The sequence below is a fragment of the Pusillimonas sp. ANT_WB101 genome (assembly GCF_008369125.1).
GTDB lineage: Bacteria > Pseudomonadota > Gammaproteobacteria > Burkholderiales > Burkholderiaceae_B > Allopusillimonas.
The window spans coordinates 1-57671 of record NZ_VOAY01000006.1 but is presented as its reverse complement, the minus strand read 5'-3'; the positions used below and the strand labels follow the sequence as shown (position 1 = coordinate 57671).

Below are 57671 nucleotides of genomic sequence, written 5' to 3'. Positions count from 1 at the left end.
GGGCATCAAACTCAGCCTGAGTTTGTGAAGTGGATAGGGAGCTAGCCGTCTTGGTATCATCGTAGAGATAAAGGGGAAAGCATTGGCCCTTTTCGATGTTATCCAGACATGGCAACGTATCGGTAATTATTGTTGAAAAGCCGCTACGTGCTCCGACACCTGACACGCAAATGACCAAGTTTTTCACCGTTGCATTTGGAAATATATGTGGCATTTGGCCGACACGATGATTGAACATCGGGTCGTAATACAACCATTGTTTTGAAAAAGGACGATATAAGCTACAAACTAGCTTTTTGGCATCATATTCGCCCTTAATTCCTCGTGCCACATTAGGTATTAAGCTGCTCGACCAAGCTATTTTACTGCTATCTCTATCAAGAAAATCGTTTATTTTTTCGTCTCTTGCAGCGCGATCGATGCCAGCGTAGACTGCGTTGAAGCGATCTACTTCGGAATTATAAAAATCAACAGTCTTACCCATGTTCTTCGCTAAATTATTTATTGAAAGGTTGTAGCACCATGCGTCTCTATTGGTTCCTATGCCTAGCGAATAATTGCCAAACACTTTGATATTGCTGGTCTTTTTGTCGCCTAAGACGATGAATTTAGCGAAACTGCCGTCTCGTTGACCAAGCCAATCACCATGTACATCCGGAACTATAGCTTGCCAACCGTTCTTTTTAGTAATGCCATTAATCCCGGTATAGCTTTTTATTTTTTCTAGCTTTTCAGTTTGTTTAAGATCATCGCCTATATCGTGATAAAAAATTTGACCATGTTCTTTTGCGTTTGGGCTTTTGACGAATATGGTAATTGAGATGCCCGTCATACTGGCACTACCAAATACATTTTGGCCTTCTTTTGCTCGTCCTTTACTCAACATATTCTTTCTTATATCCCCACGTAAGTTAAGCACGTAGATATTGCTAAACTCTTCCACTAAGCATTTCCGCATACCATCGGCGAACCGGCGTTCCGCCCAAGCGTTTCCTGATACATACGCCATCACGCCACCGTCCTTGCCTAGCCTGTCACTGCCCCAGCGAATCGCGCGAATATAGCTGTCATATAAGTTTTTAATGGAAGTCATTGCTGAACGAGCAGCGTAAGAAGTCTCGATCCGCTTATCCAGATGCGGATAAGCGACATTGGCGTTATTGTCATTTGCGCTCGCTTGTCCCGCCGAGTAAGGTGGGTTGCCCATGATGACTCGGATATCCAGTCCTTTCTGACGCTTTCGCCGAGCACTGTTGTTTTCCAACAGTTCGCTTACCAGATCGTCCTTTTCATACATTTCAAACGTGTCGGTCAAGCAAATGCCTTCAAATGGCACGTAATCACCGCCAACGATGTCGTGATACACGGCCTCTATGTTGATGGCGGCGATGTAATAAGCCAGCAGCACAATCTCGTTCGCGTGTATTTCACTCTTGTATTTTTCCTTTAATTGTTCCGGTGTCATTAAGCCGCTTTGCAGCAGGCGGGTGATGAAGGTACCGGTGCCTGTAAAGGGGTCCAGAATGTGTACACCGTTGCTACCCAGTGTCTGGCCGAACTCGGCTTTCAACACGTCATTGACACTGTGAATAATGAAGTCCACAACTTCGACGGGTGTGTATACGATCCCTAAGCGTTCGGTCATGCGCGGGAATGCGTTGCGAAAGAATTTGTCGTAAAGCTCCACCACGATTTTCTGCTTACCGGCTGCGTTGTCAATGCCTTGCGCCCGCAGGGCCACACTTTCATAAAAGCGTTGCAGCGTATCAGCCTCCTTGTCCAAGTGGTGCTCTTGCAAAGCATCCAGCACGCTCTGCATGGCCTGCGACATGGGGTTGTGCTGGGCGAAGCTGTACGACTCGAATAGCGCGTCAAATACAGGCTTGGTAATTAGGTGCTGGGCCAGCATTTCGATGATCTCGCCATCGCTGATACTATCATTCAAATCATCACGCAACTCGGCTGCAAATGTACTGAAGGCCTCACGTTCACGCGTATTGGCAGGTTCCTCAATGATGGCAGCGATGCGATCAATGTGCGTTCGGGCGATCTTGGCAATGTCATTGGCCCAGTCTTCCCAGTGGTGGCGATTGCCCACTTTCTGCACGAGCTTGGCGTAGATGGCGCGTTCAATTTCACCGATTTCAAACTGCAGATCGTGTTGTTCGTGGGTAGGATACTCTTGAGTAGGTTCGCCCAGTGCGAATTTACCCTTGGCGCGACGCCTGTTGGCTTCGCCCGGTTTGCGTTCCTGCTTTTTTTGGATCTTGTCGGTGATGGCAATGACTTCCATCTTTTTTACGTCTTTGCCGATTAAGTCCAGCTTGTTGACCATCGCGTCAAAACGGTCATCGTGTGAACGCAACGCTTGTAAGACCTGCCAGACCACTTTATAAGTCTGGTTATCGTTCAAGGCTTCGTGTGCCTCGACGCCTGCTGGAATGACAACAGGCAGAATCACATAGCCGCGCTTTTTGCCCGGTGCGTTGCGCATGACGCGCCCCACCGACTGCACCACATCCACCTGCGAGTTGCGGGGCGTAAGGAACAGCACAGCGTCTAGAGCAGGAACATCAACGCCCTCGGAGAGGCAACGCACATTGCTAAGAATTCGACAGGTGTTCTCGGGTGTATCGGCTTTGAGCCAATTAAGCTTTTCTTCCTTTTGACTGGCGTTCATGCTGCCATCCACGTGCGCCGCCTCACAGGTCAAGGGCGTTAGTGTTTCAAACTCTTCTGTTTCCTGATAGGCCTGGACTACAGCCTGAAACATGGATGCGATGTTCTTTGAGCTGACTTTGTGGGTCTTGCCTTTGTGATTGGCTTCAATCACTTGGCAAAATGCCACGGCGCGTTGCATAGGTGACGTGTCTTCAGCCAGATCGGCATCTAGCCCTTGTTTAGACAATGCCTTCCAGCAGCCGATGATTTTCGCAGCATCATCCACCTTCAACTGATTATTCCCGTCAGCCAGTAGGCTTTGGATGCGGCGATTGACGTGGGCTTCTTCTACTGCCAGCACGATGACTTTGTAATCGACCAGCAGGCCTCGCTTCACCGCTTCGGAAAAGGTGATGACAGATAACTCTTTGCCAAACAAGGTTTCATCATCCATTGACGCGAGCGCAACGTTATCTTTCTCTGCACTGGCTTTGGCCGAATCACCATAGATGCGTGGTGTGGCGGTCATGTACACACGCTTAGCCGCACGGATGAAATCGGCATTGTGGACACGGACAAAGGCGCTTTCTTCTTGTCCGTCAAAGGTAGCACCCGTAGTTCGGTGTGCCTCATCGCAAACAATTAAATCGAAATCAGCCAAGTCGAACTGCATTTGTGCTTGGCTGATAACGTCAATGGAATGATAAGTGCTGAAGACCACGCTCATGTGCTGAGCATCGTGGCGTTTGGAGATTTCACATGCTAGCCGGGCCGGTTCCGTAGTTGCCGGATAGCGTAGTTCGTGAGTAAAAGTCTGCACTACGTCATCATCGACCTTGCGTTTCTTTCCTACATCGCTGTCAGAACACACGGCAAAGCTATGTAGCGGCAATTCGGATTCTTGAGTCCATTCCGTCAAGGTTTGCGATAAAAGAGACAGGCTGGGCACCAAGAACAACACACGGCCACCTGCGCCTGCAATGTGTTCCGCGATCTTGAGACTAGTAAACGTCTTGCCCGTACCGCAGGCCATGATCAGTTTGCCGCGCTCTGCCGTCTTTAACCCCTGAGCGACAGCGTCCAGAGCGCTTTTCTGATGCGGGCGTAAGGTTTTCTTAGCCTGAAGTACAGGAGTCTTTCCGGGTTGGTACTTGGCCCAATCAATCTGGCTGCTCTCCAGATCGTACAGGTCGATCTTGCTGACGGGAGGATTCTGATCCTGCAGCGCATCTTCGGCGTGCGTGCTCCAGTTATTTGTCGTGCTGACAATGACGCGGTGCTTGAATATGCTTTTGCCCGACGCCGTAAAGAAGCTATTGATGTCGCCTTTCTGAACGCGATAGTCCTCGGCATAGAATTTGCACTGTACGGCGTGGAATTCGTTCGTGCCTTGGGTCTTTGCCACCAAATCAATGCCTGCGTCACGCCCGTCCAATCCTTGCTGTTTGGCCCAGTCTGCATACGTCCACACATCACTGTACAGATCACGATAGGTCGCCTCGTTGCGCAGATAGTTGACTATCAGCTCTTCGAAATATGTGCCTTTTTCGCGTTCAGAGACTGCAGCAGCGCGAAATGATGAGAGAAGATGTTGAAGTGCAGACATGCAAGCTGACCCGTAGGAATGTGAACAAAAAATGTTTAAGGCAAATATACCAGTTGGCGCATAGATATCAGTGCGTCTTCACTCACTAAGATCAGAAGAGGCGTTTCAGGTGGTGCTTGAGTGTTGACGGCTGAACTCCGCCTCATAAGTCTGACCGGTCACCATCTCAGCCTGTACACGCTCCCGATTGGTCAAGCCTGGCGGCGGGGGCGCGTCAGCAAGGCGCAAGTTCAGTGGGCGTTTTCGGTTTCGTTTAATGCCGGTAGCGTGCAGGCCTCTGCGTCCGCAATGGCCTCGCCTAACATCTCACATGTGCAGAGTTGGACGCTTTGAAGGTGTTACCTTATATTGCTCAAGGTGTAACAAGAATAGGGGGGAAGCATGAAACTGAAGATAGCGTGGGCGCTCATGGCGTCTTTGATCTCGTTCGGATCCCAAGCGGCTGGCGTGGTTTGGGAACAGCAGCCCGATAGCTTTATGGGTATACGCATAGGTGGGCCTGCGTCCGATATTCCAGAATGCACCGATACAGGTAGTGGCTTGTGTAAAACTGATCGCTTGCCAGGGCGTGAAGGAGACATTGGGCACACTTGGAACCTGCGTAATTTGCCTGATTTGGGCTTCCCGTACAGAGGGGATATGTCTGTAACGTTCTCAGGGGATATTAGGGAAATAGGCATCATTTCAAGATTTGAGAATGCGCAAGAGCTGGAAGATATAGCGAATGAGCGATACGGGCGCGTGCCCGGTACATTTAGAGATGAGAACACGGGCGATAATCTCCGGCGCATATGGGAAGGTGACTTCACGCGAATTGAGTACCTAAGGTCGGCCTATATGGACTCGGTAATTCTGCTCGTAAGACTTGTCCCTGTGTCTCTGGCAGATTATGAGAATGCCAAGCTAGAGGCCAAGAAAGAGCAAGAAAGAGAGGCCGCCGAGGCGCAAAGAAAAGCCCGTGAAATTCCCCGTAAAGCACGGTTGCTTTAAGCCCGCAGTTTTAAACAGTGAGGGCGGCTGGCGGGCTTCATTTTCGGTTTCGCTTGGCAACTGAGGCTTGGCAAGGGCCGGGTTCGGTTTCGCTCAAGGGCTAGGGCCGTTGAATTCTGCCTCATAAACCTCATCGGCCGCCATCTCTACCTGTACACGCTCCCGATTGGTCAAGCCTGGCGGCGGGGGCGCGTCAGCAAGCAGTAATTCTGTAGGCCTCACGCATTGCAGGCCGTTATCGCGCTGTATCTTGTACAAGGCGCTTTGAATCGTCATAAGTTCTTTGTTTGCAGCGTGTGCCTGCCGTGCAAGTTCGCCCCGAACCTTGGGCTGGCCTGCCTCTAGGCTTTCACCAATCAAGCGAAACCATAGGTGCTCCAGCACTTGAGCGCGGCGCAGTAGAGACTTGATCACATATGGCTTATCGCCTTCGGCTTGGCAGGTGTAGATTGGCGGCGGGTTCTTCGGGTCAAGGATGAACGCCGTTAGTGCGTCAGCTTCTTTGGCCGGGTTAGGGTCAAAGCTCAAGTGTATATCCATTTGGGCTACCTCTTATTATTTTTGTAAGGCTGTTTGGGCGCAATGGTGGGCCGTCATTCTCAGAGATTTTTCAGCTTGTTATATGTTCAAGGTGGTTATGTAGGGTCATGTATAGTTTATGTAGGGTTTTAGGTGAACCCTACATGCTTGAAACCCGCATGAACAAGGGCTTTCCCTTTTTCTATGTATAGTATGTATAGTTTTTAATAAATAAACCTCATATAGGAAGCGACTAGCCCCACTTGTTCTCGTGTATGGGAAAACTTTTATTCACGAAAACTATACATCTATACATGGATTCTCAAGACTCGCATGGATAAAGGGCCTTGAGGTGTAGGGCTTTTGCAAACCCTACATAAAACCCTACATGAACCCGGTTTAGTCGGCGATATAGACCGCTCGGGTAAGAATATCAGTCCGGTTTCCCTGCTGTTCCTTCATGCTCGAAGTTACCCATACGTCCAAAATGCGCCACCCATAATAGACGTTACCCCTAATATTTCGGCGCTTTTCCGTCAGATGCTTTGCGATATCCCGGCCAAACCTTGTACTGTTCACCTTCGCTAAGTTGTTGCACTGGCAAAAATTTGCATAGGCGGCGTACAACATCGTTGCGGGGATTTCGCCTTCATTGGCATTTTCGGGTTCATCCTGCACTAAACAATCATCCACAAAACGCCAGATGATGTCCAACTCACGGCGGTACCTCTCCTTTGCCGCCATTAGGCATTCCGGCTCATCCAGTGCCCATCCAATCCTCTGCCCCTCAGCATTGGTCGATTGCTTCCACAGCTTGCGGAAACCATCCACGCACCACGCGAGGATACCTTCGCCTTCCGCTGACAAGATATCCTCCATCCCGTAGACCCGCTTGTCCTTGTCCGCGCCGCTGTAGTTCATGTCAAACGGGATAGACACAATCCGCCGCCATACGCCATCAAGCGTGGACGCCACCTTGGGCAACTCATTGAACGCAGGCCATAGCTTAAATTGTGGCCTTATCTCAGCAATTCGCTTGGCGAAAAGATTCCGCGCTGGCAGGGGGTCAGTGGACACGAGGTTTTTAAAGGCTCCCTCATTGAGCTGATTGCCATCTTCAGCCTCTGTGACAAATACTATTCGCGTACCCGGCAGGTTCATCATTTGCGGGCTTGGTGCAACAGCGCCAGCCTTGCGCCGGGCAACCATAAGCATTTGTACCGGCACACGCTGGGCGTAGGTACCCAGTAGCTTAAGCAGTGTGTTATTCAGCGTACTTTTGCCGTTAGAGCCCTGCCCGCCTTGGAAGAACGCTTTTTGCATTGCCATGTCACCCGACAGGCTGTAGCCCAATGCAAGTTGCACATAGTCCACCCACTCTTGGCGATCCTTCGAAACGTCAAAGATGAATTTTTGAAAGTTCGGGCACGGCGCAGAGACGTTGTACGGTACAGAAGTTATTTTAGACATCAGACGTTCTGGCGTATGCTGCAGAAGTTCCCCTGTTCGCAGATCAACGACACCGTTCTGAACGTTAAGCAGAAATGGCTCCGCATCAAGTGCCTGATGCGTCACACGGCGAACCTCTGCCTTCATCAGCTTTTTCACTGCGTCGATGGTGCGGGCTGACTCCAGACCATCGTAGAACTTAATGTGAGCCGTGAGGGCCTGCTGGGCCTTTCGCATGGCTTCCTTATCGCCTTGCTCCGTCGCTTCTGTCAGATCCTTTTTTAACCCTTGACCGATACGCTCTCTAAGCAGTCTGCCTTCCCGCTTTATTACCTTATTAAGGCTGTACGCGTCATCATCCCGCTGCCAGACCTTGCCGTCCCAGAAATACCACATCTCTAAGTCCATGATGTACAACAGTTGATCCGCATACTTGCGCATAAGGTATTCAGCCATCCCCACCTCAGTGTTATGGACTGGCGTAGCATCCTCTTTTACCGCCGGGTTGTGATTGGGGTTCAGGTGCTGCCACTTATCCTCCCACCCTGCTTTATAGGCCAATTGATACACCGTAGCCGCCGTTATGGCGCTTCCGCCCGCAGGGTTTCCATCTAGCCCTTCCCACGTGGAAAGCAGCGCCTGATAGCTGTATTTGCTGCCCTGTTTGCTCCATCCATCCACCAGTGCAAACCCTTGATCACTACCGTCAAACAAGTCATTAGTAGCTGCCACGCAAGAGAACCAGTCACCATAGCCGCCCGCGTCTGGATCAATGGCCCATAACGCGTCAGAGTAGCGGTCGATTTCTTCCGCGGCAACCTCACGGCGGGGGGCGGCTGCACGTTGCGCCCGCACCTTGAGCAAATCCCGCACCTTGTCCCGAGCGTTCACCCACATCAGCCCAAGGGCCGGTACGAATTTAGCAGGGCATCGGGCAATATCCTCGCGGGAGGCGCTCACCATCTCTGCGTAGCGATCTGCATCCATAGACACCAGGTCAGCAAACGCTACTGGCACCTTGTACGTGTTGCGTACGCGCTTGACGTTAGCCTGTCGCCACATGCGCGCTGACGTGTACACACGCATGTCTAGCGTATCCACGTTGAGCGTGAAGGCAATTTCTTTAATGATTTGATGAAAGCCCGCTACATCATCAAGGCCTAAGCTCCAAACGCCATTAGGCAAGAACATCTCAAGCGGCACCATGACGTGAAAACCCTTGCCGCCGCTCGCATAGATATGCAGCGCAGTGGCGTCTGCTCCTGCATCCGTTAGTTTCCCGATAAACTGGCGCACCTTAGGCAATACCTCATCAATGCTATCTGCATCGAAATCGAAATCGAAATAGGCAAAGTGCCCTAGGCTCAGCGCATCTGACCTGCTCACGTCCTCACTGTCTTTGCGATACGTCGAGGCCAGCACCGTGGCAAACATCGGATGAAGCTGTTCAAAGCGGTTTGCCGAGTCCCGTTCGGACACATACTTCCACTTTTCTTCCACGCTTTGCCCCTGAGCATCTTTGTTATCACGCATCTGGTATCCGCGATACAGCGTCTGAGGCTCTCGGCCAGCCTTAATCAAGATGCTGTCAAGCACTGCTTGCAAATCGGGGGCGGGCACCGCCCCCATATCGCCCATATCAGCGTCGCTGATAAATGGGGCTTCGATACTGCTGTCGGCTTGAATACCGATCTTCTGGTTATGATTTGTCATTAGGACATCCTTATAACAAGCGGGTTAGCAGGCTAAAAGCTAGCCTTAGGGTGTCTCGCAAGTTATAATAGAAGCTTGGACCGCTGCTAAATAACTTACGATTCTAAAGGCTCCGAAGCACCATGCTCCGGGGTCTTTATTCTTTACGGGGTCATCGCTGCCATGCGGTGCTGCAGCTGGTCTTTTAGACGCTCAGCTTCCGTATGCAGGCGGCGCAGGTTTTCTACCAGTGCGGCAAGGTGAAGCACCTTGAACGATGCGCAACGTGCGGTTACGCCATCATCTAAACGTCTGTATGCAGCTAGCACCTCCGCCAACTCAGAGGCTTCTTTCAGGCCATCGCCCATCATCAGAGAGTGTTTGTATGGCATCGATCACCCTTTTTAGTGTTTTTATAAGGTGTGCCGGGGGTTGACCCGCCCCGGCTCGGGGTTTCTGTGAAGCCATCGCGACGATGCTTCACTCACGTAATACCAGCCTGTTCCTCATCCCTGCACTGTTGAAGGCTTAAGCCATATAAGGCAGGGCATAGCGACATAGACCGTTTTACGAATTCTTACCAGAATCGTTCTGGCTGGTCGACAAAGCGGTCAAGCGCAGCGTGACTCATTTTCCGTCCCCGCTTTGCCAGCTTTGTCGTGAGGCAACGCAAACGCGGTTTGGCGTGGAACATGCCTCGTGATAGAACCCATTCATTATGAATTTCGCGTTGCGCACGCTTGGGCAGTTTGCACCGTGCGAGCGCCATTTCGGCAGGCTCAAATAGCTGTTGACCGTCGTCCAGTATCAACCGTCCTATCTTCTTGATCAATGCAGCGTCGCTTTCTTGTATGCCATACGCGATGGTTTCAGGCCCACCCAAACGAATTGTTGCATTTAGCGTCAGTAGGTGCGCGGTAATGAGGTCAATTAAGGGTCCGCGCAGCTGAGTGCAGTAAGACTCATAGCCATGCTTCATGGTTAACTCCTCAATCATATCTTCAAGCCGTTGTGAGGCTCGCTCATGACACTGCTGGTAATAGATGATCTGGTCTTGCTGTGCTGGGTCTTGCATATGTCACTCCTTATTATTGTTGTAATGACTGTGTTGTGACGGGTATCTAAAGTACTACTAAAGCGGTCGCAAGTAAGGGCCCGTCAGGCAATTATCAATGAGCAGTCATGAATTGTTCCTTAAAAGATGCTGATTAGAACAGTAGAAGCGCTGATGCGCAGCACTCCGCCGCCCCAATTAAAGGGTATTGATATCTGACGTGTAAATGCAACCACTGACGGCGGTTGAACCAACCCTTTATGCGTATGTAAAGCGGTACTCGAACTGTTGTGAGCTTTTCTTTGCCCATGAGGATTTGCTCCTTCTTATTCTTCGTTGTGGTGGCGTGTACGGCTATTAGATCCTGGACTTCCTTTTGGCGTCAGCCTCGAACTGCTGCATATACACATTTGCCTGCCGCCGGTCAAAGACAGCCGTCCTGCCGATATGGAATACAGGCTTTAGTGTGAAACGGCCGCGGTGCTTGCGCTGGTGCAGCGCGTTAGGGGTCATGCCTAGCATGTGTGCCAAGCGGGCATAGCCATAAATTAAATTGGAGTCGGGATAAGTCATGCAAAAGCCCTTGTGAATTATTTGTTATTAGTCAGGCGCTTATGAATATGATTGTAACGCAAAATATTCCGCTTATGCAAGCATGTTTTCAAAGCTGGCTGGCCGAGCATTACTCTGGGCCAGCCTTCAAAGAAGACTACTTCATCTTGTTAAAGAACATCGCAGCCGTCGACGTTTTAGCCGCCTGCTGCGCTGGTAAAGTTACGTCGAGTCCTGTACCTGCAGGCTGTTAGCCCACGCCTGTAAATCAGCGATGCGCCACGCCACTGCACGAGTACCCAGCGATACCGGCCTAGGGAACGAACCCGCAGCTATCTTGCGGTAAATCTCAGCCCTAGATATGCCAGTCAGCGCTGGCAGGTCTTTCATGCGTACGAACAAGGGTGGTGCTGTAGTCGATACAAACATCGGTCTCTGTATTCGCACTCCATCCTTTTGATCTGCGTTTTGATCCGGTGCCAATGCATGCTGTTGCAGGCGTGCAGCCAGATTTGCAATATCCTGCTGCTGTGCGATCAATGCAGAGAGCGCGGCCACAAGCCCGTCGATATCCCCTTTCATGCGCGGGCCTCCAACGAGGCCAGCTTCGCTGCTAGATCACTTGGCCTTAAGTGCGTATATCTAGCCAGCATGCCCAAGTTCTTATGCCCGGTAATCGCGGATAGCTCATAGGCATTTAGGCCGCGCTCAGCCATTCTTGATGTGAACTCATGCCGCAAATCATGAAAACGCAAGCCCACAAGCCAAGTCTCGCTAATCTCTACGCCTGCCCGGACGCATTCCTTTTCATAGGTTTGCCTAGCCCTATCAACGGCACGTATCCAAGCCGTACTCATACTGTGCGAAGTGACTTTAAAGACAGACTCGCCTACTTGACCGGATAGGGGACTCAGGATGGCTAACGCGTCAGGCGATAGGGGTATGGTGCGGCTGGTTCCGTTCTTGGTAAGCGGGAAATGCATAACACGCGCCTGAAGATCAACATGCCGCCATTGAGCACCCACCAACTCACCCAGCCGGGCACCTGTTGCTAGAGCAAGCGGGGCAATAGTTTTGAGTGTCGAACTGCGAGAAGCTGCCAGTACCAGCCGCAGCTCCTCATCGGTTATGCGCCGCGCTCTTTCATTATGGACGGAAGGCCTGCGCACGTCCTTAACGGGATTCTGTACAGGTAAACCCCAGTCTTTGCGGGCTATTTCGAACAGGTGGCTTAATAGCGTGAGGCGGCGAGTTACCGTGCCGGGGGCTAGATTTTTTAGCCATGCGTCCCGTAGCTCTGCAACTTCACTGGGTTGGATAAAGTCCAAGGGCTGGCGGGCTAGCTTGGTTTGCCGCCAGATGCTTATGACGTATTTTTCAGCCAGTGCCCCGCGCTTTTGCACGGTTACGGTGCCTTCGTACCTGCGTAGGGCTTCGCTCAAGTTCGGTACAATAGCTTCCTTAAAGTTATGAGTACCTCGCCTGATTGCATCCTCAATACTTACCGCCCAAGATTGAGCGGCACGAGCGGTGTTAAATGACTGGCTAACAGTCGGATAGCCTTTTATGCGGATTCGGGCAGAGAATTTTCCGTTACGTTTTACAATGGTCGCCATGAGTCAGCCTCTTTTTTTCAGGAAATGTTCCCCTGCTGTACCAAGCCCATTTATTTGCCGCCCTGCAATCCTGAAACCCTTTGTTTATAAGGCTTGTAGGGCCCTTATCGAAAACGAACAGCGCACACGCCAGGCGGTGCGCGGCATCAAGGACATGTTCCGCAAGGATGGTATAGCTAAATGAGCTCCATAAAAGTTGGTCTGCTGGGACTGGGCGTCGTTGGAGGCGGTGTCTGGAAAGTTCTTAATACAAATGCAGAAGAGATCGCCCGCCGTGCTGGCCGCTGCATTGAAGTCTCGGTTGCGGCAGTGCGTGATGTCGACAAGGCCAGGCGTCTGGTTGGCGACTCCTTGAAAATTGTTGATGACCCGATGCTGGTTGTTCGCGATCCTGACATAGACATTGTGGTCGAGCTTATAGGCGGCGACACCCTGGCACGCGAACTCATCATGGAAGCCATCGCCCAGGGCAAACACGTGGTCACAGCCAATAAGGCTTTGCTGGCTGAGCATGGCAACGAGATCTTCCAGGCGGCTCGCGACCGTGGTGTCATGGTTACCTTTGAGGCGGCCGTGGCGGGTGGCATCCCCATTGTCAAGGCTATACGCGAGGGCCTTACCGCAAATCGTATAGAGTGGGTGGCTGGCATTATCAATGGCACCACCAACTTTATTCTTACGCAAATGCTGGCGCAAGGCCAGTCGTTTGATGAGGCGCTGGCAGACGCCCAGCGCCTGGGTTATGCCGAGGCCGATCCCACATTTGATATCGAAGGCATAGACGCCGCGCACAAGCTGTCGCTGCTGGCATCACTGGCCTTTGGCATACCGGTGCAGTTTGAAAAGGCGTATACAGAAGGCATCACCAACCTCGCCCAAGAAGACCTGGCGCATGCCGAGCGTCTGGGGTACAGGGTGAAGCTGTTGGGCATTACACGTCGTCGCCCCGAGGGCATAGAACTGCGTGTGCATCCCACACTGGTCCCTGCCGATTCTATGCTGGCCAGTGTGCAGGGCGCCATGAATGCGGTGCTGGTGCGCGGTGACGTGGTCGGCCCTACGCTGTATTACGGGCAGGGTGCAGGCGATATGCCCACGGCCTCGGCGGTAATCGCCGACCTGGTTGACGTTACGCGTCTGCAGGCGGCTGATCCAGGCCATCGAGTGCCTTACCTGGCCTTTCAGCATGACGCCATGGATGACACCCCGGTGCTCGAGATGGCCGACGTTGTCTCCTCGTATTACTTGCGCCTGCGTGTGCAAGACCGTCCTGGTGTGCTTGCCGACATCGCACGTCTGCTCGCCGACGTGGGTATCTCCATAGGTTCCATGTTCCAGGAGCCTTATGGTGACAACGAGGCCGAAATTATCTTTCTTACACACCAGGCGCGTGAGGGCGACATTGACAGTGCCCTGCAGCGCATTGCTGGCCTTCCTTTTGTTCATTCTGGGGTAACCCGGTTGCGGGTCGAGAGTCTGCTATGAAATACCGTTCAACCCGTGGCGGCATGACGCCCATGCCTTTTTCCGACATCCTGCTGGAAGGCCTGGCGCCCGATGGCGGGCTGGCTATACCTGAAAGCCTTCCACGCATTGATGCCGAAACACTGGCATCGTGGCGCGGCCTTACGTATGCGCAGTTGGCCACGCAAATTCTCAGCGTGTTCATTGATGACATCCCTCACGCTGATTTAAACCGATTGACGCACGCCGCCTATCGGGCCGATGTGTTCGGTAGCGAGGCCATTGTTCCACTTAAACCGCTCAATCACGGCATGCAACTGTTGGGGCTTTCTGAAGGGCCTACGCTGGCTTTTAAAGATATGGCCATGCAGTTTCTGGGGCAGGCGTTCGAGTACGTGCTGAGCAAGCGTGACGCCTGCATTAATATCCTGGGTGCCACATCGGGTGATACGGGTTCGGCCGCCGAGTATGCCTTGCGCGGCAAACGCGGTGTCACGGTGTTTATGCTGTCGCCCCAGGGGCGTATGAGCGATTTTCAGCGTGCCCAAATGTACACGCTGCAAGACGCCAATATTCATAACATTGCCTTAAACGGCGTATTTGATGAATGCCAAGATATCGTTAAGGCGCTTGCCGGCGACCTCGACTTCAAGGCGCGCTATCACATTGGCGCCGTCAACTCCATTAACTGGGCTCGCATTGCTGCCCAGGTCGTGTATTACTTCTGGGGCTGGCTGCGCGCAACTAGCCAGCCTGGTCAGCAGGTATCCTTCGCCGTTCCTTCCGGTAACTTCGGTAATATTCTTGCCGGGCATATTGCACGTCAGATGGGCCTGCCAGTACGTCGCCTGGTGCTGGCTACCAACGAAAACAATGTGCTCGAAGAGTTTTTCCGCACAGGTATTTACCGACCGCGCCCGGCAGCAGAAACGCATGCCACCTCAAGCCCGTCTATGGATATTTCACGCGCGTCCAACTTTGAGCGCTTTGTCTTTGACTTGCTCGACCAGGATGCCGCGCGGGTTAATGCCTGCTGGCAGGCATTGGCGCGCGACGGTTACTTTGATCTCAGCGAGCTCAAGCCGCTGTTCGAGTCGCGCTATGGCTTTGTCGCAGGGGTTAGCACGCACGCCGACCGGCTGCACACGATACGTGAGGTGCAAAAAGAAACTGGCCTGCTCGTTGACCCGCACACAGCCGACGGCATTAAAGTGGGCGCGTCATTTGTCGAAGAGGGCATTCCCATGCTGGTACTAGAGACCGCCTTGCCGGCTAAATTTGGCGAGACCATACTCGAGGCCACTGGTAAGCCGGCGCCCCTGCCTGCACACCTGCAAAATCTCTCGCAGCTGCCACAGCGGGTTGCCGTCATGGACTGCAAGCTTGAGCTTGTGCGCGACTATATTATTCAGCACGCGTCAGGTACAAACTGAGCCTGATTACATGTCGAGCATGCATCCGGCACCGATTGATTTCGCATACATGACCAGCATGTGCCCAGTACGGACGATGCTTGTTCATCTATCGGGCACACATCGGGTGCGGTCTGAGCCTGATTACCCTGCAGGCGTCGCGTCACCGTGTTGGCGCATGGGCGTGTTCGAGCCCAGCCCTGACGCTAAACGGGTGGCATCAGCCAGGTGTTTAGTGCCATGCTGACGGCAGGTAATTTTCTGGCGATAGGTGTGGGTGCGGCGCTGGGCGCGATGTTGCGTTGGTTGCTTGGGCTATGGCTGACGCATCAGGGGTCGACCCTGCCCTGGGGCACGCTGGCTGCCAATATGGGCGGCGGCTATCTCATTGGGCTGGCGCTGGGTGTGCTGTCGTTGTACCCAGAGGTGCCAGTGTGGGTGCGTCTGGGGCTAGTCACGGGGTTTTTAGGCGGGCTGACCACCTTCTCGACGTTTTCGGCCGAGACCATGGGCATGCTTGAGCGTGGGTATGTGCTCATGGGGCTGGGGTATGCAGGCCTGAGCCTGCTTGGCAGTCTGGTGTTGACTGCGCTGGGATATGCCACTGTGCGATGGCTGGGTCTGGGCAGCTAGGCTTTTCGAGTCAGGGTAGAGCAAGCTCACCGAGTTGTTTCGACAGGCTGTCGGCGGCTTGGCGACCACTGCGTACAGCACCTTCAAGAACGCCGGGGTAGCCGGTGTCAGTCCAGTCACCGGCCACCGCAATGCGAGGCCAGGGGCTTAAGTTCGATGGACGTATCAGCCCGGGTCTCGCGGCAAACGTCGCACGTTTCTCCACAATGACATGGTGGCCGCAAATCGGCGCCCTGGTGCCTGATTTGTTTGCCTGCATCTGCACTTGTCGGGCGACAGCCGATACAACATCCTCCTGCGCATGGGCCATCATGGCGCGTGCATCGCTAATGACGACATGCAGCAGCGCGGGTGCAGTATCTTCTGCGTTGCCGTTCGCTGGTGTTGCGCCGGCTTGGCGGGCATACATGCTGCGGTCAAACAGCCACTGACCAAATTCAAGTTGCCCAGGGTCTTCGCGCAGCAGCATCATGGGGTGGGGCAGTTGCCAGGCTTGCTCGACCTGAAAGGTAATCGTGGCGATCGGAATAAAATCAAAGCGACTCAAGGCTTCAAGGTACTGAGCGGAGCCTGTAGCTGGCGTAAGCTGACTTAGTAGGCGATGAGCCGACGGAGTATTGGTAGCGACAATAGCTGCGTCATAGCTAACCCCGTCCACTTCTACGCCGGCTGTACTGGCGTACAGCCGCTTGACCGTATGCCCCAGTTTTAGACGGCTGGGCGGGTAATGTTCAATATGCTCGCCCGAATCTTCAGCAAATTCCAGATACTGTGCCGCCCGTTCTGGCCATAACCGTGAAAGATCAGTGCGCGGGATCAATACCCCCGAAGCGGCGGTGCTCCCGCCTACGCTGTCTCGCAGTACATTGGCAAACAACTGTGCACAGGCCTCATCGGGTGGCGTGTTCAGGGCGGCTACACACAGAGGGCGCCAGAAGGCCTGCACAACGCGCGGGCTTTGAGCTCCCTGGGCCAACCATTGGGCTACGGTCAGGCCAGGTGTAGTGAGCCAGTTGCGCTGGCGCAATCGTGCGCACAGGGCGATAAGGCGAAGCTTTTCGGCAGGGGCAAGGCCCCGGGCCAGCAAAACGCCACCCAGCAAATTGAAAGGGGCGGGTAAAGGCAACGAGCTAAGTGAAAAATGGCCGTCTGCGCTTTGCAGGGTGAGGCGCTCGCGATAAAACAGTGCTTCGGGATCAAGCCTGAGTTCGCGCATCAGCGCAAGTGTTTCGGTGTAGGCTGCCAGCAAAATGTGCTGGCCGTTGTCAATGTGTGCACCCAGTGCTCGCGACCAAACGCGACGGGCTCTGCCGCCAGGCACCTGGCCTGCTTCGAATACGTCTGCGGTGTGCCCCAGTTGCTTCGCACGCACAGCGGCCGCCAGCCCTGCCCACCCCGCGCCGATCACGGCTATGCGCATACGTGCAGGGCCATGTTAATGGCTTAGGCGCCGGGTTAGCCCCCGTCCGCCCGATACCCAGGTTTTCCAGGCTAGCCAGAACTTGCGTATAGGCGTGAGCGAAATGCGCTGATCCAGTACCTGCCAGTTGTCGCGCTCGATTTCATCCAGCAGCGTGTGGTAAATGGCTGCCATCAGTAGCCCCGGGCGCTGGGCACGGCGGTCTTCTTCCGGCAATGCCAACATGGCCTCGCGGTAGCACTGACGTGCGCGCTCGGTTTCAAACTTCATTAAGGCGACAAAACGGTCAGAGTATTGGCGGTCAAGAATTTCGTCTACGGTGACATTAAAGCGCGCTAGGTCTTCCAGAGGCAGGTAGATGCGCTCGCGTCGTGCATCATCGCCCACATCGCGGATGATGTTGGTCAGCTGGAACGCAAGGCCGAGTTTTGCCGCGTAGACCAGTGTTTCGGGGCGTTTATAGCCAAAAATACCTGCCGACATCTCACCCACCACGCCGGCGGCGTGCCAGCAGTATTTTTCAAGACCGGGCCAATCAGGGTAGTTGTCGTGGTAAAGATCCATTTCCATGCCGTCCACCACTGCATCCAGTCTTTTCTCTGTAATGTCAAAAGCCTGGACATGTGGTGCCAGCGCCTGCATGACCGGGTGCTCGGTATGCCCCTTGAACATCTGTTCGATCTGGCCTCGCCACCACGCCAGCTTCATGCGCGCCACCGAAGGGTCAGTGCACTCATCGACCACGTCGTCGACCTCTCGGCAGAAGGCATAAAGCGCGGTAATGGCTTTGCGCCGTTCGGGAGGAAGGAACAGAAAAGAGTAGTAAAAACTGGACCCGCTCTGCGCGGCCTTATTCTGGCAATATTCGTCAGGACTCATTGGTGATGTGGTCGATATAGGTAAAAGAGTGGCCGGCCCGGGTGATATGGCAATGCTGGTCAGCGGCGTTGCGGCGTTGAAGGCGAGAGGCCCTCCAAATACCATGAGTTTTAGTCCATGGTTGGTGAGAGTGCGTTCTGCCGTAACTCAGCGCCACGCGCGCCAGACCATCAGCGCCCAGTCGCGTTTTTTGAGCGTTGGGCGATGGGTGAATATGTCATAGTGTAATTGGTCGAGGCGCTCAAGGATACGAAGCCCCCCCTGTACGACCAGTTTTAGTTCAAAGCCAATGCGCCCGGGAAGCCGGTGTGCCAACGGCAGGCCAGACAGCAGTTGCTCGCGCGCTTGCGCCACCTGAGCCCGCATCAAGGCTTGCCAAGCATGATCTGCTCGGGTAGTGGACTGCTGCGCGCCCACTAACGGGCCATGAGCGCTGGTGGTCGCTTCCAGAGGTGGCTGGGGCTGCAGGGCAGCGTCTATGGGTGCGTAAGACGGGTGGCTGTTTTCGGGTAAGCCTGACGCATTGGTGGAGGGCGTATGCAGTGCCGACAGGCAGCGGGCCTGAATGTAGTCTGTACCAAGCCCGTGCTGTTTCAGTCTGGCAAGTGGTAGGTAAACCCGCTCTTTGCCCCAGTCTATGGCAACATCCTGCCAAAAATTGGTCAATTGTAGGCCTGTGCATATGGCGTCAGAGTGTGCCAGATTGTCGCGGGTTGCTGCCTCGTAAAGATGCAACATAAGGTGGCCCACCGGGTTGGCCGAGCGTCGGCAATAATCGAACAGCGCTACATCGTTGTCATACCGGGTTGTAATGACATCTTGTTCAAACGCAGACAGTAGGTCAAAAAACGGTTGCAAGGGCAGGGCGTGCTGGCGTATGGTCTGCGCCAGTGGTTCGAATACCGCATGGCGAGGGTCGTCAGGCGCAAGCTGGAGGCGACCCTGGCCTATCTGCTGCAGGGCATCGCGGTAGCTCCCCAGCAGCGCCAGGCGTTGTGAAGGCTGCGCGTCGCCCTCATCAGCGATATCATCTGCACTACGTGCAAAACGGTATAGGTTTTTAACCGGCGTGCGCAGGCGTCGCGGCAAGAGCAACGATGCAACCGGGAAGTTTTCATAATGATCAACAGCCATAGGCGCCGAGTATAAGGCAGTATCGACCTACTACTTTGTCCTGGCGGCTGTGCAACACGGAGAAACAATGCCTCGCCCCATTTCGGCCACCATTTCGGTACCGTCTCTGATCCACAACCTGAAGACAGTGACGGCGCAAATGGGCCGTCCAGCCGTTCCCGCTGGCAGCGTGACTCCGCGCGTTTGGGCTGTCATCAAGGCCCGTGGTTATGGGCATGGTATTGAGCCGGCTGTGCGCGCCTTTAACCGGGCCGACGGCCTGGCCATGCTTGATCTTGAAGAGGCTGTGCAGTGTCGACAGCTCGGCTGGACCGGCCCCATCTTGCTGCTCGAAGGTTTTTTCGAGCCGCGTGATCTGGCTGTGCTGGATGAATACCGCCTGACCACCACGATACACACCGCCGAACAACTGGACATGCTAAATGCGGCCCGGTTGTCCAAACCCATTGACGCGTTCATTAAGCTCGATAGCGGCATGAGTCGCCTGGGCTTTTCACCGGCCCGTTTTCGCGATGCCTATGCCAGGGCCATGGGCTTTGTAGACCGTGGCCTGCTGGCCAGTGTGGGCAAGATGACACACTTTGCCCGCGCTGACGACGATGCACAGGTGACGCGACAGCAGCTTGATGTGTTTCGTCAGGCCACGCAAGGCCTGCCTGGCGCCGTCAGCGTCTGCAATTCAGCCGCCACGCTCACGCCTGGGTTGTGGGCTGGCGTTGGTGGCGATGACGGGCAATGGGTGCGTCCTGGCATCTGTCTTTATGGCGCATCGCCTTTTGCCGACAGGTCTGCAGCACAGCTAGGCCTGCGCCCCGCCATGACGCTGGCGTCGCGCCTTATTAGCGTGCGCACTGTCGCCGCCGGTGCGGGTGTCGGCTACGGGCATGTTTTTATTGCAAGCAAAAATACTCGAATAGGCATCGTGGCATGTGGCTATGCAGACGGTTATCCACGGCATGCAGTAACCGGCACGCCCGTCACGGTAGACGGGGTGCGTACACGCCTGCTTGGTCGGGTATCGATGGACATGCTGGCTGTCGATCTTGACCCCGTGCTCCACGCACAGGTTGGCGCGCCTGTCGTGCTTTGGGGTGAGGGGGGGCCTTCAATCGATGAGGTAGCCACGGCTGCCGGAACCATTGGCTATGAATTAATGTGTGCGGTGGCACCCCGAGTGCCGAAAGTCATTCTTGAGGAGAAACAAACATGAAAGACAAATGTGTTCTGGTAACGGGTGCCACAAAAGGCATAGGTTGGGCGATCAGTCGTCGGTTGGCCGATATGGGCTGTCATGTCGTAGGGTTGGCCAGGAATACGCAAGATATTGACTTCCCTGGCTATCTGTATTCGTGTGATCTGGCCAACGCCGGCGAGACCGAAGACATGCTGCGCGTCATACGTGAAAAATACCCGGTTGATGGGGTGGTCAATAATGTTGGCCTGGTCAAGCCTGAACCGCTCGGTGAGATAGACCTGGCCTCGCTGTATCAGGTGCTAGACCTTAACGTGCGGGTTGCGGTTCAGGTTACCCAGGCATTTGTGCCAGCCATGAAGTCACGAAAAAATGGCCGTATCGTCAATATTTGCAGCCGGGTGACACATGGCAGCAGAGACCGCACCAGCTATTCTGCCGCCAAAAGCGCATTAATTGGTTGCACGCGAACCTGGGCGCTTGAGCTTGCACCTTTCGGCATCACCGTTAATGCGGTGTCGCCTGGCCCGGTCGAAACTGAACTGTTTCGGGTCAATCACCCCGAGGGCAGTGATGCCGAGAAACGTTCACTGGCTTCCATTCCTATGGCCCGGCTTGGCACCCCCGCCGATGTGGCGGCCGCCGTATCTTTTCTTTTGAGCGATGATGCAGGCTACATCACTGGTCAAGAGCTCGGTGTAGACGGTGGTGGCAGCATTGCGGGTCGATAGCGTGTTGCAGGGCGGTTAAACTGCACACATGGCAAAAGCAAAAACATCGTTCGTCTGCAGCGAGTGCGGGGGCGTGTGCCCCAAATGGGAAGGAAAGTGTCCGCATTGCGGCGCTTGGAATACCTTACAAGAAACCCGCGATCACGGTGGCGCACCGCATCGCTATGCACCGCTGGCTGGCGCCAGCCCGGTGCGCAAACTATCGGATATCGAAGCGCGCGAGTTGCCACGGCAACCGTCCGGCATATCAGAGTTTGACCGTGTGCTCGGTGGCGGGCTGGTGCCCGGCGCTGTTGTGCTCATTGGCGGCGACCCCGGTATAGGGAAGTCAACGTTATTGCTGCAAGCGCTGGTGTCGCTGTCACGGAGCGTCAAGGTTTTGTACGTAACGGGCGAAGAGTCTGCCGAGCAGGTGGCTTTGCGCGCTCGGCGACTTGACCTCGCTACCAGTGACGTCAATCTGCTGGCTGAGATCCGGCTTGAGGCCATCACTGCAGCGCTTGCCGAGCAACAGCCCAGTGTGGCCGTCATTGACTCGATACAAACGCTGTACTCCAGTGAGCTAAGTGCTGCACCCGGCTCCGTGTCGCAGGTGCGCGAATGCGCAGCCCAGCTTACCCGTCTGGCCAAGCAGACCGGCACCACGATCGTTCTTATTGGGCACGTTACAAAAGACGGCTCGCTTGCCGGGCCACGTGTGCTCGAACATATCGTTGACACGGTGCTGTACTTTGAGGGCGACACGCATTCGTCGTTCAGGCTGGTCAGAGCATTTAAAAACCGGTTTGGTGCTGTCAATGAGCTAGGCGTTTTCGCCATGACCGACCGTGGCTTGCGCGGGGTGTCCAACCCGTCTGCGTTGTTTCTTTCTCAACACGAGCAGAACGTACCAGGCTCCTGCGTCATGGCAACCCAGGAAGGCACACGCCCGCTGCTGGTCGAGATCCAGGCCCTGGTTGACACGGCACATGTGCCCAACCCCCGTCGGTTGTCAGTGGGCCTTGAAGGCACGCGTCTGGCTATGTTGCTGGCTGTCCTGCATCGTCATGCTGGTGTCGTCACCTACGATCAAGACGTCTTCGTCAATGCGGTAGGGGGCGTCAAAATTACCGAACCTGCGGCAGACCTGCCCGTTCTGCTGGCCATTATGTCTTCGCTCACCAATAAGCCACTGCCCAAGGGGTTAATCGTCTTTGGTGAGATCGGGCTGGCCGGCGAAATTCGACCGGCGCCGCGTGGTCAGGAAAGGTTGCGTGAAGCTGCCAAGCTGGGCTTCGGGCTGGCACTTGTTCCCAAAGCCAATGCACCCCGGCAGCCTATAGAAGGTCTGGAAATCTGGGCTGTCGATCGCATTGATGCCGCCATTGCCAGGGTGAAGGAAGCAACATGAGGAGTACAGTTTGACGTGGTATTGGCTGGCTGTAGGCGCTCTGGCATCTGGCGCTTTAATCGGATTTACTGGCGGGGTGCTGGGTATTGGTGGCGGCCTGCTGGCCATCCCGTTGCTTGGGCTCATTTTAGGTATGGATCAGCAGCAGGCACAGGGCACTGCATTAATCATGGTGCTGCCCGCCGTACTGCTTACCGTACGCAAATATAACCAGAATGCACGCATTGATTTTCGTGCGGCGGGTGCCGGTGCCGCAGGTTCGATTGTGTTCACGTATTTGGGGGCAAGAATTGCGCTAGGGCTTGACTCTAGCGTGCTGCGCACAATATACGCCTCATTTGTGCTGGCTATTGCCATTTTCTACTTTATCCAGGGTGTCCGCGGGATGAGGGCCTCTCATTCTGTTACGCCACGTCGACAGCCAGGCGAGTTCAACCGAGCCTGGTTTGCCCTGGTCGGCGTATTGGCTGGGCTGGCGGGGGGCGTATTCGGTGTAGGTGGCTCGGTACTGGTAGTGCCTATTCTTACCACGGTGTTCAGGCTTAGCCAGACAGGGGCGCAGGCGCTTGCGCTCACCATGATCATCCCGGGTACGTTTGTTGCACTTATTACCTACGCGTCTCATGGTCAGGCAGACTGGCTGGTGGGCGTGCCCATGGCTATGGGTAGCCTGCTGTGCGTGCCCTATGGTGTACGCCTTGCCTATGCGCTGCCAGAACCTCGACTTAAGTTGATATTTGCCTGCATGCTCGTTGTTATCATGGGTCTGCTCTTGCTGAAGGTATAGCCTCCATGATTATTTTTCTGTCTTATGTGCCCATTTTTTATCCGGAGACCCCATGACCCGTTTGTCGTCGGTCAACATGCGGGCACCCGAGGCACAAGAGTGCCGGATTCCAGGCGGCCTCATGAGGTTTGATCCCGAGCTGGTATTTGAGCCCGGAGCCTATCTTTTTGATGCAACGGATACGCGCAATCATGCTCAGGAAGTCAGTGAGGGCGGGCGACGGGCAGCATGGTTTGTGCAGGGGCAATTTGGTGAGGGCGTGTTGCGCCACTATCGCCGCGGAGGCTTGATGGCACGGCTGAGCCAGCGTCATTACGTCTGGGCTGGCAAGAATGCAACGCGTTCGTTTGCTGAATTTAATCTGCTGCGCTTTATGTATGGGCAGGGCTTGCCGGTTCCTCGCCCCGTAGCGGCCGCCTGGTGGCGCAATGGCCTGACATATCGCGCGGCCATTCTGGTCGCCCGCATTCCTGATGTAAAGCCGCTGGCCAATGTGCTCGATCAAGGGCATCATGCGGCAGTGGCGGCGGCCATTTGTGCCATTCATCATGCAGGCGTCTGGCACGCTGATCTCAATGCTTACAACGTTCTGCTCGATGAGTCTGGCAAGGCCTGGCTTATTGATTTTGACAAGGGCCGCGTCCGGCCTTTGCTGTCGCCCGAGCGCAGACGTGGTAATTTGTTGCGTCTGCGCAGGTCGCTGGTGAAGGTGGCTGGTGAGCGTGGCATGGTGTGGTGGGACGAGCTTAATCGTGTCTATGGCCAGCTTGATGGGTTAACGCAACACCCATAGGCAAAAAAGCTTTATCATCTCGCCTTTTGGGTTTCTGTGGTCTTGGGGAGGCTTGCAATGAAATTCAGCGTGACAACAAAGCTGCTCGTAGGTGTTGCACTGGTATCGACGATGTCGACGGCCTGGTCGCAAGAACGCATCGTCAACGTGTACAACTGGGCCGAATACACCGCGCCCGACACCATATCGGGGTTTGAAAAAGCAACCGGCATTAAGGCGCGCTACGACGTCTATGACAGCAACGATACCCTTCAGGCCAAGCTGCTTACCGGCAAATCGGGTTATGACGTTGTTGTGCCGTCTACCAATTACGCCGCACGCCAGATCGAGGGCGGTTTGTTCCAGAAACTCGATAAAACAAAACTACCCAACCTTAAATACCTTGATCAGGCGATCATGGACGTCGTCGCCAGCGTCGATCCGGGCAATCAGTATTTGGTCCCCTGGGGCTATGGTACCAATGGGCTGGGTTACAACGTCACCAAGGTGAAGGAAATCTTCGGTGATAACGCGCCACTCAATAGCTGGGATATGTTGTTCAAGCCCGAAAATGCCGCAAAGCTTAAGGGCTGCGGCATATCCATACTTGACGAAGCCGCACAGATCTTGCCTGCTGCACTGCACTACCTGGGTAAAGATCCCAACAGCAGCAACCCTGATGATTACAAGGCGGCGTTTGATCTGCTTAAGTCTATTCGGCCCTATGTGCGTCAGTTCAGCTCTTCTGGCTATATTGATGAGCTGGCTGCGGGTGATCTGTGCATGGTCTATGGGTATTCAGGCGACGTCATGATAGCGGCTCACCGCGCACGTGAGGCCAAAAAAGCCTACACCATTGATTACTACATTCCAGAGGGTGGGGCGCCGGTGTGGTTTGACACCATGGCCATACCCAAAGGTGCAGCGCATGTCGACGAAGCCCATGCGTTCATCAATTACATTGAAACCCCTGAGGTGCATGCCGCCATTACCAACACCATGTTTTATCCCAATGCCAACAAAGAGGCGCGCAAGTATGTGATCAAAGAAGTGGCTGATAACCCCATGATTTACCCGACTCCTGAGGTTGCCAAAACCCTTTTTGTGATCAAACCGCAGCCACTGAAGATGCAGCGTCTGCAGACACGGATGTGGGCTGAGTTAAAGTCAGGGCGTTAAACATCATGTCTGATTTGCGACAGACGTCGTCGTGGTCCGGCGATGCGGACGGGTTTGTGCGCATCGAAGAACTGGTCAAAATATTTGGCGACACAGTGGCTGTACGCTCCGTAAACCTGTCGGTGCGACGGCATGAGGTATTCGCCTTGCTGGGCAGCTCAGGTTGCGGCAAATCGACCCTGCTGCGCATGCTGGCGGGTTTCGAAGATGCTACCTCCGGTCGCATTTACCTCGACAACGAAGATATCACCAGCCTGCCGCCACACCGCAGGCCTGTCAACATGATGTTTCAGTCGTATGCGCTGTTTCCGCATATGACGGTTGAGGCCAATGTGGCGTTTGGTCTCAAGCAAGAGGGCGTGCCGCGCAACGAAATCCACGAGCGCGTATTTGAGGTGCTTGATCTCGTGCAAATGGGTGGTTACGCGCGGCGCAAGCCCAGTCAGCTCTCGGGTGGTCAACAACAACGTGTCGCGCTGGCGCGTAGCCTGGTAAAGCGGCCCAAGCTGTTATTGCTCGATGAACCCATGTCAGCGCTCGACAAGCAAATTCGCCAGAAAACGCAAATTGAGCTCATAAAGATACTTGAGCAGGTCGGCGTAACGTGCATTATGGTTACCCATGATCAGGAAGAAGCCATGACCATGGCTGACCGGCTGGCCGTCATGACAGAAGGCCAAATCGTGCAGTGCGGTTCGCCTCAAGACGTCTATGCGTTTCCGGCCAGCAGTTTTGTGGCCGGGTTTATCGGCTCCACCAATCTGTTCACCGGCACCATTGTTGTTGACGAGCCTGATCATGTAGTTATCGAAAGTAGTGCACTGCCCCGCCCACTCTATGTCAACCACGGTATCAGTGAGCCCCTGGGCATGGAAGTGTTTGTGTCGGTCAGGCCCGAGCATGTGCGTGTATTGCGTGAACAGCCTGTGATCGAATCAAACTGGGCGCATGGCATGGTCAGCCACATGGCCTGGATGGGCGCCTATGCCCAGTACCAGATTCGGCTCGATTCAGGCCAAATCATTGAAGCAAGCGTGCCGAGCCAGCTGCTGGCTCAGGCCGATGCTCCTGGGCTAGATGACGAGGTGTACGCCGCGTGGTCCAGCGACAGCGCCACGGTATTGGCATCATGAAAAAAATCGCCTGGCCTCCCATGCCCGGCCGGCGATTGCTGGCGATTGTGCCGCCGTTCGCCTGGCTGTCGCTGTGGCTGTTGGTACCATTTTTGCTGGTACTTAAGATTAGTTTTGCCGACCTGCGTTTTGGTGTACCACCCTATACGCCGCTGGCCGAGCTACACGATGAAGTCCTCACTATTGCCCTGAGCTTGCGTGGGTATATATTGCTGTTCACCGACAGCCTGTACCTTGCGACCTACCTTAACTCGGTCAAAATGGCCGCCATTACCACTGCATGCTGCATGGTCATTGGCTACCCCATGGCGTATTACATTGCTCGCTCGAATGCGTCTGTGCGCAGTATTTTGCTGCTTGGGGTTATTTTGCCTTTCTGGACATCATTGCTGCTGCGTGTTTACGCCTGGGTGGGCATATTGCGCAATGATGGCCTGCTCAATAATTTCTTGCTGTGGCTGGGTGTTATTGATTCGCCCATGGAAATCTACCGCACTGACCTAGCGGTGTACATTGGCCTTGTCTATGCCTACCTGCCGTTTTTTATCCTGCCGCTTTATGCCAACCTGGTCAAACTCGATGTCCGGCTGCTTGAGGCGGCTTATGATCTGGGGGCCCGTCCATGGCGGGCCTTTGTCAGCATAACGCTGCCCTTGTCTATGCCAGGTGTTATTGCCGGCGCCATGCTGGTTTTTATTCCGACAGTAGGCGAGTACGTGATTCCCGAAATGCTTGGGGGCGCCAATACCCTCATGATGGGGCGGGTTATGTGGAACGAGTTCTTCAATAACGCCGATTGGCCCATGGCGGCGGCCGTGACCTGCGTGATGGTCATGTTGTTGCTGGTGCCGTTGGTATTGTTTCAGTATGCCCAGGTCAGGCAGTTTGAAGCACAACGAGGGGGGGCGCGATGACACGCCCCAATCCAGCGCTCAGGGCTGTTGTGCTCACCGTGGGTTATGCCTTTTTGTATATTCCGATTCTTTGTCTCATGGTTTTTTCGTTTAACGATTCTGCCATGATGACGTCATGGAGCGGCTTCTCGTTTAAATGGTATGCGGCACTGCTTGATGACGAGGCATTGCTGAGTGCGGCCAGGCTCTCGCTTATTATCGCCTCGCTGACTGCTACGGCTGCGGTCGTCGTCGGTACTTGGGCAGGCTATGTGCTGGCTCGCATGGGGCGGTTTCGCGGCTTTTCCTTGTACGTTGGCATGCTAAGTGCCCCGCTGGTCATCCCTGAGGTCGTGTTGGGCATCTCGCTGCTGCTCATGTTTGTCGAGGTCAGCGAATTGCTGGGGTGGCCCGACGGCAATGGGGTATTCACGATATGGATCGGGCACCTGACGCTGTGCACGGCATATGTGGCGGTGATCATCCAGTCGCGTATACGTGACCTTGACCGTTCGCTCGAAGAGGCAGCACTCGACCTGGGGGCGACGCCGCTCAAAGTCTTTTTCGTCATCACCGTGCCGTTGATTGTGCCTGCGCTGTTGGCGGCCTGGCTGCTTGCTTTTACACTATCGCTCGATGATGTTGTCATCGCGTCATTTTTGTCAGGGCCGGGTTACACCACGTTGCCGATCGAAGTGTTTTCGCGTGTGCGACTGGGCCTTAAACCCGAAATCAATGCACTGGCTACAGTGTTCATTTTGGTGGTCGCAGTTTGTGTCATTGTTGCCAATCGCATTCAATGGGGCCGCGCCAGCAAGCAATAAAGGAAATATATGAATACTGTACGCCTTTATGGCCTTAAGAACTGCAGCACCTGCCACAAAGCCACGGCATGGCTGTCCGAGCATGGTGTGGCGTTTGAATTTACCGATTATCGTGATCATCTTTTGGCGCCTGATACCTTGCGTGCCTGGGCAGACGAGCTGGGAGGCTGGCCCAAACTGGTCAATCGTGCGTCCATGACCTGGCGTAATCTGCCGCCAGAACGTAAAACACCAAGCACCGACGAACAATGGCTGGAACTGATTGCCGAGTTTCCTGCACTCGTTCGCCGGCCGGTCACCATAGATACACAAGGTGGTGTACAGGTTGGGTTTTCTGATAAAAAATATACCGAGCGTTTTGGCTAAGGCAGGTCTGAATAAACCGGTTCTAAGCTGAATCCGCTGCCGTAAACGATGGATATTATTAAATCTGTTTTTTCAACCTCGGGCTTCATATTACAGATCACTCGTCCCAGGTTTCAACTTACAGGTAAATCGAATTACAGGTTTCAGAGTGCAGGTCGCGACCTCAGGTCTACGTATCAAACCCCAGTGTTCCAACCTTGGTGCTTAGGCCACTCCAACACTTCCGTGCCCCGATGTCATGGGCACTTAACTTTCCCCCGGAATCCCCCTTATGCTGACTCAGGCCCAACTTAAACAGAACGTCGCACAGGCGGCCGTTGAATTTACCCTCCCATTTTTGATGCCTGATGTCGTGCTGGGTGTGGGTACTGGTTCGACGGTTGATCTGTTTATTGATGCGCTGGCCCCATACCGTGATCGTTTCCGCGGCGCGGCATCCAGCTCTGAGCGTAGTTCAGCGCGAATGCGCCAGCTTGGTATCGAGGTATTCGATCTCAATCAGGTAGAGGCCATGCCTCTGTATGTTGATGGTGCAGACGAAATCGACGGCGGGCTAAGCATGATCAAAGGCGGGGGCGGTGCCCTGACGCGAGAAAAAATCGTGTCTTCGGTGGCCCAGCGCTTTGTGTGTATTGTGGACGAATCCAAACAGGTCCAGACGCTGGGGCACTTCCCATTACCCATAGAGGTTATTCCCATGGCGCGCGAGTCGGTAACGCGCCGTTTGCGAGCATTGGGTGGCGAGCCCGTGTTGCGGGAAGGCTTCGTAACAGACAATGGGTGTCAGATTCTCGACGTGTCGGGCCTTACCATCACTGACCCTGCTGGGCTTGAGGCCCACCTTAACAACATACCGGGTGTGGTGTGTTGTGGGCTGTTCGCCCTGGCAGGCGCTGACGTGGTTCTGGTGTCGGGGCAGGCAGGTGTTCGGCAGGTAGAACGTGCTGCGTCATAATTGCGTCATAATACTTATGTACGCTGTGCCATTCGATTCATTTACACGGTAATGACCAGAGGCTGTCATGTTAGAACACACAAATAAGCAATTTCATGCTGATCTCGAAACCACCCGATCAATGTTCTTGCAGATGGGGGGCTTGGTGGAGGCCATGGTCAAAGATGGCATAGAAGCTCTTATTTCTGGCGATCTCAGCCTGGTCGACATAGTGCGCGAAAGAGAAAAACAGGTCAATCGCCTTGAAGTCGACATTGACGAGCGCATTGGCCAATTAATCGCCCGCAATCAGCCTACGGCGAGCGACCTTCGTCTGTTGCTGGGCGTTTCAAAAATGCTTACCGATATGGAACGCTGTGGCGACGAAGCTGAAAAAATCGCCAAGATGGCCCGTCGTCTGCACGAAGCTGAATCAGGCTACGAGCCCGTGGTCGAGTTGCGTCACATGGGCAACTCTGTGGTCCAGATGATTCATGATGCGCTTGACGCCTTTGCCCGCATGGATGCCGTGGCGGCCGCGCAGGTTGTGCGCAACGACAAAGAGGTCGACAAAGAATGGAAGGGCTCTTTGCGGCACATTATTACCTACATGATCGAAGATCCGCGCACCATTTCCCGTTCTATTGACCTTATTTTTATAGCACGGGCGCTTGAGCGTATAGGCGACCATGCCAAAAATATGTCAGAGCGCGTTATCTACATGGTGTTGGGCGACGACGTACGTCACACCGGTGTAAAAAACACCGAACGCACCGCACGTGGCGAGTTGCCCGAAGAAGAAAACAATATCTGAAGTTGCTGGTTATCTAGCCCGCTTGACGAGTTAAACGGCTCGCCACGCGGGCTTTTTCGCTATACGGTGGTCAAGACGTTTCAAAACATACGCCATGTTGGGCTGGAGTCTAATTGACGTTATTAATAATGAGAATCATCATCTATAAAATTTGGGTGTTAAGCAATTTTAGGATTGATGATGGACCCAACGTACATTCCGGCCTTGGCGCTAGTATTTCCGACGGTCATAACCACATTCTTGGTTCGTGAATATGCCAATAGATCACTGAAATGTCGTTACGTGGCTGGGGGTGCGTTGGGCGTCTTGGTTCTAGTTATTATGCTTGGCTGCAACGTCTATTTTCAGCAGATGAGCTTGCTAGAATCCGCCCTACGAGCCGCAGTTATTGCTGTGGTAATGGTGGCCAATTTTTTCTTGTGTCTATACGCAATTAGACGCGAAGCCATTCGAAAATCAAAATAATCAAGGGTGAGGTGGCTAACGCGCCATTGCCGCCTCACCCTGGTTGCCTTCATTCTTACGATGCGCTCTCGGGCGGTGGCACATAGCCATGTGCTTCGACATCTGCATCTTCAAACAAAAAGCCCTGCATTTGTCGCCCAAGAAACTTGCGCGCGTCGGGGTCGGCAAGATTAAGCCGGTTTTCGTTAACCAGGCGCGTTTGCGTCGCCATCCATTGCGCCCAGGCCTCTTTCGAAATACTTTGCCAAATGCGTACGCCCAGGTCGCCGGGGTAGGGTGGGTAATCGAGCCCCTCGGCTTCGCGCTTGAGTTTTACACAATTAATCATACGTGCCATAACAGTAACCTTAGTTCAATATTTGCAGACCACGCCATTGTACCGACCTGTGCAAACAGATACATGAGGCTGTGCGGGGCACTCTAACGCACTACAGTTTTTTGATAAATATGAGGCTGTTGCGCGAATGGTTGTAATGGGCCTGACGTTCGCGGGGCAGGTCAGAAACACCTCCGCGTACAAAGCCACGCTTTATGAACCAGTGCGAGGTGCGGGTGGTGAGCACAAAAAGACGGCGCGCACCCATGGCTCGCGCGCGGGCTTCAGTGTGACGCAGCAGTATTTCGCCTTCGCCACTGCCTTGCCATTCTGGGTGGACGATAAGGCAGGCCATTTCGGCCATGTTTTCGTCCAGGTACGGCATAAGTGCGACGCAGGCGTAGATAATGCCGTCGTGTTCCAGCACGGTAAATTTTTCTACATCGCGCTCAATAACGCCACGGCCGCGCGGCACGAGCGTGCCATCTTCTTCAAGCGGTTCAATCAACTGTACGATGGCACCGATGTCATCGATGTTGGCTGCGCGTAGATCGTCAAGAGTGTCTTCGACAACCATGGTGCCGACGCCATCGTGGGTGAAGATTTCAAGCAGTATGCTGCCATCAAGTGTATAAGGCACCAGATGCGCGCGGGCTACGCCCCGCTTTACGGCGCGCGAGGCATAGCTAAGAAAGCTTGCCGTTTCGTGGTCAAGCGTGCCGGCGACCAACAAGGCGTCTGCGTCTTCGCGCGTGAGTTCGGTGTCGACTGAACCATCGCCATCGCGTACCATGCAGTTGGGCGTAAGGAAAATCAGCTTTTCAGCGCGTAGCGCCACGGCGGCGCTGGTGGCCAGGTCTTCCATGGCCAGGTTGAAGGCATCACCGGTGGGCGAGAAGCCCAACGGTGAAAGCAGTACTATGGCACTTTGGTTGATCACGCTTTTAATTGCGTCGGTGTCCATTTTGCGTACGGCACCGGTGTGCAGGTAATCAAGGCCGTTAATAACGCCGACGGGCCGCGCCGTAACAAAGTTGCCCGAAATAACCCTAATATGTGCATGCGACATGGGCGTATTGGGTAGGCCCTGGCTAAATGCCGCCTCAATATCAAGCCTTATTTCACCCGCCGCTTCTTTGGCGCACTCTAATGCTTCGGGGGTGGTAGGCTCGGTACTATGGCCAAACTGCATGTCAAACCCTTTGAGGCGCAGTTGCTCATTAACCTGAGGGCGTGAGCCATGCACCAGTACCAGCTTGACCCCAAGCGCCGAAAGCAGTGAAAGGTCTTGTATCAGTGCATTAAGTGCACCGTCGTTGACAAGTTCGCCGCCAAAGGCCACGACAAACGTCTTGCCGCGAAAATCGTGCACATAGGGCGCCACCTCGCGAAACCAGCGCACAAACTGTGCGGGAGCGAATTCAGGGGCGTCTTGTGCGGAGAACGTGGTGTCGACATCGAGAGTGGTCATGGCGTGGTGTGTTTTCCCTTATAAAGCGTAGATTCGTCCCGAAATTATAATGACGGACTATCCATTCAAAAGAAGTTTCATGCAAGAATCTGCCAATCTGTCGGCAAACCAACACAAAGCAACCAGTAAAACACGGCGCCGGGGCCCGCGTGACGATCAGGCAACCGCTGATCGGCAGGCTGCACCCAGGCCTGAACGCCCGTTGCCAGCGCTGTCATATCCCGACGACTTGCCCGTTAGCGCTAGACGGCAAGACATTGCTGACGCCATCCGCGCCAATCAGGTTGTTATTGTGTGCGGCGAAACCGGCTCGGGCAAAACCACCCAGCTACCCAAGATATGCCTTGAACTGGGCCGGGGCCAGCGCAAAATTATTGGCCATACTCAGCCGCGACGGCTGGCCGCCACATCGGTGGCCAAGCGCATAGCCCAAGAGCTCAAAACAGAGCTAGGCGACTGGGTGGGTTACCAGATACGTTTTAGCGATCGCAGTGGCCCAGGCACGGCCATCAAGCTGATGACCGACGGCATTTTGCTGGCCGAGTCACAGCGCGACCCCATGCTGCGCCGCTACGACACCATTATTATTGACGAGGCGCACGAGCGCAGCCTGAATATTGATTTTCTGCTTGGGTTTTTAAGGCAGCTGCTGCCGCGCCGGCCTGATCTCAAGCTAATTATTACGTCGGCAACCATAGATGCTGACCGCTTTGCCAACCATTTCTCTAGCCAGGGCAAGCCTGCGCCTGTCATTGAGGTGTCTGGCCGCCTGTACCCGGTCGATGTGCTTTATCGCCCGGTGCAAGAAGATGACGATGAAGAACGCGATCTGATCGATGCCGTGGTTGACGGTGTGGCCGAGTGCGCACGTCATGGCGCTGGCGATGTGCTGGTGTTTTTACCAGGCGAGCGTGAAATCCGTGAAACCGTTGAGGCCTTGCGCAAGAGCACACTGACACATTGCGAAGTGTTGCCACTTTATGCCAGGTTGTCGCAGGCCGAGCAAGAGCAGATCTTCCGTCCTCAAGGTAATGCGCGGCGTATCGTGCTCGCCACCAATGTTGCCGAAACCTCGCTGACTGTGCCGGGCATACGTTATGTAGTCGATAGCGGTCTGGCGCGCGTAAAGCGCTATTCATGGCGCAACAAAGTTGAGCAGTTGCGTATTGAACCCATCAGCCAGGCCTCGGCCAACCAGCGCGCCGGTCGTTGTGGTCGGGTAGGCCCGGGTATTTGTGTGCGCCTCTACGCTGAACAAGACTTCATGCAACGGGCGGCCTTTACAGATCCCGAGGTACTACGTTCATCGCTTGCTTCCGTTATTTTGCGCATGAAGGCGCTGCGGTTGGAAGACATTGAAACCTTCCCGTTTGTCGACATGCCTTCGGGCCGGGCGATTGCCGATGGCTACCACCTGCTTCAAGAGCTTGGCGCCATTGACGAAAGCAACCAGCTGACGTCGGCGGGTAAAGAGCTTGCGCGCTTGCCGGTTGATCCGCGTCTGGCTCGCATGATACTAGCGGCAAAAGACCAGCAATGTCTCGCCGAAATGCTAATTATCGCGTCGGCCCTGTCTGTGCAAGACCCCCGTGAGCGTCCTCTGCAAGACCGTGAGGCATCTGAGACGGCGCATGCCAAGTTTGGTGACGACAAGTCTGAGTTTCTTTCGTACCTTAAACTCTGGAACTGGTACGGAGAGCAGGTAGAACATAAAGCATCGCAGCGCAAGCTGGTCACCAAGCTGCGCCAGAATTTTCTGTCACCCATACGCTTACGCGAATGGCGTGATGTCCATAGCCAATTGGCTGGCCTGGTCGGCGAGCAGGGCTGGCGTCTTAATACCTTGCCAGCTACCTACGAACAAGTCCACATGGCCTTGCTCGCGGGTCTGCTGGGCAATATCGGTCTTAAAAGTGATGAAGGTTCAGGGTATCTGGGGGCTCGCGGTATCCGCTTTCAGATCCATCCAGGTTCACGCCTGGTCAAGAAGGCAGGCAAATGGCTGGTGGCCGCCGAACTGGTCGAAACTACGCGACTTTATGCACGCTGCGTTGCCCGTATTGATCCGGCCTGGCTGGAGCGGGCCGCAGGCCATCTCATACTGCGCAACTGGTCTGACCCGCGCTGGGATAAAAAGGCTGGCCAGGTCGTAGCCAATGAACGGGCTACGCTTTATGGCTTGCCAATCTATCATGGCCGGCGTATTCATTTTGGTCGTATTGACCCCGGGCAGGCGCGCGAAATATTCATTCGTGACGGCCTGGTGGCGGGCGAGGTTGATGCGGCGCTGCCGTTTCTTCGCCAAAATCGCCAGCTTATTGTGTCTATCGAAAAGCTCGAGCACCAGACAAGGCGGCCCGATATTCTTGTGGACGACACGCTTATTTATGCGTTCTACGACAAGCTTATCCCTGAACACGTGTTCCAGACGGCAACGCTAGAAAAATGGTTCAAAAGCCTTGATAAAGCGCAGACGGGGGCGCTGGTTCTTACGCGCGACGCACTCATGCGCCACGATGCGGCAGGGGTCACCACAGACGTCTTCCCGCGCAAAGTCGAATGGCAAGGGGTGGCCATGGCACTCGATTACCACTTTGAGCCCGGCTCGGTGCGCGATGGCGTTACGCTTTCCGTTCCGCTGTTCGCACTTAATAAAATAGACCCCTTGCGTTGCGAGTGGCTGGTGCCCGGCATGCTCAAGGAAAAAACCCATCTTCTGCTCAAGTCATTGCCACAGAAAATGCGACGCCAGTGTGTTCCTCTGCCAGACTACGCTGCGGCGTTTTACGAGCGCTGGTTCGATCGTGCCGACAACCCTGGCATGGGCTTGCCCGAGGCCATTAGCGCTGATATGTGGGAACACGTCAAAGTACGTCCTCTGCGCAGCGATTTCAAGCTTGAAACCTTGCCCGCTCATTTGTTCATGAACTTCAAGGTTGTTGACGAGCATGGGCGTATGTTGTCAGGAGGGCGCAACCTCGATCAGCTCAAGGCTGAGCATGGCCGGCAGGCCCAGGCATCTTTTCAGCAAATCGCTGCGCGTGATGAAAATGTGGCGCAGGCCCTGGCACATGAAAACCTTACCGATTGGTCGTTTGGCCCTCTGCCCGACATCATGGAGATTCAGCGCAAAGGGCAGTCAGTCATAGGCTATCCAGCGCTCATCGATCGGCAGACACATTGTGATTTTGATGTTTACGACGACCCTGAGCAGGCACGCCAGATCCATAAGGCAGGGCTCAGACGTCTTTTCCGGCTGGGGCTGCGCGAGCAGGTTAAGTTTCTTGAGAAAAATCTGCCCGACCTTACGCGCATGAGCATGCTTTACATGAGTCTGGGCACCCAGGAAGATCTGCGCGATCAATTTATTGATTGCGCCATTGGTCAGGCCTGTCTTATGGACCCCTGGCCGACGGATCAGAGCAGCTTTGAGTTGCGCCGTAACGAGGCCAAGGGCCGTCTGGGCTTGCTGGCACAAGAAATCGCGCGACTGGCGGGGCAGGTTCTTGCAGAGTGGGCCGCGTTGCAAAAAAAACTGCAGCAGGCCAAGTCCCATGCAGTTGCCTACGCCGATCTGCAAGCGCAGCAATCTGCCTTGATGAACAAATGGTTTGTGCGTGACACGCCTTATAAGCAGCTGGCGCATTTTCCGCGTTACCTGAAGGCTGCTCAGGCGCGTATTGAAAAGCTGCGAGGTGATCCTGCACGCGATGCCCGGCTGGTTGCCGACATGGCACCCTTGCTGGCCCAATATCAACGTGCCCGGTCTGCCTTGAAAGGGGCCCGTGATGGTCAGTTGGATGACTTTCGATGGTTGCTTGAAGAGTTGCGTGTGGCCTTGTTTGCGCAAGAACTGCGCACGCCCATGCCTGTGTCGGTGAAGCGGCTGCAAAAGGCCTGGGAGGCCATGCGCCGGTAGGCCTGTCGGGCGGACTTCAGACAGGGCAGAACCTGGGTATGTGGCCACAGGATCTGCGTCTGTCCTGATTTAGTCTATAAGCTTGCCCTGGGCATCGTAAAAGGGGTAATGGCCCCCGTAATCTTCCACATATACCGTATGCGTCACCCAGTTTTTATCGATGTTGGCATGAACATGAAAAGCCGGGGGCTCCATGACAAATGCACTGGGGCCGTTGGGGTTGAGATCATAGGCAACCTGATGAGCAGGTGAGGGACAGATGCTGGCAATGCTATGTGCGAAGCGTGTCATGACGCCACGGTGTACGTGGCCGCAGATCAGACGTTCTATGTTTTCGTAGTTGCGCAGCAGTTCTTCCAGTTGATGAGCATCGTCGCGGTTCAGGCTTTGTTTGTCCATGTGCTCCACGCCACAAAGAAACGGCGGATGGTGCATGGCGATGATCGTGGGTTTGCCGCGTTGTGCCTGCAACTGCTCAGCAAGCCACTGCAAACGCTGTTCGCACAGTCGTCCGCCGCTGTTGGGCAGGTCTTGAGAGTCAAGCACGATGAGGCTTAGCTTCTCGAAATCCAGTGTGTATTGGACGAAGCCGTCGACGCCAAGATACGTGTGATCAGGAAATGCCTGGCGCAGTGTGTCGCGGTGGTCGTGATTGCCGACCGCCAGATAAAAAGGCATTTGAAGACGTTCCAGCTCAAGGCGCAAGGCCTGATACTCTTCAATAACGCCGAAGTCGGTGAGGTCGCCCGTGATGATCAGGGCGTCGGGGCGCGGTGACAACCGGTTAAGCTTGTCGACGCACGCATGCAGATACTTGGTGGTATCCACTTTTTTATAGGCGAGCAGGCCGGGCTTTTTTATATGCAGATCGGTAATCTGGGCAAGCAACATTATGACTCCCCCGCCATCAGCAGCAAATGATGGGGTTCAAGCCGCAGCCCGATCTGCTGCCCGGTCTGATACTCGTGGCGGTTTGAGGTTTCTACGCAAACTCGCTGGCCTTCGGTAACACCATCAAGAAATAGTCGCGTGCGCTCGCCAAGAAACTGCACGTTGGCCACGGTGCCGCTTAATGAACTTTCTTCAACCGGCACAACTTGCGCATCTTCAGACCGGAAGAAAATCGTATCCAGGTTGTCTGCCCCAGCCGGGCAGTTTAGGTGACCGCCCGCCGTCACAAATACGCCGTCTCGGTAGGTGCCGCGCAAGGTATTTAGTGAACCAATAAATTGTGCAACGTGATGGTTGCGCGGCTTGAAGTAAATTTCGCGCGGTGAGCCTGCTTGCTCAATGCGACCTTTGCTCATTACGACAACGCGATCACCCAGCACCATGGCTTCGGCCTGATCATGCGTAACATAAACCGTGGTTACGCCCAGCCCTTTCAGAAGCTGATCCATGTCGGTGCGCAGGGTTTCACGCAATTGGGCATCCAGTGCGGTCAAGGGCTCATCCAGCAGAAGAACGCGAGGCTTGGGCGCCAGTGCGCGTGCCAGTGCCACGCGTTGTTTCTGGCCACCTGAAAGCTGGTCTATCTGTTTGTCTGCATGCTCGGCAAGATGCACCATTTCAAGCAGTTCATTGACTCGCTTCCTGCGTTCAGCTTGCGGTACTTTTTGTATTTTCAGACCATAGCCGACATTGTCCCGCACCGAATAGTTGGGAAACAGCGCGTAATTCTGAAACACCATGCCAACGCGGCGTGTTTCTATCGGCTGATGCGTGACATCTTCGTCGCCAAACATAATGCGCCCACCTGGGTCGGGGCGTTCAAGGCCGGCGATAAGGCGTAGCGTTGTTGTCTTGCCGCACCCTGAAGGGCCCAGCAAAACCAGTGTTTCACCAGCGCCGATGGCCAGGTCGGTTTTCTGCAGCACCATGGTGTCATGGTAGGTTTTGCTACAGTTTTCAAGCGTAATTGGGATCGAATTCAGTTTCATGGCTTCAGCCGTTTTGGTTTGTCCAGAGATTGCATCAGAAGCAGCAGCGGTATCACGATAAGGAAAAACACCGTGGTGTAGGCGCTGCCCACTTCAATTCGCAAAGAGGCATAGGCGTCGGCGAGCCCGACAGGCAGGGTTTTGGTTTGAGGCGCATGCAGCATCCACGTCAGGTTGAACTCGCCCAGCGACAGGGTAACCACCATCAGCGAGCCCGCCAGAATGCCTGAACGAATATTAGGAACCACAACACCCATAAACCTTTGTACAAAGCGTGCTCCTAAACTGGCCGCCCCTTCTTCCAACGTTTTGATGTTTTGACTGGAGCAGGCCGCCGATACAGACCGCACCATGAAGGGCAACGTAAAGATCACATGCCCGCAAATAATGAACCACAAGCTGATACGAAACTCGCGGAACCCGCCGTACACAGTAATAATGGCCAGTGCACTAGCCAGCCCCGGCAGCGCGATGGGCAGGGTGATCAACTCTTCGATCAGACGGGCAAAGCGGCTTTTCCAGCGCGAAAGCACGTATCCGGCCGGTATGCCGATCAGTAGTACAACCACCAGTGTGGTGCCCGCGACGATCAGCGAGTTCAGAATCGCCATGTGATAGTCTTCGAGCACTTTAATCACCCACTTCATGGTCAGACCGGCAGATGGCCCTTTGAAATAGTTGACCGAGAAGCCAGTCAGCGCCGAGACAAACACCGGCACAATAAGAAATGCACAGATTAGCAGTGTGACTGCCAGCTGACACCAGAACAGCAGGCGATGAGTTCTACGCATTTAGCCACCTGCCATCATGGTTGTGCCGGCAAAATTACGGGCAAGTGTCAAAATTGCCCACGTGACGACGCCGAGGATCACGCTCAGCGCCGCAGCAGTGACCAGGTTGGCGTTAAGCGTAAATTCTGTATAAATCGTCATAGGCAGCACATTAATATCGGTGGCAAGCGTAAATGCGGTGCCAAAAGCGCCAATTGAAATCGCAAAACAGATGGCGCCCGACGCAATCAGAGAAGGCGCGAGGGCAGGTAGAGTCACGTCACGCATAACGGCCCACGAGCCTGCCCCCAGTGAATGCGCCGCTTCTTCCAGTGACGCATCCATGGATTCTGCCGCCGCCATGACCGACAGCACGATCTTGGGTATGGAAAAATACAAATAACCCAAGAACAGGCCGGCCATGGAATAGGCAAAAACCAGTTTGTGGCCGAGTAGTTCCTGGCTGATGCTGCCGATAATGCCTTGTCGGCCGGCAAGCATAATCACCATAAAACCCACGACTACACCCGGAAACGCCAAAGGCAACGTCAACATTGAAATGACTATCCGTTTGCCAGGAAACTCATTGCGCGTCAGAAACAACCCGCTGATGACCGAAAGTACGATGGTGGCGGCCGTAACGGCGAGCGACAGAGCGACGGTTTGCCAAAGACTCTGCAAATATCGTGAGTCGCTCAGAATGGCTGTATATGTTTGTATAAAACCGTTGTCGCCTGCACTGATTCTGATGAGCATGCCAACTGGCAACAGCCAGAAGGCTGTGAACACAACCAGTGCAGGGATTAGTAACGCAAAGCGCCAGCGAAAGGGAAGGGTCAGATCTTGCATTTGCGTTTCGCTTAGTTCACCTGGTCAAGATACATGCGCTGGAAGGCTTCTTGCTTCGCGGCGAGTTTTGTGTAGTCCACGGTTTTTACGCGTGCATACTCACTGTCAGGCAAAAACTTGTCTGCGATGTCTTTCGGAATATCAACGTGACGCACAGGCTTGAGAAAGGCATTCGCCCAATGTGCCTGGCCTTTGTCCGAAAGCAGGTAGTCGATGACCTTTTTGGCGTTCGCTTCATGTGGAGCGCCCTTCACCAATGAAATGGTGTATGGAAACGTCACGCTGCCTTCTTTTGGAATAACAAACTGGATGTCGGCTTCATCCTTGTATTTGCCCCGGTACGCATTAAAATCAAAATCGATCAAGATAGGTATCTCGCCTGAGAGAACACGGGCGTACGAGGTCTGCTTTGGCACAATAGGCTTGTTCTGTTTAAGCTTTTTAAGGTAGTCCAGGGCTGGCGTAAAGTCGTCAAGGGTGCCACCCATAGCCTGGTTAATTGCAACGGCGCCTGCATAGCCCACAAAAGCGCTGCTTGGATCAAGATAGCCTACCAACCCGCGGTATTCAGGCTTGAGCAGGTCACTCCATGATTGCGGCACCGGCTTGCCTTCGAGTGCTGCCTCATTCACAAAAAGGCCGATGGTGCCCGAGTGGATGGCGACCCAGCGACCGTCCTTGTCTTTCAGATCATCGGGGATTTCATCCCAGTTTTTGGGTTTGTAGCTGCCAAGTACATCTTGCTTCGTGGCCTCAATGGCCGCCGTGATGCCAAGGTAAACAATATCTGCGACCGGGCTGTTTTTCTCGGTAATAATCTGGGCCAGCGATTGCCCCGAGTTTTTATTGTCCAGAGGCACCGTTAAGTTGAGGTCATTTTTAATGTTTTTGACCTGGCCTGCCCAGTCTGCCCATTGCGGAGGACAGTTGTAGCAAATGACCAGGTCATCTGAACTGGCGGCGCTCGCGGCACCCATATTCATGCTCAGTGTCATAAAGACCCCGAGCATCAGGAATTTTCGAAGTTTCATGGTACAGCTCCTTGGTGAGTAAACCCCGCTGGCAAATAGTTGCCAACAGGCTGCATGGCGTCTTAGCGCCTGCGATCTAGGCTGGGTGCACCAACCGTTTTTCTTTCCAGCAAAACGTGGTCGAGAAATAAAGAGTCATGGTGGATGTCTGTACCATCTAGGCGGGCAAGCAGGCGCTCAGCCGCGCGCCGACCAATCTCATGATTGGGCTGGCTGATCGTCGTTAGTGTTGGCTCGATAAGTTGGCCGTATTTGAGCCCGTCAAAGCCAATAATGGACATGTCTCGGGGAATATGAACCCCACGCTCACGCAGTAACTTTATTACCTCAAGTGCGAGTAAATCTGTACTGCAGAACACGGCAGTCGGTGCACTCGCCATGTTATCCAGCCAATGTTGCAAACTGGTTTCAATGGTGCGTGCATCGAAATCCACCTCAAGAAGTGGTAGCGGCTTGTGGCCTGCGGCAAACATGGCATCTTCGTATCCCTGATAACGCAAGCGCGAGCGATCTGACGCCGCCACATAGCCTGCGATCATTGCAATATGCTGGTGGCCAGCGTTGAGCAAATGCTCAATGGCGTCGCGTGCGGCGACACGGTCGTCAATGGAAACAGACGGAAAGCCTTCTGTATGGTTGTACATCAGTACATAGGGCACGTTTTCTCGTGCAAGCAAGTCCAGCGCGTCGCAATGTGCCGTATCAGCCACGGTAAGCAGCAGCCCGTCAACCTGCTGGCGAAGAAGAATCTCAATAAGTTGGCTTTCTTTACTTACTTCGTACTGTGTTGTCGTGAGTAGCATGCGTTTATGCTGCGTTTCGAGTGCCTGTTCTATACCCGCAGCACAGTCAGCAAAAATGGGGTTTGTAAGCGAGGGCAGCATCACGCCTACAAGCCCCGTTTGCTTGCGCCGCAGTTGCCGTCCTATCAGGTTAGGACGAAACCGTTCTTGGCTTGCAATGGCCAAAATGCGTTCGCGTGTTTTCTCGCGAACCAGATGAGGTTCGTTGAAACAGCGCGATACGGTGGCAATGGAACAGCCGGCCAACGCGGCGACTCGCCTTATGTCTGACATATGCCAAACCTAAAATGAAAACGTTTTCATTTTATAGCAATCAGCGTTTTCATTTGCCATAGGGGATTCCACGGGGGATAGCGAGGCTGGTGCTGCTTCGAGGTCGGAGCATGAGTACCCATACTGCTCTGGTCTCTCCCAGAATCGGCCCAGCCTAGGTACAATCCCGACATGACTGAAGCAACCTCTTGTCCTCTTTTTGTCCATTTGCGCGTCCATTCCGAGTTTTCGGTCGTGGACGGCATCGCCCGTATACCGCAGCTCATCAAAAAGGCAGCCGGATATGGCCAGCCTGCTATGGCCATTACCGATTTGATGAATCTGTTCGGGTTCATCAAGTTTTATCGGGCCGCTCGCAATAATGGCGTTAAACCCATTGCCGGTGCCGATCTGTGGCTAGAAAACCCCATTGATCGCGACAAGCCGTCGCGCCTGCTTGTGCTGGTGCGCAATCATGATGGCTATCTGGCGCTTTGCGAGCTGCTTACCCGCGCGTGGCTTGACAACCAGTACCGAGGTCGCGGCGAGGTCAAGCGCGAATGGCTGCTGCAGGCGCAGGGGCTTATTGTGCTGTCTGGAGGCAGGGCGGGCGATGTAGGGCAACTGTTGGAGGCCGGTCGGGTTGCCGAGGCGGCTGAGCTTGCCGCAGACTGGGCGCGTGCGTTTCCTGACAGCTATTACATTGAGCTGCAACGCAGTGGGCATGACGGTGATGAGGCCTATGTGCAGGCCGCTGTGCGGTTGGCTGCGGCGCAAGGCTTGCCTGTTGTTGCTACCCATCCGGTTCAGTTTCTCGAAGAATCAGATTTTCGCGCCCATGAAGCCCGCGTGTGCATCGCCGAAGGCGAGCGGCTCGGCGATGCCCGACGGCCACGGCGTTTTACCCGCGATCAATACCTGCTCAGTTCGCAAGAAATGGCAAGTCGGTTCGCTGATGTGCCGTCTGCCCTAGCCAACACGGTCGAGATTGCCAAGCGTTGTAACCTGACATTGGTGTTGGGCAAGCCTCAACTGCCCAATTTTCCAACACCCGAAGGCATTACGCTCGACGATTTCATGGTGCAGCTTTCCGAAGAAGGGCTTGCAGAGCGCATGCTGCAGCTGTTTCCTGACGAGGCAGAACGCGAGAAAAACTATCCCAAATATCTAGAGCGACTGCGCTGGGAATGCAAAACCATTATTTCCATGGGTTTCCCAGGCTACTTTCTTATCGTTGCCGACTTCATCAACTGGGGCAAAAATAATGGCGTGCCGGTGGGGCCTGGGCGTGGCTCGGGCGCAGGGTCGCTGGTCGCTTACTCGCTGGGCATTACTGACCTCGATCCACTTCGGTATGACTTGCTGTTTGAGCGGTTTCTGAACCCCGAACGTGTCTCCATGCCTGACTTCGATATCGATTTCTGCCAGGATAATCGCGAACGTGTCATTGAGTACGTCAAGCAAAAGTACGGCAAAGAAGCTGTCAGCCAGATTGCCACGTTCGGCACGCTGGGTGCCAAGGCGGTGGTGCGTGATGTGGGGCGCGTGCTCGAAATGCCTTATTCACTTTGTGACGGGCTTTCCAAGCTGATCCCTTTCAGCCCTGCTGACCCTTGGTCGCTGGAGCGCACACTCAATGAAGAGCCAACCTTCAAAGAGCGCTACGAGCAAGACGAAGAGGTACGGGCGCTAATTGACCTAGCGCGCCCGCTTGAAGGCTTGACCCGTAACATTGGCATGCATGCCGGGGGTGTTTTGATCGCCCCTGGCAAACTCACTGACTTTTGCCCGCTGTATTGCCAGCCTGGCACTGACAGCAATGCCTTCTCGCAATATGACAAAGACGATGTCGAGGCCGCTGGCCTGGTCAAGTTTGACTTTCTTGGCCTGCGCAACCTGACTATTCTCGACTGGGCCGTGCGCTTTGTGCGTCGGTTCAACGAAACTAAGCGCGACTTCGATATTCTGTCTTTGCCACTCGACGACGCCAAGGCGTACCAGTTGTTGTGTGAAGGCAATACCACGGCGGTGTTCCAGCTTGAGTCGCGCGGTATGAAAGAGCTGCTCAAGAATCTTCGACCCAATACCTTTGAAGATGTTATCGCCATGCTGGCGCTGTATCGCCCCGGCCCGCTTGAGTCAGGCATGGTGGTCGACTTCGTCAATCGTAAGCATGGTCGCGCTGAAGTTGACTATTTTCACAAAGACCTGGAGTCTGTGCTCTCGAGTACCTATGGGGTAATCGTGTACCAAGAGCAGGTGATGCTGATCTCGCAGATTATCGGGGGCTACACACTGGGTGGCGCCGACCTGCTGCGACGTGCCATGGGTAAGAAAAAGCCCTCAGAAATGGCCAAGCACCGCGTGCTCTTTGAAACCGGTGCTGTTGAAAAAGGGTATGACGCCGAGCTGGCCGTCAAGCTATTCGACTTGATGGAAAAATTTGCAGGCTATGGTTTTAACAAGAGTCACTCTGCTGCTTATGCGCTGATCGCCTATCAGACAGCCTGGCTCAAGTATTATCATCCAGCCGAGTTTCTGGCCGCCACCTTGTCGTCAGACATGGATGACACTGACAAGGTGCAGATTTTCTGGAAAGACGCACTGGCCAATAAGGTCGAGGTGTTGCCGCCCGACGTCAATGCGTCGCCTTACCGCTTTGAGCCTGTAAACGATGAATACGTGGCAAAAGGCCTGCCACCGCGCACCATGCGCTACGGTTTGGGGGCGGTAAAGGGCACGGGTCAAGCTGCTGTTGAAGAGATCATCAGAACACGAGAAGAGAGCGGGCCGTTCGTCAGCCTGTTTGACTTCTGCCGCCGCGTTAATCGCCACATGGTTAACCGCCGCACCATAGAGGCGCTGATACGCGCAGGTGCGTTCGATCAGATCGAAGAAAATCGTGCGGCACTGCTGGCCACGATTGGCAACGCGATCGAGGCGGCGGAGCAAGCCGCACGCAGCGCCAATCAAGTTTCGCTGTTCGCCGATGATGCCAATGACATTGTCGAAGGTGAGCTGGCCAAAGTTGCACCGTGGGATCTTCAAACACGGCTGTTGCAAGAAAAGGCAGCCCTGGGGTTTTATTTCAGTGGCCATCTTTTCGATGCCTGGCGCGATGAGGTACGTCGTTTCGCGCCCACACCGCTTGTCCGTCTCGAACCGTCGCGCAGTCTGCAGTGGTTTGCGGGCGTGTTGGCTTCGGTGCGTGTCAAGATGACTCGCCGCGGCAAGATGATGTACGCCTTGCTTGATGATGGCTCCGCCCAGGTCGAAGTAGCGGTATTTAATGAGCTATACGAGCAGCATCGCAACCGCCTAAAAGAAGATCATCTCGTCATTATTCATGGCAAAGTCAGCAATGACGATTATTCAGGAGGGCTGCGTGTTTCTGCCGATGCTGTTTACGATTTGCAGCTGGCCCGTGAAGAAAGGGCACGCAGCTTGCGTATTTCGTTAAATGGCAACGCCGATACCAATCGTCTGCGGCAGGTGCTAAACCCATTTCGCGCCGAACCTGAAAATGGCATCCCGGGTGTGCCTGTTGAAATACGCCTGCACAAAAGCCCCTTTCTATGCACGCTCAAGCTGGGTGAAGACTGGCGTGTGCGTATGGCAGACGCCATGTTCGAACAACTTGACCGGTGGGTAGACCGAGAGGCTGTGGAGATTATTTACTGATGCAGCCTTTGCGCATTCTTCATACTGAAGCGGCCGTCGCCTTCGGCGGGCAGGAACACCGCATATATAAAGAACTGCACGCCATGCGCGATCGTGGGCATCAACTTGAGGCCGTGTGCCAGCCGCAGGCTCAGCTTGTATCCCGGCTGCGCGATGATGGGTTTATTGTGCACACCATGCCCATGGGGGGCGCATCAAATTACCTTAAAGGCGTGGCCGCCATGCGTGGCATTTTGCGCCAAGGCAACTACGACGTCATCAATACCCACAGTCGTATCGACACACTGATTGCGGGCACGGCAGGCAGGCTGAACGGCGGGCCCCTTATCGTCCGCACACGCCACCTGGCCAACAAGGTTGGCTCCATGCTTTCCTACACCTGGCTGCCACATCGCGTTACCACGGTCAGCGATTATGTCCGCAGCTATCTCATCAGCCGTGGCGTGCCTGAACAGCATGTCGCCACTATTTATTCACCTATCGTCCTGCCTCCGCTGGTCGAACACTCAACGCTTCGTGACGAGCTTGGGCTCTCCAATGACGACATCGTTGTGGGTTGTGTGGCCGTCATGCGCGCAAAGAAGGGGCATCGCACCCTTATCGACGCCATTCGGCCCTTGATGGCAGACAGGCCGCAACTGCATCTGGTTCTGGTAGGCAGTGGCTCACCCACCTTTGAACAGGTGCAGGCCTATGTAGCGCAGTTGGGCCTGCAGTCTCGTATTCACATGCTGGGTACACGACGAGATGTGCCCAATCTGCTTGCTGGCTGTAATCTGTTCGCACTGGCTACGGAGCAAGAAGCATCGGGCACGGTATATGTCGAGGCACAGGCCGCCGGCTTGCCGGTTGTTGGCACACGCGTAGGTGGTGTGGCAGAGATGATGCGTGAAGACGTCACCGGCCTGCTGGTACCGGCAAAAGATGTGGCCGCGCTTACAGCCGCGTTACAACAGCTGGTTGACGACCCACAGTTGCGTCGTCGCATGGGCCAGGCAGGCTATCGCATGGTGCGCGAAGAGGGTGTTTTCTCAACTGAGCGGCTGGCCGAACGTACCGAATCCGTTTATCGCAAATGGCTGGGAGAACGCCAATGAGCAGTACGCCAGCTGTTCCTGTGCTGATGTATCACCACGTCACGCCCGAAGGCGGCATGATTGCCGTCACGCCCGAGGTGTTTGACCGGCAAATGGCCAGGCTGGCGCGCGCAGGCTATACCTCGTTAACCGCAGAACAGTTCGCTGGCTACCTGGCGGGTGAAACGGTACCCAAGAAATCGATCGTCATCACTTTTGACGATGGTTATCTCAACAACTGGGTATATGCGCACCCGATACTACAGCGCCACGGCTTGCACGCCATTCTGTTTATTGTCACGGGGCTCATCGGTGACGGCGACGCCAGGCCCTGTGCAGGGCAAGGGGCCACCTTGCCAGCTACACCAGATCACCATGCCTGTAAAAAAATCCTTGCAGAAGGTCAGGCTGATGACGTTATGCTGCGCTGGAGCGAAATACACGCCATGCGCGAAGCGGGTACCTTCGAGTTCCACTCACATACCCATACGCACACACGCTGGGATAAAGAATGCGGTGCCGACGCCGATGTCAAACGTCGACATATTGCCCAAGAGCTGGCCGATTCGCGCGCCGCACTGCAACGTAATCTGGGCGAGGCCAGTAACCACTTATGCTGGCCACAGGGGTACTTTGACGTCGACTACGTCGAGGCGGCCCGAGAGGCCGGGTTTCGCCATCTCTATACAACCGACGCATTTGGGCAAAACTTGCCGGGCACCAGTCCGGAGCATATCTACCGCTTTGCTGTTCGCAATCTACCTGGAAGCTGGCTGAACCGCCGCATCTGGCTCACAGCTCACCCCCAGCTGGGTGCGGGCTATTTGGCCTGGCGCGCCTGGAAAAAACAGCTCAGGAAACGCAAATGACTCTTTCTGTCATCATCATCACCAAGAACGAGTCTGCTCATATTCTTGATTGCCTCGAATCTGTTGCCTTTGCAGACGAATTTATTGTGGTCGATTCGGGCAGCACCGATAACACGGTTGAGCTTGCGCGCAACTTTGGTGCGCGCGTCGAGGTGACGTCTGACTGGCCCGGGTTCGGCCCCCAAAAAAACAGGGCACTCGACTTGGCCACGGGCGACTGGATATTGTCTATCGACGCCGACGAACGGGTTACGCCAGAACTGGCCGACGAAATCAAAGAGGTGCTGGCCGGCACTTCAATACAGGCCTGTGAAATCGCCCGCCTTTCCGATTTCTGTGGCCGCTTTATCAGGCACAGTGGTTGGTGGCCAGATTACGTGCTACGGCTGTTTCAGCGCGGTTCGGCCCGATTCACCGATGCGGCGGTACACGAACGTGTTGAACTCAATACCGGCACGCCCCGCAGGCTCAAATACCACTTTCTTCATTACCCTTACGCCAACCTGGATGCGTTGATTGCAAAAGTAAACCGATACTCATCCGATGCGGCGGCCATGATGTATGCACGCGGTAAGCGGGCCACAGTACTGAGCGCACTCGGGCATGGGTTCTGGACATTTGTACGCATCTATCTGATACGGCGCGGCTTTCTGGACGGCCGTCATGGCCTTGTGCTGGCCATCACGGCGGCGGCAGGCAGCTTCTTCCGTTATGCCAAGCTAAGTTTTATGTCTGGACCAAAGTAATAAGAAATCAGCAATAAGCAGGCAGAGGGCGCTGCAGCAGACCATCGTAGAAGGCGTTGGCTCAGATCCACCCGCGCACCCAATAAACCAGCAGCGCGACATACTCTTTGACGATAGACCGACTGGCACTCAGCACGCGCAAGTTGGGCTGCCAGAACGAGAACTGAGGGTCACCCGGCACCACGATTTGTGCAGGTGAGGGCGCTGCGATAACGTCCACTCCCTGCTTTCTGAATACCGCCACGGCGCGCGGCATGTGTAAGGCTGACGTGACAAGCAAAACATTTGAAATGTGGTGGTGGCGCAGCAGTTCAGACGTATACAGGCCATTTTCGTAAGTGGTATAGCTACGCTCTTCCAGTACCAGTGCGCTTTCGGGCACACCCTGTTGCTCCAGCGTGTTGGCCATCATTTGGGCTTCGCTGATATTGCCATCAAGGGCCGCTCCCGACAGTATGATCAAGGGCGCACGGCCTGCCCGGTAAAGTATGCCGGCCGTGTTGACGCGCGAATTTGCCAGCTGGCTGTCATAGGGCTCGAACCAGTTCATACGGCTGTTCGCCGTACTGCCGCCCAGCACCACTATGGCCTGAGCCGTGGGCAGTTTCATGGGCAGAGAATGGGGGTATAACTGCTCAAGCCGGCCGCCAGCCCATAACGTAGATGCAGGTAGCGACCAGAATAGTGCCCAGCCCACGCCGATAACGGCCAGGATGACACCGGTTTTGCGTCGGCGGGCAATAAATGCGACGGCGCCGATGAGCAGTAAAGCAATGCAAAGATTAAGTGGTATTACGAGGTTGGTCAGAAAGCTGGAAAATGTCATGCGCTGTGATTCTGGTTGGCGGAATGAACGATGTTGACTGCGTTTGGGGGTAAAAGTGCCCGGATGGTTTCCGATACTTGGTCCAGGCTGGGCCAACCGTGCGCCGACCCAAGGCCGGATGCCGTCTCTGACCATGGCCCCGTGCGCTCGCGCTGGGTTACACCAAAAAGCGTCAGCTGATTGGCACCTGCTGCGGCAGCGACATGTGATACGCCTGAATCATTGCATACCACCAGCCCGGCAAGACGGGTGAGTGTAGCAAACGCACCCAGCTTAAGAGAAGGGATTAAGCCCGCTGTAGGTGCGTTTCTTTTTGCTTCAGCGGTTTCGCCGGGTGGTGGACACATGACGATGGTATAGCCCTGATCTTGCAATTGTCGAGTCAGGGCATCGAAGTTCGGCCAAACTTTTATTTGCCCACGGTGCAAGCCCGTCGCGGTGGGAGCAATCAAAATAAAGTGGCCTTCCTCCAGGCCGGCATCAAGCATGGCTCGCCGACCTTCTTCAAGATGTCGTTCGGATAACCACAGATCGAGCTTGCGTGTGGTCGCAAGCGGCGTGCTTGGCAGGCCCCAGCGTCGCAAGGTCTGCGTCGTCACATAATGCCAGGATTCAACCGCGTGCAGATCATTTGAAGGCTTTGTGACAGGCCAGCGCAGGATCAGACTGCGTCCATCGTCGCGATAACCTGCACTTGGCACGCCTGCAAACTTGAAAACCATGGCACTAGACAAGGAGTCTGGCAGCAACAGCCCTCGTGGATGTGCGTACCGTGCCCTTTTCCTGTGAGTGTGTACGGCGGCGCGATCTTCTTGCCACCTGCCTTTCATTTCAACAAACCCTGCCAACGGATACGCTGATAGCAGGTCTCGAGCCCAGGGGCGAGCGCACACAACAACCGGTATGCGAGTTTCGAGCAGCGCGTGCAAGCTTGGCAGACACATGCAGACATCGCCTATCCAATTTGGAAGACGGACGTAGATGGCGGAAATCGTAGGCATTGGCAAACGTTGTAACAGCTGTGAAGAGTATGATGAGCCTGGTCCGGTGACCTGGACAGAGGTCTGCCGTTAAAATGGCCGGCCGACCCGTGCCGTTAATATAAGCGAGTTTATTGTTGAAGTCAGATTCCTCTGCCCAAGCCACGCATTCAGACGCCGTTAATTTTGATCTCTGGCGACGTATTTACGCCCGTGTCGGCGCCTACTGGAAGGTTGTCGCGCTTGCCGTGGCGCTGGTCAGCGTCTCAGCGGCCACTCAGCCAACATTGGCCGTAATCATGAAGCCCCTGCTTGATGAGGGCTTTAGTGGCGCCAAACCTTCCTACATGTGGTCCATTCCGCTTGCAGTCATTGGGCTTATGCTATTGCGTGGTATCACTACATTTGCCAGCAGCTATCTGCTGTCGTGGGTGGCCCAAAACGTGTTGCTAGGCCTGCGCAAAGAAATGTTCGACCGCCTGCTAGGGCTGTCGGACGAAGAATTCAAACGCAGCGACTCTGGCCGCCTGCTCAATCGTTTCACCATAGACGCCGGCACAGTGGCCGGTCGGGCGACAGACGTAATTACTGTGCTGGTACGTGAAACGCTGGTGGTTGTGGCCTTGCTGGTCGTACTGCTGTACATGTCATGGCAGCTCACCCTCATTGTCATCGTCATGCTGCCCATCTCCACGGTGATCGCGCGTATTTTTATTCGTCGATTGCGTCTAATCAACCGCGAAACCATTGGCATGAATGCCGAGCTCACTCGCGTCGTGCGAGAGGGTATCGAAGGCCAGCGCGTCGTCAAGCTGTTTGATGGTTACAAGCGAGAGTCAAAGCGTTTTGACTACGTCAATGGTCGCCTGCGCCGTTTTGCCATGAGGGCGGCCAGCGCCGATGCAGCCATGTCACCACTTTCGCAATTTTCCATTGCCCTGTCGGTGGCGGCGGTCATTGCCGTGGCGTTGTACCAGGCCAACCACGGCAACCTCACTGTTGGTAGTTTTGCCGCCTTCATGGCGGCTTTGGGGCAGATCTTCGATCCCGTCAAACGGCTTACCAATATAGCAAGCTCCATGCAGCGCATGCTTATATCGGGCGAAAGCGTATTTGCGCTTATTGACCAAAAACCTGAAGACGACACCGGAACGCGCACTTTCGACAGCCCCATAGCTGGCCGCATTGAACTGCGCGATATAACGCATCGCTTTCCCAACGCTATTTCAGACACACTTTCCAGCGTGTCGTTAGTGGTCGAGCCGGGTGAAACTGTTGCGCTGGTCGGTCGTTCAGGTAGCGGCAAAACCACTCTGGTCAACATGATTCCCCGCTTCGTCGCACCCACTAAAGGTGAAGTTCTGGTCGATGGTGTCGCCGTGCGTGATCTCACATTGCGTAGCCTGCGTCATCAGTTGTCTTTGGTCAGCCAGGACGTCGTGCTGTTTGAAGGCACCATAGGCGAAAACGTTGGCTACGGGGCACTCAGTGAGGCCAGCAACGAGCAGATTCACGACGCTCTGGCAGCGGCTAACCTGCTGGAGTTTGTTCAGGGGCTACCACAAGGTATTGACACCGCCGTTGGCGAAAATGCAAATCAGCTTTCAGGCGGGCAGCGCCAACGGCTCGCGATAGCTCGTGCGCTTATCAAGAATGCGCCCATCCTCATTCTTGATGAGGCCACGTCGGCACTCGACAGTGAGTCTGAGCGACAAGTACAAGATTCGCTTGAGCGCCTCATGAAAGGGCGCACCACCCTGGTTATTGCACATCGGCTTTCTACCGTGCAAAAGGCAGACCGTATAGTTGTGCTTGATGCGGGGCGCATCGTAGAGCAGGGTAGGCACCAAGAACTGCTAGACCTTAATGGCCTCTACGCATCGTTATATCGCATGCAGTTTCGTGAAGATTAAGCTTACATCTCTTTTAATGCTAGCTTGGCCCAGGCAGCTGGTACCGTGACAGAATTTACCAGCTTGGCCCAGGCAGCTGGTACTGTGACGGAATTTACTAGTTTGGCCCAAGCGACTGGTACCGTGACAGAATTTGCTAGCATGGCCCATATTGCTGGTACTGCGGCAGAATTTACTAGCTTGGCCCAGGTAGCTGGTATCGTGACAGAATAGGAATCAAACATGAAAAAACTGGCTCTTGTTGCTTTACTTGCAACACTCGCAGGCTGCGCCACTGGCCCAAACGCGGGCCTCACAGAGGCACGTCTTACGGCTTCCCACATGGATACGTCTCTCTATCACCGCCAAGACCGCATCATTCCGACAACCTTTGCAAAACTGCAAATGGCATTGTTCAAGCAAGAGCGAGTCTGCGGCTCGGCGCCCGTTTTCAAAATGGAGCCGCGGCAAACAAACTACGCTACACTTACCGACATGCCCGAACCGTCGCCCACCTATGAGAACGCGGTGGTGGCTAAATTGACCCAAGTCATGGCAACCTATCTTGCTCCGGAGCGAGTCAAGGCTGAAATCTACAGTTATTATGACGACGCTGCCACCCGTGACCGTGTTGAGCGGCTTTTCGACGCGGTTGAATATCCGGGCGTATGTCCTGGGCAGCCAAGAGTAAAGCCAGCTGATAGCGATAGCAAAGCAAAACAAGGTTAAGCCGCCAGCAAGATAAGTACCGGCCTACCGCTCGCGCGGTAGCGACGCCCGTAGCCATTAATAACAAAGTAAATAACTAAGTCGCCAGCAAGATGGGGGCGTCCCTGCAAGACATGCTATAGCGCCGCTTTCATCCGCTCGCAAGGCCTCATGAACATCTTGCGCAGCCGTTTGGAAAGCTGGTTCTTTCCATTGGCAATGGAAAAAGTGCTCGCTAAGTGCGGTTGATCACGCCGTTCCAACCGCATGTGTCGATGCTTTAAGAGCTGAGCACCAAGGTGGGCTTTTTTAGTAATAGTGCCGCGGGTGCTGGGAGGCTACTCAGAACGAGCAGGCCAAACAAAACCCGCCGAAGCGGGGGTGTGTTATCGGCGCAATCCATCTACCGTTTGTCTGGCGGCCTGTTGGGCGCGCGTCCTGGGACATCTGGCTTGTGCTGGCCTGGCTGACCCAGGTTCGGCTTTGCGGGACTTTTCTTCTCGGGCATATCAGGCTTATGTTGGCCTGGCTTCTTTGGGGCTTCGTGTTGGTTCATAATCTATCTCCAATGAAAGAGCACCCCTTGGGCCGTGGCAGGAACAAGCGCTGGCTAGTGCTGCTCATCTATGGCAGAGCATAAAGCGTGCCTATCAGGCAAAAGAGAAGCTCCATTAGGGGCTGGTAGGTTAAGGCTAAACAGTCCTCCTGAGCGTAGCGCCGCAAGGGCGCCTACAGCACATCACTGCCATTGCGCTGGTGTAAGGCGGCCTAACATTCTAATGAGCCATCCAGTTGAAATAAGCGAAGACATACCCGATGTCCATACAGACTCAATGTGCAGATTTTGACAGCCTGAGCCGCACCTACCGCTGTACTGCGCCGTTAAGCACAAAATCTCCATCTCTTCAGCGCGCTGACTTTCAAAAAAAACGCTCATACGTCATGCGAAGAACAGTGCTGTGCTGATGCAAACCATTCTTACTTTCCGGCCGGGCTGGCCGACGGTAAAGCGGCAACGAAATCGCCTTCGTACCGCCGGCTAAGTTGCGCATAGAAGCGATCGGTGTACAGGGTTACCTGCTTGGGCAACCCATGATTTACGCGGGCTTTACCGCTTCAACCCATGCCGTGTCGACAGTGAATGAATTGTCTTCCCGCACCTGAAAATACTCCAGCACTTCCGTCGGTGCATCTTTCAAAAGAGACTCGATCGCGACAACATGCTCGGCGGGCGTTTTCATTCTTTCGACCCAAGTGGCAAAGTTCAGCGGTAATCGCCATTCTCGCGACGCCAAGTCTTGGAAGCCTTCGCCCTTAAGCATCGCTTCCCAATCGGGTACCGAGCGGTTTCGCACATGCGAAGTATCGCGCAGCAATTCGATGGATTGCATAAACGTTGTCAATAGCGCGTTTTTTGGCGCTACAACATCGATGACCACCAATTTTCCGCCGGGCTTCAGGACCCGCATAATCTGCTCTGCCGCAGTCTGAATACAGACCCAGTGATGAGCGCTATAACGAGTAAGAACGATATCGAAGGACTCTGCGGGAAATGGCAAGTCCTCAACGTAGCCCTGTTGAATTTGTATGTTGCCAAGGCCGCGCTCTTGCGCTGTGCGCTGCACCAGCGCCAACATTTCCTTTGACAAATCGTAAGACGTGACGCTGGCTGCAAAGGGCGCCACGGCAAAGCTTACGTGCCCTGCGCCGCAACCAAGGTCGAGCACCCTGGCCTCTGGTTGTGCCTTGACGAAGGCTGCCAAGTCCTGCAAATCCTGACCTTCGGCATGCACGGCGCTGGTCAGATATGCAGCGGCAACCGGGGCGTACTGTTCCGAAACTACTTGTGTCTGCTTGCGCATGATGTTCTTCCTAGAATAATTGAGCTTGTATTCTAAGTTTTCCGTATGCTCGTACAAGACCATTGTATATACTAGTATAAAAGCTGATAGGCTCTAGCCCGTATCCTCTTCTAGCATCCATCCAGTATTTAAAGACAAGTCAGCTGTGTGCCCTTTAGGGCGGCGGGGGGCAGCGTGTTCGCCGACCGCTTTATGCTTTAATTTCAGAGCGCTACTTCGTGCTGGCGTCTTACCAGGCTATAGCGCAGCACCCAAGACGCCGTTCCCGAGTTAGATAAAGTGTACGTAAGGCCGCCAGCATCAGGTTTAGCAACCGGGTTGCCTGCACGTATCCACCTTTTAATTTCTGTGTCTGAGAGCATGCCTTGTAAAATACGCTTAGCTACCATTTCCCTGGCTCCAATTGGTAGCTAGAGATCCTAGCTACCAAGTTGATACGGCATGCAAGGGTGCGCGAGGAAACATATAGATATAACTATTTTTTACTTTTCAGTCGCTTGAGCTATTGAATGGTATGGCCAAAAACGCGTAGAAGCTCAGATCAGCACAATATCGTATTGCTCCTGGGAGTACTGGCTCTCTACTTCCAGAGAAATCGGCTTCCCGATGAAATCGCCCAGCATGGCAAGATGAGAGCTTTCTTCTTCCAGAAATAAGTCCACAATTGCCTGAGAGGCCAGAATGCGGAATTCTTTGGGGTTGAACTGTCGCGACTCACGCAGAATCTCTCGAAGAATCTCATAGCACAATGTACGTGGCGTGCGCACATTGCCTCGCGCCTGACATGTGGGGCAAGGCTCGCACATTTGATGAGCCAAAGAGTCGCGCGTGCGCTTGCGAGTCATCTCAACCAGACCAAGCTGGCTAAAGCCGCTGACAGTTGTACGCGTGCGATCCTTGCCTAGTGCCTTATTGAACTCCGCCAGCACCGAAGCCCGGTGGCCAACATCGTCCATATCAATAAAATCAAGAATAATAATGCCGCCAAGATTGCGCAGGCGCAGCTGTCGTGCCATTGCAACCGCTGCTTCCAGATTGGTTTTAAAAATAGTGTCGTCGAAATTGCGTCCACCTACAAATCCGCCTGTGTTGACGTCAACCGTAGTCAAGGCTTCGGTCTGATCAATAATCAGATAGCCGCCTGATTTCAGGTCTACACGACGAGACAGCGCGCGGGCAATTTCCTCGTCGACATTGGCGATATCAAACAGTGGTCGTTCACCGCTGTAGTGCTGAATTCGATCAAGCACCGAAGGTGTATAGGTTTTTGCCCAATCAATCAGCTGCTGTGTGGTGGTGCGCGAATCGACGCGTATGGTGCCGGTGTGTGGGCCAACCATGTCGCGCAGCACGCGCTGAGCCAATGTAAGGTCGTTATAGAGCAAAGAGGGCGCCGGCAAGGTTTTCGCTTTGGCCTGAACCGCCGCCCAGAGCGTGCTCAAGTAAGACTGGTCAGACTTCAACTCGTCATCGGTCGCGCCTTCGGCCTGAGTCCGTACGATGAATCCGCCGGTTTCGTCCGGCGCCTTGAAACTTTGCACGCGTTCGCGCAACGCATACCGGTCGGCCTCTGATTCGATTTTTTGTGAAATACCAATGTGAGGGTCATAGGGCAGGTAAACAAGCATGCGCCCCGCAATGCTAATTTGCGTCGACAGCCGGGCACCCTTAGTGCCTAGAGGGTCTTTAATCACCTGCACCATTAAAGATTGCCCTTCGTACAACAACTTTTCAATAGGGGTGATGGCACTGCCACTGCTGCGTTCCGAGCGGTTCTGCCTGAGGTCGGCGACATGAATGAACGCCGCGCGCTCCAGGCCGATGTCAACAAAAGCGCTTTGCATTCCAGGCAAAACCCGCACTATCTTGCCCAAATACAGGTTGCCAACGTGCCCTCTCTGTATGCTGCGTTCAATATGTATCTCTTGTACTGCGCCTTGCTCAACAAGTGCTACGCGAGTTTCAAATGGCGTTACGTTGATCAAAATATCTTCAGTCATGCATGCTCTTGTCTGTGTGATGCGGGTGGATTGCCGGAGTTCTTATAGTGTTAGTTATACAGGAAGCGTTGCTGTTGCCCGTGTGCAGCCAGAAAGATTCAACGTGCCAAGCCAGTACACCCGTAAACCTGGTTTGTATCGCGACACGTGACTCTGGTTGCCTGCGCAGATTCAACGCTACTACTGCAAAGATAAAGGAATTCTTGCTGTTTGTGTAAACCCGGCATGGCACTCGCTCTCAAGATGTGCTGGCTGGTAGCCTTGCGGGTGCCTGACTATCTAGCACCAGCTATACAAAAAGCTTTCTTTTCGTCGCCTCCATCCAGGGGAACGTCCTGCCAGTGTTCACCTGGGGGCGGAGGCAGGGCAGGGGAGGCGTCTTACGTCCCGCAAATAAGAAGAAACCACCATCCGTGCATATATATAGAGAACGGCGTGGATAAAGAGAACGGCTTGAACCTGCGGACACGAGGGCAACTGCGCTTGGAGAAAGAAAGAGGGGCTAGCTTCCATCCGCGCATGGACTCAGCAAGTCGTAGTGTATTGAGCCAGTAAACGAATTTCGCTCATGTGTTTACGCTGGCCGCGTCCATACTGTGTCTTCCGGCTAGATATGATTGCCTGTGTAGGTAGCCTAGCGACTGTCTGTGTAGGTACCCAGGCAATACCCAGCGATATCCAGCGAAACCTAGCCAATACCCGGCGAACACTCAGCGAGTATTTAGCGAATACCCAGCGAACACTCAGCGAGTATTTAGCGAATACCCAGCGAATACCCAGCGAATACCCAGCGAATACCCAGCGAATACCCAGCGAATACCCAGCGAATACCCATCCTGCATCAGCTCAAAATCCCAAGATATTCCCGTAAACCCCACGCCCTGAGCGCAAATTTCATTCTTTTCCCAATTAATTTCATTTATTTCTAATTTATTTATTCCCTTTATCTTTCATAGCCTTGGTGGTTAAACAGGTGCTTTACAGAGGCGGCTCAGGGCGTTTTTGGGGTAAATCGATTTGCGTGGTTTAAAACGGCTTGCTATAGTCTCGTTCTTCGCAGCACAAACACCTAGGGTTTTCCCGCAGTGTGAGGGCCGCCACTTAGGCAGTTAGGGCGTT

General features: G+C 54.4%; 46 protein-coding genes (1 of these 46 running past the window's edge). 23 read left to right on the top strand and 23 right to left on the bottom strand.

The window, feature by feature from the left end:
• Window positions 1–4267, bottom strand: partial view of a type ISP restriction/modification enzyme gene (locus FQ179_RS21195; RefSeq protein ID WP_149399593.1) — the 5' portion only. 686 nt of this gene lie to the left of the window's left edge; the window shows 4267 of its 4953 coding nt (coding positions 1–4267); the start codon lies at window positions 4265–4267; its stop codon lies beyond the left edge, outside the window.
• Window positions 4268–4648: 381 nt separating this feature from the next.
• On the opposite strand from FQ179_RS21195, the gene FQ179_RS21190 reads away from it, so the two are divergent.
• A complete protein-coding gene (locus FQ179_RS21190; RefSeq protein ID WP_149399591.1) occupies window positions 4649–5257 on the top strand; it encodes a hypothetical protein in 609 nt (202 codons plus the stop codon).
• A gap of 93 nt (window positions 5258–5350) precedes the next feature.
• Here the strand turns inward: FQ179_RS21190 and FQ179_RS21185 are convergent, their stop codons facing one another.
• From FQ179_RS21185 to FQ179_RS21155, 7 genes are all read right to left on the bottom strand, one after another.
• Window positions 5351–5797 carry a hypothetical protein gene (locus tag FQ179_RS21185; RefSeq protein WP_149399589.1) on the bottom strand — a complete coding sequence of 149 codons (447 nt, stop codon included), beginning with the start codon at window positions 5795–5797 and terminating at the stop codon, window positions 5351–5353.
• Window positions 5798–6175: 378 nt separating this feature from the next.
• Window positions 6176–8938: a phage/plasmid primase, P4 family gene (locus tag FQ179_RS21180; protein WP_149399588.1), complete on the bottom strand. Its 2763-nt coding sequence runs from the start codon at window positions 8936–8938 to the stop codon at window positions 6176–6178.
• 143 nt (window positions 8939–9081) lie between these two features.
• A complete protein-coding gene (locus FQ179_RS21175) occupies window positions 9082–9309 on the bottom strand; it encodes a hypothetical protein (RefSeq protein WP_149399586.1) in 228 nt (75 codons plus the stop codon).
• Window positions 9310–9494: 185 nt separating this feature from the next.
• Window positions 9495–9992 (bottom strand): hypothetical protein, encoded by a 498-nt coding sequence (locus FQ179_RS21170; RefSeq protein WP_149399584.1) that lies wholly within the window; start codon window positions 9990–9992, stop codon window positions 9495–9497.
• Window positions 9993–10328: 336 nt separating this feature from the next.
• Window positions 10329–10544, bottom strand: a complete 216-nt coding sequence (locus FQ179_RS21165; RefSeq protein WP_149399582.1) for a hypothetical protein — start codon at window positions 10542–10544, stop codon at window positions 10329–10331.
• Between the two features lie 201 nt (window positions 10545–10745).
• The gene (locus FQ179_RS22830) at window positions 10746–11105 is read right to left on the bottom strand and encodes an AlpA family transcriptional regulator (RefSeq protein ID WP_255475096.1); all 360 of its coding nucleotides are present in this window, start codon (window positions 11103–11105) and stop codon (window positions 10746–10748) included.
• The gene (locus FQ179_RS21155; protein ID WP_188074684.1) at window positions 11102–11965 is read right to left on the bottom strand and encodes a site-specific integrase; all 864 of its coding nucleotides are present in this window, start codon (window positions 11963–11965) and stop codon (window positions 11102–11104) included. The genes FQ179_RS22830 and FQ179_RS21155 overlap by 4 nt, the downstream gene beginning before the upstream one ends.
• A 354-nt stretch (window positions 11966–12319) precedes the next feature.
• Between FQ179_RS21155 and FQ179_RS21145 the strand changes: the two genes are divergently transcribed.
• The 3 genes from FQ179_RS21145 (at window position 12320) to crcB (ending at window position 15648) form a co-directional block, all read left to right on the top strand.
• A complete protein-coding gene (locus FQ179_RS21145) occupies window positions 12320–13624 on the top strand; it encodes a homoserine dehydrogenase (RefSeq protein WP_149399577.1) in 1305 nt (434 codons plus the stop codon).
• On the top strand, window positions 13621–15036 hold the full coding sequence (thrC, locus tag FQ179_RS21140; RefSeq protein WP_149399575.1) for a threonine synthase: 1416 nt from the start codon (window positions 13621–13623) through the stop codon (window positions 15034–15036). Before FQ179_RS21145 ends, thrC begins: the two co-directional genes overlap by 4 nt.
• A gap of 219 nt (window positions 15037–15255) precedes the next feature.
• On the top strand, window positions 15256–15648 hold the full coding sequence (gene crcB, locus FQ179_RS21135; protein WP_149399573.1) for a fluoride efflux transporter CrcB: 393 nt from the start codon (window positions 15256–15258) through the stop codon (window positions 15646–15648).
• 10 nt (window positions 15649–15658) lie between these two features.
• On the opposite strand, the gene hpnE is transcribed toward crcB, so the two are convergent.
• The 3 genes from hpnE to hpnC form a co-directional block, all read right to left on the bottom strand.
• Window positions 15659–17068 carry a hydroxysqualene dehydroxylase HpnE gene (hpnE, locus tag FQ179_RS21130; protein WP_149399571.1) on the bottom strand — a complete coding sequence of 470 codons (1410 nt, stop codon included), beginning with the start codon at window positions 17066–17068 and terminating at the stop codon, window positions 15659–15661.
• 15 nt (window positions 17069–17083) lie between these two features.
• On the bottom strand, window positions 17084–17947 hold the full coding sequence (gene hpnD / locus FQ179_RS21125) for a presqualene diphosphate synthase HpnD (RefSeq protein ID WP_149399569.1): 864 nt from the start codon (window positions 17945–17947) through the stop codon (window positions 17084–17086).
• A gap of 147 nt (window positions 17948–18094) precedes the next feature.
• Window positions 18095–19081, bottom strand: a complete 987-nt coding sequence (gene hpnC, locus FQ179_RS21120) for a squalene synthase HpnC (RefSeq protein ID WP_149399567.1) — start codon at window positions 19079–19081, stop codon at window positions 18095–18097.
• Between the two features lie 67 nt (window positions 19082–19148).
• On the opposite strand from hpnC, the gene alr reads away from it, so the two are divergent.
• The 12 genes from alr (at window position 19149) to phoU (ending at window position 30096) form a co-directional block, all read left to right on the top strand.
• Window positions 19149–20291 (top strand): alanine racemase, encoded by a 1143-nt coding sequence (gene alr, locus FQ179_RS21115; RefSeq protein ID WP_149399565.1) that lies wholly within the window; start codon window positions 19149–19151, stop codon window positions 20289–20291.
• Entirely contained in the window at window positions 20288–21004 is a 717-nt protein-coding gene (locus FQ179_RS21110) for an SDR family oxidoreductase (protein ID WP_149399563.1), read from the top strand. The genes alr and FQ179_RS21110 overlap by 4 nt, the downstream gene beginning before the upstream one ends.
• Before the next feature lie 28 nt (window positions 21005–21032).
• Window positions 21033–22394: a DNA repair protein RadA gene (radA, locus tag FQ179_RS21105; protein WP_149399561.1), complete on the top strand. Its 1362-nt coding sequence runs from the start codon at window positions 21033–21035 to the stop codon at window positions 22392–22394.
• Between the two features lie 10 nt (window positions 22395–22404).
• Window positions 22405–23181 carry a sulfite exporter TauE/SafE family protein gene (locus tag FQ179_RS21100; protein WP_149399559.1) on the top strand — a complete coding sequence of 259 codons (777 nt, stop codon included), beginning with the start codon at window positions 22405–22407 and terminating at the stop codon, window positions 23179–23181.
• Between the two features lie 52 nt (window positions 23182–23233).
• Window positions 23234–23974: a 3-deoxy-D-manno-octulosonic acid kinase gene (locus FQ179_RS21095; protein WP_255475095.1), complete on the top strand. Its 741-nt coding sequence runs from the start codon at window positions 23234–23236 to the stop codon at window positions 23972–23974.
• A gap of 57 nt (window positions 23975–24031) precedes the next feature.
• Window positions 24032–25132 (top strand): polyamine ABC transporter substrate-binding protein, encoded by a 1101-nt coding sequence (locus FQ179_RS21090; RefSeq protein WP_149399557.1) that lies wholly within the window; start codon window positions 24032–24034, stop codon window positions 25130–25132.
• 5 nt (window positions 25133–25137) lie between these two features.
• Window positions 25138–26265: an ABC transporter ATP-binding protein gene (locus FQ179_RS21085; RefSeq protein WP_149399555.1), complete on the top strand. Its 1128-nt coding sequence runs from the start codon at window positions 25138–25140 to the stop codon at window positions 26263–26265.
• Complete coding sequence (locus FQ179_RS21080) at window positions 26262–27179, top strand: ABC transporter permease subunit (RefSeq protein WP_149399553.1); 918 nt, start codon at window positions 26262–26264, stop codon at window positions 27177–27179. Before FQ179_RS21085 ends, FQ179_RS21080 begins: the two co-directional genes overlap by 4 nt.
• A complete protein-coding gene (locus FQ179_RS21075; RefSeq protein ID WP_149399551.1) occupies window positions 27176–27982 on the top strand; it encodes an ABC transporter permease subunit in 807 nt (268 codons plus the stop codon). The genes FQ179_RS21080 and FQ179_RS21075 overlap by 4 nt, the downstream gene beginning before the upstream one ends.
• A 9-nt stretch (window positions 27983–27991) precedes the next feature.
• The gene (locus FQ179_RS21070) at window positions 27992–28348 is read left to right on the top strand and encodes a Spx/MgsR family RNA polymerase-binding regulatory protein (protein ID WP_149399549.1); all 357 of its coding nucleotides are present in this window, start codon (window positions 27992–27994) and stop codon (window positions 28346–28348) included.
• A 271-nt stretch (window positions 28349–28619) separates the two neighbouring features.
• Window positions 28620–29303: a ribose-5-phosphate isomerase RpiA gene (gene rpiA, locus FQ179_RS21065; protein ID WP_149399547.1), complete on the top strand. Its 684-nt coding sequence runs from the start codon at window positions 28620–28622 to the stop codon at window positions 29301–29303.
• A 67-nt stretch (window positions 29304–29370) separates the two neighbouring features.
• On the top strand, window positions 29371–30096 hold the full coding sequence (gene phoU / locus FQ179_RS21060; protein WP_149399546.1) for a phosphate signaling complex protein PhoU: 726 nt from the start codon (window positions 29371–29373) through the stop codon (window positions 30094–30096).
• Window positions 30097–30616: 520 nt separating this feature from the next.
• Here the strand turns inward: phoU and FQ179_RS21055 are convergent.
• A complete protein-coding gene (locus FQ179_RS21055; RefSeq protein ID WP_149399544.1) occupies window positions 30617–30898 on the bottom strand; it encodes an oxidative damage protection protein in 282 nt (93 codons plus the stop codon).
• A gap of 91 nt (window positions 30899–30989) precedes the next feature.
• The gene (gene argA, locus FQ179_RS21050; protein ID WP_149399542.1) at window positions 30990–32348 is read right to left on the bottom strand and encodes an amino-acid N-acetyltransferase; all 1359 of its coding nucleotides are present in this window, start codon (window positions 32346–32348) and stop codon (window positions 30990–30992) included.
• A gap of 79 nt (window positions 32349–32427) precedes the next feature.
• Here argA and hrpA point away from each other — a divergent pair, with 79 nt between their 5' ends.
• A complete protein-coding gene (gene hrpA / locus FQ179_RS21045) occupies window positions 32428–36267 on the top strand; it encodes an ATP-dependent RNA helicase HrpA (protein ID WP_149399540.1) in 3840 nt (1279 codons plus the stop codon).
• 69 nt (window positions 36268–36336) lie between these two features.
• Here the strand turns inward: hrpA and FQ179_RS21040 are convergent, their stop codons facing one another.
• The 6 genes from FQ179_RS21040 to FQ179_RS21015 all read right to left on the bottom strand — a co-directional run bounded on the left by FQ179_RS21040 (window position 36337) and on the right by FQ179_RS21015 (window position 41933).
• On the bottom strand, window positions 36337–37158 hold the full coding sequence (locus FQ179_RS21040) for a phosphodiesterase (protein ID WP_149399538.1): 822 nt from the start codon (window positions 37156–37158) through the stop codon (window positions 36337–36339).
• Window positions 37158–38207: an ABC transporter ATP-binding protein gene (locus FQ179_RS21035; RefSeq protein ID WP_149399536.1), complete on the bottom strand. Its 1050-nt coding sequence runs from the start codon at window positions 38205–38207 to the stop codon at window positions 37158–37160. Before FQ179_RS21035 ends, FQ179_RS21040 begins: the two co-directional genes overlap by 1 nt.
• On the bottom strand, window positions 38204–38998 hold the full coding sequence (locus FQ179_RS21030; RefSeq protein WP_149399534.1) for an ABC transporter permease: 795 nt from the start codon (window positions 38996–38998) through the stop codon (window positions 38204–38206). The genes FQ179_RS21035 and FQ179_RS21030 overlap by 4 nt, the downstream gene beginning before the upstream one ends.
• Window positions 38999–39826, bottom strand: a complete 828-nt coding sequence (locus tag FQ179_RS21025; protein WP_149399532.1) for an iron ABC transporter permease — start codon at window positions 39824–39826, stop codon at window positions 38999–39001.
• Between the two features lie 11 nt (window positions 39827–39837).
• On the bottom strand, window positions 39838–40857 hold the full coding sequence (locus tag FQ179_RS21020; protein ID WP_149399530.1) for an ABC transporter substrate-binding protein: 1020 nt from the start codon (window positions 40855–40857) through the stop codon (window positions 39838–39840).
• Window positions 40858–40919: 62 nt separating this feature from the next.
• The gene (locus FQ179_RS21015) at window positions 40920–41933 is read right to left on the bottom strand and encodes a LacI family DNA-binding transcriptional regulator (protein WP_149399528.1); all 1014 of its coding nucleotides are present in this window, start codon (window positions 41931–41933) and stop codon (window positions 40920–40922) included.
• A 171-nt stretch (window positions 41934–42104) separates the two neighbouring features.
• Between FQ179_RS21015 and dnaE the strand changes: the two genes are divergently transcribed.
• The 4 genes from dnaE to FQ179_RS20995 are packed head-to-tail and all read left to right on the top strand — an operon-like array spanning window position 42105 to window position 48284.
• Window positions 42105–45593 (top strand): DNA polymerase III subunit alpha, encoded by a 3489-nt coding sequence (gene dnaE / locus FQ179_RS21010; RefSeq protein ID WP_149399526.1) that lies wholly within the window; start codon window positions 42105–42107, stop codon window positions 45591–45593.
• Window positions 45593–46690 carry a glycosyltransferase family 4 protein gene (locus FQ179_RS21005; RefSeq protein ID WP_149399524.1) on the top strand — a complete coding sequence of 366 codons (1098 nt, stop codon included), beginning with the start codon at window positions 45593–45595 and terminating at the stop codon, window positions 46688–46690. The genes dnaE and FQ179_RS21005 overlap by 1 nt, the downstream gene beginning before the upstream one ends.
• On the top strand, window positions 46687–47538 hold the full coding sequence (locus tag FQ179_RS21000; protein WP_149399522.1) for a polysaccharide deacetylase family protein: 852 nt from the start codon (window positions 46687–46689) through the stop codon (window positions 47536–47538). Before FQ179_RS21005 ends, FQ179_RS21000 begins: the two co-directional genes overlap by 4 nt.
• On the top strand, window positions 47535–48284 hold the full coding sequence (locus FQ179_RS20995) for a glycosyltransferase family 2 protein (RefSeq protein ID WP_149399521.1): 750 nt from the start codon (window positions 47535–47537) through the stop codon (window positions 48282–48284). The genes FQ179_RS21000 and FQ179_RS20995 overlap by 4 nt, the downstream gene beginning before the upstream one ends.
• Before the next feature lie 61 nt (window positions 48285–48345).
• Here the strand turns inward: FQ179_RS20995 and FQ179_RS20990 are convergent, their stop codons facing one another.
• Together FQ179_RS20990 and FQ179_RS20985 are read right to left on the bottom strand one after the other, a co-directional pair.
• A complete protein-coding gene (locus tag FQ179_RS20990; protein ID WP_149399520.1) occupies window positions 48346–49110 on the bottom strand; it encodes a YdcF family protein in 765 nt (254 codons plus the stop codon).
• Window positions 49107–50111 (bottom strand): glycosyltransferase family 9 protein, encoded by a 1005-nt coding sequence (locus FQ179_RS20985; protein WP_149399518.1) that lies wholly within the window; start codon window positions 50109–50111, stop codon window positions 49107–49109. The genes FQ179_RS20990 and FQ179_RS20985 overlap by 4 nt, the downstream gene beginning before the upstream one ends.
• Window positions 50112–50227: 116 nt before the next feature.
• Between FQ179_RS20985 and msbA the strand changes: the two genes are divergently transcribed.
• Both msbA and FQ179_RS20975 read left to right on the top strand, forming a co-directional pair.
• On the top strand, window positions 50228–52003 hold the full coding sequence (gene msbA, locus FQ179_RS20980) for a lipid A export permease/ATP-binding protein MsbA (RefSeq protein WP_370459924.1): 1776 nt from the start codon (window positions 50228–50230) through the stop codon (window positions 52001–52003).
• 222 nt (window positions 52004–52225) lie between these two features.
• Window positions 52226–52711, top strand: a complete 486-nt coding sequence (locus FQ179_RS20975) for a hypothetical protein (RefSeq protein WP_149399514.1) — start codon at window positions 52226–52228, stop codon at window positions 52709–52711.
• Window positions 52712–53787: 1076 nt separating this feature from the next.
• On the opposite strand, the gene FQ179_RS20970 is transcribed toward FQ179_RS20975, so the two are convergent.
• Together FQ179_RS20970 and rng are read right to left on the bottom strand one after the other, a co-directional pair.
• The gene (locus FQ179_RS20970) at window positions 53788–54615 is read right to left on the bottom strand and encodes a class I SAM-dependent methyltransferase (RefSeq protein ID WP_370459923.1); all 828 of its coding nucleotides are present in this window, start codon (window positions 54613–54615) and stop codon (window positions 53788–53790) included.
• Window positions 54616–55088: 473 nt separating this feature from the next.
• The gene (rng, locus tag FQ179_RS20965) at window positions 55089–56552 is read right to left on the bottom strand and encodes a ribonuclease G (protein ID WP_149399512.1); all 1464 of its coding nucleotides are present in this window, start codon (window positions 56550–56552) and stop codon (window positions 55089–55091) included.
• Window positions 56553–57671 lie beyond the last annotated feature (1119 nt).

Excerpts from the sequence above, each read along its gene's own strand:
- FQ179_RS21190 (WP_149399591.1), top strand. The coding sequence starts at position 4,649 with ATGAAACTGAAGATAGCGTGGGCGCTCATGGCGTCTTTGATCTCGTTC.
- FQ179_RS21185 (WP_149399589.1), bottom strand. The coding sequence starts at position 5,797 with ATGGATATACACTTGAGCTTTGACCCTAACCCGGCCAAAGAAGCTGAC.
- FQ179_RS21180 (WP_149399588.1), bottom strand. The coding sequence starts at position 8,938 with ATGACAAATCATAACCAGAAGATCGGTATTCAAGCCGACAGCAGTATC.
- FQ179_RS21175 (WP_149399586.1), bottom strand. The coding sequence starts at position 9,309 with ATGCCATACAAACACTCTCTGATGATGGGCGATGGCCTGAAAGAAGCC.
- FQ179_RS21170 (WP_149399584.1), bottom strand. The coding sequence starts at position 9,992 with ATGCAAGACCCAGCACAGCAAGACCAGATCATCTATTACCAGCAGTGT.
- FQ179_RS21165 (WP_149399582.1), bottom strand. The coding sequence starts at position 10,544 with ATGACTTATCCCGACTCCAATTTAATTTATGGCTATGCCCGCTTGGCA.
- FQ179_RS22830 (WP_255475096.1), bottom strand. The coding sequence starts at position 11,105 with ATGAAAGGGGATATCGACGGGCTTGTGGCCGCGCTCTCTGCATTGATC.
- FQ179_RS21145 (WP_149399577.1), top strand. The coding sequence starts at position 12,320 with ATGAGCTCCATAAAAGTTGGTCTGCTGGGACTGGGCGTCGTTGGAGGC.
- thrC (WP_149399575.1), top strand. The coding sequence starts at position 13,621 with ATGAAATACCGTTCAACCCGTGGCGGCATGACGCCCATGCCTTTTTCC.
- crcB (WP_149399573.1), top strand. The coding sequence starts at position 15,256 with ATGCTGACGGCAGGTAATTTTCTGGCGATAGGTGTGGGTGCGGCGCTG.
- hpnE (WP_149399571.1), bottom strand. The coding sequence starts at position 17,068 with ATGCGCATAGCCGTGATCGGCGCGGGGTGGGCAGGGCTGGCGGCCGCT.
- hpnD (WP_149399569.1), bottom strand. The coding sequence starts at position 17,947 with ATGAGTCCTGACGAATATTGCCAGAATAAGGCCGCGCAGAGCGGGTCC.
- hpnC (WP_149399567.1), bottom strand. The coding sequence starts at position 19,081 with ATGGCTGTTGATCATTATGAAAACTTCCCGGTTGCATCGTTGCTCTTG.
- alr (WP_149399565.1), top strand. The coding sequence starts at position 19,149 with ATGCCTCGCCCCATTTCGGCCACCATTTCGGTACCGTCTCTGATCCAC.
- FQ179_RS21110 (WP_149399563.1), top strand. The coding sequence starts at position 20,288 with ATGAAAGACAAATGTGTTCTGGTAACGGGTGCCACAAAAGGCATAGGT.
- radA (WP_149399561.1), top strand. The coding sequence starts at position 21,033 with ATGGCAAAAGCAAAAACATCGTTCGTCTGCAGCGAGTGCGGGGGCGTG.
- FQ179_RS21095 (WP_255475095.1), top strand. The coding sequence starts at position 23,234 with ATGACCCGTTTGTCGTCGGTCAACATGCGGGCACCCGAGGCACAAGAG.
- FQ179_RS21090 (WP_149399557.1), top strand. The coding sequence starts at position 24,032 with ATGAAATTCAGCGTGACAACAAAGCTGCTCGTAGGTGTTGCACTGGTA.
- FQ179_RS21085 (WP_149399555.1), top strand. The coding sequence starts at position 25,138 with ATGTCTGATTTGCGACAGACGTCGTCGTGGTCCGGCGATGCGGACGGG.
- FQ179_RS21080 (WP_149399553.1), top strand. The coding sequence starts at position 26,262 with ATGAAAAAAATCGCCTGGCCTCCCATGCCCGGCCGGCGATTGCTGGCG.
- FQ179_RS21075 (WP_149399551.1), top strand. The coding sequence starts at position 27,176 with ATGACACGCCCCAATCCAGCGCTCAGGGCTGTTGTGCTCACCGTGGGT.
- FQ179_RS21070 (WP_149399549.1), top strand. The coding sequence starts at position 27,992 with ATGAATACTGTACGCCTTTATGGCCTTAAGAACTGCAGCACCTGCCAC.
- rpiA (WP_149399547.1), top strand. The coding sequence starts at position 28,620 with ATGCTGACTCAGGCCCAACTTAAACAGAACGTCGCACAGGCGGCCGTT.
- phoU (WP_149399546.1), top strand. The coding sequence starts at position 29,371 with ATGTTAGAACACACAAATAAGCAATTTCATGCTGATCTCGAAACCACC.
- FQ179_RS21055 (WP_149399544.1), bottom strand. The coding sequence starts at position 30,898 with ATGGCACGTATGATTAATTGTGTAAAACTCAAGCGCGAAGCCGAGGGG.
- argA (WP_149399542.1), bottom strand. The coding sequence starts at position 32,348 with ATGACCACTCTCGATGTCGACACCACGTTCTCCGCACAAGACGCCCCT.
- hrpA (WP_149399540.1), top strand. The coding sequence starts at position 32,428 with ATGCAAGAATCTGCCAATCTGTCGGCAAACCAACACAAAGCAACCAGT.
- FQ179_RS21040 (WP_149399538.1), bottom strand. The coding sequence starts at position 37,158 with ATGTTGCTTGCCCAGATTACCGATCTGCATATAAAAAAGCCCGGCCTG.
- FQ179_RS21035 (WP_149399536.1), bottom strand. The coding sequence starts at position 38,207 with ATGAAACTGAATTCGATCCCAATTACGCTTGAAAACTGTAGCAAAACC.
- FQ179_RS21030 (WP_149399534.1), bottom strand. The coding sequence starts at position 38,998 with ATGCGTAGAACTCATCGCCTGCTGTTCTGGTGTCAGCTGGCAGTCACA.
- FQ179_RS21025 (WP_149399532.1), bottom strand. The coding sequence starts at position 39,826 with ATGCAAGATCTGACCCTTCCCTTTCGCTGGCGCTTTGCGTTACTAATC.
- FQ179_RS21020 (WP_149399530.1), bottom strand. The coding sequence starts at position 40,857 with ATGAAACTTCGAAAATTCCTGATGCTCGGGGTCTTTATGACACTGAGC.
- FQ179_RS21015 (WP_149399528.1), bottom strand. The coding sequence starts at position 41,933 with ATGTCAGACATAAGGCGAGTCGCCGCGTTGGCCGGCTGTTCCATTGCC.
- dnaE (WP_149399526.1), top strand. The coding sequence starts at position 42,105 with ATGACTGAAGCAACCTCTTGTCCTCTTTTTGTCCATTTGCGCGTCCAT.
- FQ179_RS21005 (WP_149399524.1), top strand. The coding sequence starts at position 45,593 with ATGCAGCCTTTGCGCATTCTTCATACTGAAGCGGCCGTCGCCTTCGGC.
- FQ179_RS21000 (WP_149399522.1), top strand. The coding sequence starts at position 46,687 with ATGAGCAGTACGCCAGCTGTTCCTGTGCTGATGTATCACCACGTCACG.
- FQ179_RS20995 (WP_149399521.1), top strand. The coding sequence starts at position 47,535 with ATGACTCTTTCTGTCATCATCATCACCAAGAACGAGTCTGCTCATATT.
- FQ179_RS20990 (WP_149399520.1), bottom strand. The coding sequence starts at position 49,110 with ATGACATTTTCCAGCTTTCTGACCAACCTCGTAATACCACTTAATCTT.
- FQ179_RS20985 (WP_149399518.1), bottom strand. The coding sequence starts at position 50,111 with ATGCCTACGATTTCCGCCATCTACGTCCGTCTTCCAAATTGGATAGGC.
- FQ179_RS20975 (WP_149399514.1), top strand. The coding sequence starts at position 52,226 with ATGAAAAAACTGGCTCTTGTTGCTTTACTTGCAACACTCGCAGGCTGC.
- FQ179_RS20970 (WP_370459923.1), bottom strand. The coding sequence starts at position 54,615 with ATGGTCTTGTACGAGCATACGGAAAACTTAGAATACAAGCTCAATTAT.
- rng (WP_149399512.1), bottom strand. The coding sequence starts at position 56,552 with ATGACTGAAGATATTTTGATCAACGTAACGCCATTTGAAACTCGCGTA.